The sequence below is a fragment of the Stenotrophomonas sp. STEN147 genome, from assembly GCF_056757995.1.
Map to the genome: position 1 here is coordinate 570,485 of NZ_JBRRCG010000001.1, position 57,671 is coordinate 628,155.

At 66.3% G+C, this 57,671-nt stretch carries 44 protein-coding genes (2 of these 44 running past the window's edge); 29 read left to right on the forward strand and 15 right to left on the reverse strand.

Features of this window, described 5'->3' with window-relative positions:
* Positions 1-629 carry the 5' portion of an ATP-binding protein gene (locus ACVOKU_RS02555; protein ID WP_053519504.1) on the reverse strand. The gene continues 439 nt to the left of window position 1, outside the view, so 629 of the gene's 1,068 nt are visible here — the first part of the coding sequence; the start codon lies at positions 627-629; its stop codon lies off the left edge, out of view.
* On the reverse strand, positions 629-1,345 hold the full coding sequence (locus ACVOKU_RS02560) for a response regulator (protein WP_180876004.1): 717 nt from the start codon (positions 1,343-1,345) through the stop codon (positions 629-631). The genes ACVOKU_RS02555 and ACVOKU_RS02560 overlap by 1 nt, the downstream gene beginning before the upstream one ends.
* A gap of 129 nt (positions 1,346-1,474) precedes the next feature.
* On the opposite strand from ACVOKU_RS02560, the gene ACVOKU_RS02565 reads away from it, so the two are divergent.
* The 4 genes from ACVOKU_RS02565 to ACVOKU_RS02580 all read left to right on the forward strand — a co-directional run bounded on the left by ACVOKU_RS02565 (position 1,475) and on the right by ACVOKU_RS02580 (position 6,964).
* Positions 1,475-2,623 (forward strand): efflux RND transporter periplasmic adaptor subunit, encoded by a 1,149-nt coding sequence (locus ACVOKU_RS02565; RefSeq protein WP_283219709.1) that lies wholly within the window; start codon positions 1,475-1,477, stop codon positions 2,621-2,623.
* Positions 2,624-2,659: 36 nt separating this feature from the next.
* Positions 2,660-5,803 (forward strand): multidrug efflux RND transporter permease subunit, encoded by a 3,144-nt coding sequence (locus tag ACVOKU_RS02570; RefSeq protein ID WP_481558981.1) that lies wholly within the window; start codon positions 2,660-2,662, stop codon positions 5,801-5,803.
* The gene (locus ACVOKU_RS02575) at positions 5,790-6,182 is read left to right on the forward strand and encodes a nuclear transport factor 2 family protein (protein ID WP_368865665.1); all 393 of its coding nucleotides are present in this window, start codon (positions 5,790-5,792) and stop codon (positions 6,180-6,182) included. Before ACVOKU_RS02570 ends, ACVOKU_RS02575 begins: the two co-directional genes overlap by 14 nt.
* 83 nt (positions 6,183-6,265) lie before the next feature.
* Complete coding sequence (locus tag ACVOKU_RS02580; RefSeq protein WP_193396335.1) at positions 6,266-6,964, forward strand: MliC family protein; 699 nt, start codon at positions 6,266-6,268, stop codon at positions 6,962-6,964.
* 53 nt (positions 6,965-7,017) lie between these two features.
* Here the strand turns inward: ACVOKU_RS02580 and yeiP are convergent, their stop codons facing one another.
* The 5 genes from yeiP to ACVOKU_RS02605 all read right to left on the reverse strand — a co-directional run bounded on the left by yeiP (position 7,018) and on the right by ACVOKU_RS02605 (position 10,589).
* Positions 7,018-7,584 carry an elongation factor P-like protein YeiP gene (gene yeiP, locus ACVOKU_RS02585; protein ID WP_005409468.1) on the reverse strand — a complete coding sequence of 189 codons (567 nt, stop codon included), beginning with the start codon at positions 7,582-7,584 and terminating at the stop codon, positions 7,018-7,020.
* Positions 7,585-7,632: 48 nt separating this feature from the next.
* Positions 7,633-8,403 carry an SDR family oxidoreductase gene (locus tag ACVOKU_RS02590; RefSeq protein WP_128988706.1) on the reverse strand — a complete coding sequence of 257 codons (771 nt, stop codon included), beginning with the start codon at positions 8,401-8,403 and terminating at the stop codon, positions 7,633-7,635.
* A 103-nt stretch (positions 8,404-8,506) separates the two neighbouring features.
* The gene (locus tag ACVOKU_RS02595; protein ID WP_481558982.1) at positions 8,507-9,400 is read right to left on the reverse strand and encodes a hydroxymethylglutaryl-CoA lyase; all 894 of its coding nucleotides are present in this window, start codon (positions 9,398-9,400) and stop codon (positions 8,507-8,509) included.
* On the reverse strand, positions 9,397-9,798 hold the full coding sequence (locus ACVOKU_RS02600) for a VOC family protein (protein ID WP_481558983.1): 402 nt from the start codon (positions 9,796-9,798) through the stop codon (positions 9,397-9,399). The genes ACVOKU_RS02595 and ACVOKU_RS02600 overlap by 4 nt, the downstream gene beginning before the upstream one ends.
* A gap of 2 nt (positions 9,799-9,800) precedes the next feature.
* Positions 9,801-10,589, reverse strand: coding sequence for an enoyl-CoA hydratase/isomerase family protein (locus ACVOKU_RS02605; protein ID WP_053519513.1), 789 nt, complete (start codon positions 10,587-10,589; stop codon positions 9,801-9,803).
* A 119-nt stretch (positions 10,590-10,708) separates the two neighbouring features.
* Here ACVOKU_RS02605 and ACVOKU_RS02610 point away from each other — a divergent pair, with 119 nt between their 5' ends.
* The 3 genes from ACVOKU_RS02610 to ACVOKU_RS02620 are packed head-to-tail and all read left to right on the forward strand — an operon-like array spanning position 10,709 to position 13,076.
* Positions 10,709-10,963 (forward strand): FeoA family protein, encoded by a 255-nt coding sequence (locus ACVOKU_RS02610; protein WP_053519514.1) that lies wholly within the window; start codon positions 10,709-10,711, stop codon positions 10,961-10,963.
* Complete coding sequence (gene feoB / locus ACVOKU_RS02615; RefSeq protein ID WP_481558984.1) at positions 10,960-12,822, forward strand: ferrous iron transport protein B; 1,863 nt, start codon at positions 10,960-10,962, stop codon at positions 12,820-12,822. The genes ACVOKU_RS02610 and feoB overlap by 4 nt, the downstream gene beginning before the upstream one ends.
* Positions 12,822-13,076, forward strand: a complete 255-nt coding sequence (locus tag ACVOKU_RS02620; protein WP_197600519.1) for a DUF6587 family protein — start codon at positions 12,822-12,824, stop codon at positions 13,074-13,076. Before feoB ends, ACVOKU_RS02620 begins: the two co-directional genes overlap by 1 nt.
* Positions 13,077-13,119: 43 nt before the next feature.
* Here ACVOKU_RS02620 and ACVOKU_RS02625 read toward each other — a convergent pair whose 3' ends face one another.
* A complete protein-coding gene (locus tag ACVOKU_RS02625) occupies positions 13,120-13,902 on the reverse strand; it encodes a 3-oxoacyl-ACP reductase (protein WP_481558985.1) in 783 nt (260 codons plus the stop codon).
* 68 nt (positions 13,903-13,970) lie between these two features.
* Between ACVOKU_RS02625 and dapB the strand changes: the two genes are divergently transcribed.
* From dapB to ACVOKU_RS02695, 14 genes are all read left to right on the forward strand, one after another.
* Positions 13,971-14,699: a 4-hydroxy-tetrahydrodipicolinate reductase gene (gene dapB / locus ACVOKU_RS02630; RefSeq protein WP_481558986.1), complete on the forward strand. Its 729-nt coding sequence runs from the start codon at positions 13,971-13,973 to the stop codon at positions 14,697-14,699.
* 288 nt (positions 14,700-14,987) lie between these two features.
* Complete coding sequence (carA, locus tag ACVOKU_RS02635) at positions 14,988-16,115, forward strand: glutamine-hydrolyzing carbamoyl-phosphate synthase small subunit (RefSeq protein ID WP_481558987.1); 1,128 nt, start codon at positions 14,988-14,990, stop codon at positions 16,113-16,115.
* 150 nt (positions 16,116-16,265) lie between these two features.
* Positions 16,266-19,508, forward strand: coding sequence for a carbamoyl-phosphate synthase large subunit (carB, locus tag ACVOKU_RS02640; protein WP_481558988.1), 3,243 nt, complete (start codon positions 16,266-16,268; stop codon positions 19,506-19,508).
* Between the two features lie 8 nt (positions 19,509-19,516).
* Positions 19,517-19,981, forward strand: a complete 465-nt coding sequence (greA, locus tag ACVOKU_RS02645) for a transcription elongation factor GreA (RefSeq protein ID WP_026347191.1) — start codon at positions 19,517-19,519, stop codon at positions 19,979-19,981.
* A gap of 4 nt (positions 19,982-19,985) precedes the next feature.
* The gene (locus tag ACVOKU_RS02650) at positions 19,986-20,903 is read left to right on the forward strand and encodes a phosphoglycerate mutase (protein WP_481558989.1); all 918 of its coding nucleotides are present in this window, start codon (positions 19,986-19,988) and stop codon (positions 20,901-20,903) included.
* A 97-nt stretch (positions 20,904-21,000) separates the two neighbouring features.
* Positions 21,001-22,758, forward strand: coding sequence for a single-stranded-DNA-specific exonuclease RecJ (gene recJ / locus ACVOKU_RS02655; RefSeq protein WP_481558990.1), 1,758 nt, complete (start codon positions 21,001-21,003; stop codon positions 22,756-22,758).
* A 200-nt stretch (positions 22,759-22,958) separates the two neighbouring features.
* Entirely contained in the window at positions 22,959-25,202 is a 2,244-nt protein-coding gene (locus ACVOKU_RS02660) for a type VI secretion system Vgr family protein (RefSeq protein WP_481558991.1), read from the forward strand.
* A 19-nt stretch (positions 25,203-25,221) separates the two neighbouring features.
* Entirely contained in the window at positions 25,222-26,838 is a 1,617-nt protein-coding gene (locus ACVOKU_RS02665; protein ID WP_481558992.1) for a hypothetical protein, read from the forward strand.
* Positions 26,835-26,963: a hypothetical protein gene (locus tag ACVOKU_RS02670; RefSeq protein ID WP_006441023.1), complete on the forward strand. Its 129-nt coding sequence runs from the start codon at positions 26,835-26,837 to the stop codon at positions 26,961-26,963. Before ACVOKU_RS02665 ends, ACVOKU_RS02670 begins: the two co-directional genes overlap by 4 nt.
* A gap of 19 nt (positions 26,964-26,982) precedes the next feature.
* On the forward strand, positions 26,983-31,413 hold the full coding sequence (locus ACVOKU_RS02675; protein ID WP_481558993.1) for an RHS repeat-associated core domain-containing protein: 4,431 nt from the start codon (positions 26,983-26,985) through the stop codon (positions 31,411-31,413).
* Between the two features lies 1 nt (position 31,414).
* On the forward strand, positions 31,415-31,915 hold the full coding sequence (locus tag ACVOKU_RS02680; protein ID WP_481558994.1) for an SMI1/KNR4 family protein: 501 nt from the start codon (positions 31,415-31,417) through the stop codon (positions 31,913-31,915).
* A gap of 53 nt (positions 31,916-31,968) precedes the next feature.
* On the forward strand, positions 31,969-32,835 hold the full coding sequence (locus ACVOKU_RS02685) for a hypothetical protein (protein WP_481558995.1): 867 nt from the start codon (positions 31,969-31,971) through the stop codon (positions 32,833-32,835).
* Positions 32,836-33,011: 176 nt separating this feature from the next.
* Positions 33,012-33,599, forward strand: a complete 588-nt coding sequence (locus ACVOKU_RS02690; protein ID WP_481558996.1) for an SUKH-4 family immunity protein — start codon at positions 33,012-33,014, stop codon at positions 33,597-33,599.
* Between the two features lie 167 nt (positions 33,600-33,766).
* A complete protein-coding gene (locus ACVOKU_RS02695) occupies positions 33,767-36,673 on the forward strand; it encodes a VIT domain-containing protein (protein ID WP_481558997.1) in 2,907 nt (968 codons plus the stop codon).
* A gap of 64 nt (positions 36,674-36,737) precedes the next feature.
* Here the strand turns inward: ACVOKU_RS02695 and ACVOKU_RS02700 are convergent, their stop codons facing one another.
* Positions 36,738-37,946 carry an acyltransferase family protein gene (locus ACVOKU_RS02700; protein ID WP_481558998.1) on the reverse strand — a complete coding sequence of 403 codons (1,209 nt, stop codon included), beginning with the start codon at positions 37,944-37,946 and terminating at the stop codon, positions 36,738-36,740.
* 175 nt (positions 37,947-38,121) lie between these two features.
* Between ACVOKU_RS02700 and ACVOKU_RS02705 the strand changes: the two genes are divergently transcribed.
* Positions 38,122-38,982 (forward strand): LytTR family DNA-binding domain-containing protein, encoded by an 861-nt coding sequence (locus ACVOKU_RS02705; protein ID WP_481558999.1) that lies wholly within the window; start codon positions 38,122-38,124, stop codon positions 38,980-38,982.
* A 38-nt stretch (positions 38,983-39,020) separates the two neighbouring features.
* Here ACVOKU_RS02705 and ACVOKU_RS02710 read toward each other — a convergent pair whose 3' ends face one another.
* Positions 39,021-39,761: a M48 family metallopeptidase gene (locus ACVOKU_RS02710; RefSeq protein WP_128988730.1), complete on the reverse strand. Its 741-nt coding sequence runs from the start codon at positions 39,759-39,761 to the stop codon at positions 39,021-39,023.
* 183 nt (positions 39,762-39,944) lie between these two features.
* Between ACVOKU_RS02710 and prfB the strand changes: the two genes are divergently transcribed.
* From prfB to ACVOKU_RS02745, 7 genes are all read left to right on the forward strand, one after another.
* A protein-coding gene (gene prfB, locus ACVOKU_RS02715; RefSeq protein WP_111186457.1) for a peptide chain release factor 2 occupies positions 39,945-41,070 on the forward strand; the annotation gives its coding sequence in 2 pieces (ribosomal slippage) (positions 39,945-40,019 and positions 40,021-41,070; 1,125 coding nt in all).
* A 45-nt stretch (positions 41,071-41,115) separates the two neighbouring features.
* Positions 41,116-41,898, forward strand: a complete 783-nt coding sequence (locus ACVOKU_RS02720) for a helix-turn-helix transcriptional regulator (protein ID WP_481559000.1) — start codon at positions 41,116-41,118, stop codon at positions 41,896-41,898.
* A 618-nt stretch (positions 41,899-42,516) separates the two neighbouring features.
* The gene (locus ACVOKU_RS02725; protein ID WP_481559001.1) at positions 42,517-43,902 is read left to right on the forward strand and encodes an NAD-dependent succinate-semialdehyde dehydrogenase; all 1,386 of its coding nucleotides are present in this window, start codon (positions 42,517-42,519) and stop codon (positions 43,900-43,902) included.
* A 64-nt stretch (positions 43,903-43,966) separates the two neighbouring features.
* Positions 43,967-45,607 carry an acetolactate synthase large subunit gene (locus tag ACVOKU_RS02730; RefSeq protein WP_481559002.1) on the forward strand — a complete coding sequence of 547 codons (1,641 nt, stop codon included), beginning with the start codon at positions 43,967-43,969 and terminating at the stop codon, positions 45,605-45,607.
* A gap of 172 nt (positions 45,608-45,779) precedes the next feature.
* Complete coding sequence (lysS, locus tag ACVOKU_RS02735; RefSeq protein WP_481559003.1) at positions 45,780-47,291, forward strand: lysine--tRNA ligase; 1,512 nt, start codon at positions 45,780-45,782, stop codon at positions 47,289-47,291.
* A 206-nt stretch (positions 47,292-47,497) separates the two neighbouring features.
* Positions 47,498-48,637, forward strand: a complete 1,140-nt coding sequence (rpfG, locus tag ACVOKU_RS02740; protein ID WP_053520222.1) for a cyclic di-GMP phosphodiesterase response regulator RpfG — start codon at positions 47,498-47,500, stop codon at positions 48,635-48,637.
* The gene (locus ACVOKU_RS02745) at positions 48,630-51,353 is read left to right on the forward strand and encodes a response regulator (RefSeq protein ID WP_481559004.1); all 2,724 of its coding nucleotides are present in this window, start codon (positions 48,630-48,632) and stop codon (positions 51,351-51,353) included. Before rpfG ends, ACVOKU_RS02745 begins: the two co-directional genes overlap by 8 nt.
* A 12-nt stretch (positions 51,354-51,365) precedes the next feature.
* On the opposite strand, the gene rpfF is transcribed toward ACVOKU_RS02745, so the two are convergent.
* The 5 genes from rpfF to betI all read right to left on the reverse strand — a co-directional run.
* The gene (gene rpfF, locus ACVOKU_RS02750) at positions 51,366-52,235 is read right to left on the reverse strand and encodes a diffusible signal factor synthase RpfF (RefSeq protein WP_481559005.1); all 870 of its coding nucleotides are present in this window, start codon (positions 52,233-52,235) and stop codon (positions 51,366-51,368) included.
* A 205-nt stretch (positions 52,236-52,440) separates the two neighbouring features.
* Complete coding sequence (locus ACVOKU_RS02755; protein ID WP_065175618.1) at positions 52,441-54,117, reverse strand: long-chain fatty acid--CoA ligase; 1,677 nt, start codon at positions 54,115-54,117, stop codon at positions 52,441-52,443.
* 213 nt (positions 54,118-54,330) lie between these two features.
* Positions 54,331-56,013, reverse strand: coding sequence for a choline dehydrogenase (gene betA / locus ACVOKU_RS02760; RefSeq protein ID WP_481559006.1), 1,683 nt, complete (start codon positions 56,011-56,013; stop codon positions 54,331-54,333).
* A gap of 88 nt (positions 56,014-56,101) precedes the next feature.
* Positions 56,102-57,574 (reverse strand): betaine-aldehyde dehydrogenase, encoded by a 1,473-nt coding sequence (gene betB, locus ACVOKU_RS02765; RefSeq protein ID WP_481559007.1) that lies wholly within the window; start codon positions 57,572-57,574, stop codon positions 56,102-56,104.
* A 40-nt stretch (positions 57,575-57,614) separates the two neighbouring features.
* Positions 57,615-57,671 carry the 3' portion of a transcriptional regulator BetI gene (gene betI / locus ACVOKU_RS02770; protein WP_053520388.1) on the reverse strand. It continues 534 nt past the right edge of the window, so 57 of the gene's 591 nt are visible here — the last part of the coding sequence; its start codon lies beyond the right edge, outside the window; the stop codon is at positions 57,615-57,617.

Below are 57,671 nucleotides of genomic sequence, written 5' to 3' on the forward strand. Positions count from 1 at the left end.
ACATCGGTACGGGCGCGGCGCACGTCCAGCCGGGCGTTGTCCGCCAGGCTCAGCACGCGCAGATCCTCGATCAGCCGCGACAGCCCTTCCACCTGCGCCAGCAGGCTGCGGAACTGCGATTCGTCGGGGTGGAACACGCCTTCGGCCAGGCCCTGCAGGCGACCGCGCAGGATGGTGACCGGCGTGCGCAGTTCGTGGGCGATGGCGGCGTGCCACATCATCCGTTCGCTTTCCATGTGCTGCAGGCGGCGCGCCATCGCGTTGAAGTCGTCGACCAGCGCGGCGACCTCGCCGGGAGAGTTGCCGTCGGCGCTGGCGCGTGCGCCCAGGTCGCCGCTGGCCAGCGCGCGCACGCTGTCGACCAGCGAATTCAACGGGGACAGGATACGGTGGGCGAGGCGGAACGATGCGGCGATCGCAAGGGCCAGCCCGGTCAGGATGACACCGACCATCCAGGCCAGTTCGGGTCCGGTGGGCAGCCAGCTTTCCGGCTCGACCGTACTGGCCGGCGAAAACTCGACCAGCACCGCATACAGCAGCCAGGACGAGAGGATCATCATCACGATGACGCCGATCACCATCAGCGACATCGAGACGACGATGTGCCGGCTGAGCCCGGACCGGCGCATCAGCGGTCGGCCATCAGGCGGTAACCGACGCCGCGCACGCTGGCCGGGATGTTGACCATGCCCACGTCGTCCAGCTTGCGGCGCAGCTTGCTGACATGGCTGTCGACCGTGCGCTCCAGCGCTTCACTCTCAGGCAGGCATTCATGCATCAGTTCGCTGCGGCTGAAGATGCGGGTCGGTGCCAGGGCCATGCAGTGCAGCAGCTTGAACTCGGTCAGCGTCAGCAGGACTTCATGGCTGTAGCCATCGCCCTCCACATGCACGGCATGGGTTGCCGGATCGATCAGCAGCTGCCCGATGCGCAGTGCCGCCGGTGCATCCACGCGTGAGGATCTGAGCGTCCGCCGCAGCACCGCGCGCACGCGCGCAGCCACCTCGGCCGGGTTGAACGGCTTGACCACGTAGTCGTCGGCACCCATGCGCAGCGCGGTCAGCTTGTCCAGGTCCTGGTCGAGCGCGGTCAGCATGATCACCGGCGTTTCCCCGCGCTGGCGCAGCTGGCTCAGCACGCTCCATCCGTCCAGCCGCGGCAGTTGTACATCCAGCAGGACCAGGTCCGGACGCATGTTGCGGTGCAGGTCCAGTGCACTGTGGCCGTCGCCGGCGCGCAGGGTGCGCAGGCCCTCACGTTCAAGATAGGCAGTGAGGATGTCGGCGATCTCGGCCTCGTCCTCCACGATCAGGACCAGGGCGGCGAGGGCAGTGGAGGCGTGCATGCGTGGATCAGGCCATAAGGTGCTTGCCTCCATCGTATCTCCACACTTCCTCCATCGAAACCCCATCATCGCCGCGCAGACTGCGCGCTTCATGACCTATCCGCCGCGCCTGCGGCATTGTGCACAGCAATGAGAACCTTCAGGACCCCGGCCGCGTTGATCGCGGTCCTCGCCTTGGCCATGACGGCCTGTTCCTCGCCCGAAGCCAGCCCCGAACCCGCACCGCGCGTGAGTGTGGTCACCGTCGGCCCACAGGTCGTGCAGCGCGACGATGAGCTGCCGGGCCGCGTGACGGCCGTGCGTACCGCACAGATCCGTGCGCAGGTCGGCGGCATCGTGCAGCGTCGCCTGTTCGAGCAGGGGGCCGAAGTCACCGCCGGGCAGGCGTTGTTCCAGATCGATCCGGCAGCCTTCCGTGCGGACGTCGATTCGGCGCTGGCGGCCCTGCAGCGCAGCGAGGCGGCGCTTGCCCGCAGCCGTGTGCAGTCGCAGCGGCTGCATGCCCTGGCAGCGGCGCAGGCCGTCAGCCAGCAGCATCGCGACGACGCCAGCGCCGAGTACGAGCAGGCGCGCGCCGCGGTGAATGAAGCCCGGGCGATTCTTGCCCGCCGCCAGCTGGACCTGCGCTATGCGACGGTCAGCGCGCCGATCAGCGGACGCATCGATCAGGCATGGGTGACCGAGGGAGCGCTGGTCGGCGTGGCCGATGCCGAGCCGATGGCGGTGGTGCAGCAGATCGACCAGGTCTACGTGGATGTTCGCCAGCCTGCGTCCCAGCTGGAGTCGCTGCAGCGCAGCGCCGCGAGCGGTGGACAGTCGTCGGTGGCGATCATCGGCCCGGCGGGCCGGCCGTTGTCGGAACGTGGCGAGCTGCTGTTCTCCGGCATCAGCGTCGATGCGCGTACGGGCGATGTGATGCTGCGCATCCTGGTGAACAACCCGCAGCGCCAGCTGCTGCCCGGAATGTACGTGCGGGCGAGAGTGCCGCGCGGTGCCCCGTCCAGTGCGCTGGTGCTGCCGCAGCAGGCCGTACTCCGCAGTGCCGGTGGCCAGGCCTACGCCTGGGTGGTCGGCAGTGACGGCAAGGCGGTGATCCGCACGCTGGAGATCGATGGCAGCGTGGATCGGCAGTGGCTGGTCCGGCACGGCCTGAAGGCGGGCGAGAAGGTGGTCGTCGAAGGCCAGGAGCGCCTGCAGGAAGGCGTGGTGGTCCAGATGCACGACTGGTCACGGCCCGTCGCCACTGCCGGGGCCGCACCGTCCGGTCGTCAGGGCTGAGTCCGCCAGGAGCCGGCCGATCCAGGAAAATCCAACATGGCACGTTTCTTCATCGATCGCCCGGTGTTCGCCTGGGTGCTGGCGATCTTCATCATCCTTGCCGGTGTCCTGGCGATTCCGCGGCTGGCCGTGGAGCGCTACCCGGCAGTCGCTCCGCCCAGTGTCAGCATCTATGCGAGCTATCCAGGCGCAAGCCCGCAGACATTGAACGATGCGGTGGTCGCGCTGATCGAGCGCGAGCTGTCCAGCGTCAAGCACCTGCTGTACTTCGAATCGTCGGTGGATACCTCCGGGGAGGCGTCGATCACGGCGACCTTCCAGCCGGGAACCAACCCCGAACTGGCCCAGGTCGATGTGCAGAACCGGATCAAGGCGATCGAGCCGCGGCTGCCGCGCAGCGTGCGCCAGAACGGGCTGTACGTGGAGGCGGCCGATTCCGGTTTCCTGATGCTGGTCGGCCTGCGTTCGCCGGATGCCAGCGTCAGCGAGGCCGCGCTGGGTGACTTCATGGCGCGCAACATCATCGAGGAACTGCGCCGCATCGACGGTGTCGGGCGCGTGCAGCTGTTCGGCGCGGAGCAGGCGATGCGCGTCTGGCTCGATCCCACGCGGCTGACCGGGTACGGTCTGACCATCGGTGACGTGGCCAGCGCCATCGAGCAGCAGAACCTGGAGATCGCACCGGGTCGCATCGGCGACTCCCCCGGTCTGCCCGGCCAGCGCCTGACCGTGCCGCTGACCGCCGATGGCCAGCTGTCCACGCCCGCGCAGTTCGCTTCGATCGTGCTGCGTGCGCGGGCGGATGGCGCGCGGGTACTGCTGGGTGACGTCGCCCGGGTCGAACTGGGGGCGCAGAGCTACGCCTGGGGTACCCGAGAGGATGGTCAGCCTGCGACGGCGGCGGGCGTCCAGCTGCGGCCCGGAGCGAACGCCGTACGCACTGCGGCAGCGGTGCGCGAAAGGATGGCCGAGCTGGCGCCGCTGCTGCCGCGTGGTGTCGAGGCGAGCATTCCGTTCGATACCGCACCCTTCGTCAGCATCTCGATCCGCAAAGTAGTGCAGACACTGCTGGAGGCCATGCTGCTGGTGTTCGCGGTGATGTACCTGTTCCTGCAGAACTGGCGCTATACGCTGATACCTGCCGTGGTCGCGCCGATCGCGCTGCTGGGTACGTTCGCGGCGATGCTGGCGCTGGGGTTCTCGATCAACGTCCTCACCATGTTCGGCATGGTGCTGGCGATCGGCATCATCGTCGATGATGCGATCGTGGTGGTCGAAGGCGTGGAACGGATCATGGCCGAGGAGGGGTTGCCACCCCGCGAGGCGACGATCAAGGCAATGCGCGAACTGACCGGCGCGGTAATCGGCATCACCCTGGTACTGACCGCGGTGTTCATTCCGATGGCGTTCGCCAGTGGTTCGGTAGGCGCGATCTACCGTCAGTTCACCGTCGCGATGTCGGTATCGATCCTGTTCTCCGCACTGCTGGCGCTCAGCCTCACGCCTGCACTGTGCGCCACGCTGCTGCGCGGAAGTACACGCGGGCATCATGGCCGCAGTGGCCTGTTCGGCGCCTTCAACCGCGGCTTCGAGCGGATGACCGGCCGCTACCAGCGTGGCGTGGCCGCTGTGCTGCAGCGAAGCGGGCGCGTGATGGGGGTGTTCGTCGCACTGGTGGCAGCGCTTCTGCTGGGCCTTAACGGGTTGCCCGGGGCATTCCTGCCGGAGGAGGACCAGGGGTACTTCATGACCTCGATCCAGCTGCCGGCCGAGGCGACCACCGAGCGCACGCTTGCCGTCGTTGAAGCGTACGAACATCACGTGGCCTCGCGCCCTGGCGTTGCATCCAACCAGTCGATCCTCGGGTACAGCTTCTCCGGCTCGGGGCCGAGTGCTGCACTGGCCTACACGATGCTGAAGGATTGGGGGGAGCGTGCCGGTGCGACGGCTGCCGGCGAGGTGGAGGCGGTACGGAAGGCGATGTCGACGCTGGTCGAGGGCGAAGTCATGAGCGTGATGCCGCCGGCCATCGACAGCCTCGGCCGCTCGTCAGGCTTCTCGCTGGCGCTGCAGGCGCGGACCGGGCAGACCCAGGCCGAGCTGCGCGCTGCCCTCCAGCAGCTGCTGCAGCTGGCCCAGGCCAGCACACTGCTGTCCGATGTGCATGCCGATGGAATGCCCGCAGGTACCAGCGTCCGGCTTGACATCGATCGCGCCAAGGCCGAGGCGATGGGCGTGGCGTTCAGCGAGATCAGCGGAACGCTGTCGGCGGCAATGGGCTCGCAATACGTCAACGACTTTCCGAACAAGGGACGGCTGCAGCAGGTCATCGTCCAGGCGGATGCGCCGTACCGGATGGAGCTGGGCGACGTGCTCAAGCTGTATGTCCGCAACAGCGAAGGGGGCATGGTGGCGCTGTCGGAGCTGGTCGATCCGCAGTGGACGGAAGCGCCCCTGCAGCTGCAGCGCTATCTCGGCTTCCCGGCATTGAATCTGTCCGGCGCGCCCGCGTCGGGCGTTTCCACCGGGCAGGCGATGGACGAGATGGAGCGCCTGGCCCGGCAGCTGCCGGCGGGCTTCGCACTGCAGTGGACCAGTCAGTCGCTGCAGGAGCGCGAGTCCGGCGCGCAGGCCCCGTGGTTGCTGCTGCTGTCGATGCTGGTGGTGTTCCTGGTCCTGGCGGCGCTGTACGAGAGCTGGTCCATACCAATGGCGGTGATGCTGGTGGTGCCGCTGGGCCTGCTGGGAGCCGTAGCGGCGGTGCTGCTGCGGGGCATGCCCAACGACGTGTTCTTCAAGGTCGGCATGATCACGGTGATCGGCCTGTCGGCGAAGAACGCGATCCTGATCGTCGAGTTCGCGCGACAGCTGCAGCAGCAGGGACGCGGGCTGGTGGAAGCGGCCGTGGAGGCAGCGCGCCTGCGCCTGCGGCCCATCGTGATGACGTCGCTGGCGTTCGCTCTCGGCGTGGTGCCTTTGATGGTGGCGCAGGGTGCCTCGAAGGAAACACAGCAGGCAATCGGTACCGGTGTGTTCGGTGGCATGGTCAGCGCGACCGTGCTCGCGGTGTTCTTCGTGCCGGTGTTCTATGTGGTGGTGCAGGGGGTGCGGCAACGGATCGCGCGGCGCCTGCGCAGGCGCCGGCCACTGCCGGAAGGATCTGTGGATGGGAACGGATAACGGTCAAAGGCTGCACGACGTACAGCTGAAGGCGCTGGAACGGCGCCTGTGCCAGGCCCTGATCGAGGGTGATCGGCAGGCACTGTCGCTGCTGTTGTCGCCGGCGATGTTCATGATGGATGGCGATGGCGGGCGTCTGTTTGATCTGCCCTGGCTGGATGACTGGTTGGGCGGGCACCTGCAGGTGCGGGCGCTGCATCTGCAGGCGGTGGACACCCTGCTGTGCGGTCGGCTGGCGCTGCTGTCCAGCCCGGTGCAGATGGTGGTCGTCCGGCACGGGCAGGAGCAGGCATTGCGGGTGCGTCTGTTACGGGTCTGGGCCTGTAGTTCCGGCGGGGAGGGCGCGCAGCTGCTGTCGATGACGGTGCTCGCGGCGTGAACGCGATCACATCGGTTTCAGCGCCGGCTCATCGCCGGATGATAGGGTGGTTATCTTAAGTACGGTCGACAAGGAGTCGAGTCATGCGTGTAGTTTCCAGTCTGTCGACGGCTTCGCTGGCCCTGGTGCTGGCGGCCTGCCAGCCATCGACGCCGCCTGCCGCAGCAGGTGGCACGGCTGACCCGGCGCCGCCGGAGCCGCAGCCGCTGTCCACGAACTCGACCGCCAGCCAGACGGCCTATCAGTGTGGCGATCTGGCCGTGCGTGCGACGTTCAACGGCGAGGACGCAGCCACCGTGGTGATCGGGGATCGCACGTTCGCCATGACCTCCGAGCGTGCTGCTTCGGGGGCGAAGTACGGCGACGGGCAGGGCAACAGTTTCTGGACGAAGGGCCACGACGACGGGCTGCTCAGCCTGAAGGGCGAAGTGGACCGCGAGTGCCGCGCGGTGGAGGCCACGGAAGGCGACGGCCGTGCCGGTGCTGCCGCGTTCAGGGCGACCGGCAACGAACCGGGCTGGCTGGCGGTGGTCGACGGTGACACGCCGGGCCTGCAGGTGCAGGTCGATTATGGCCAGCGGCACTTCGACGTGGGCGCGCCCAACCAGGGGGCGGACGGGTGGAGTGGCAAGGCTGCGGACGGTACCGACATCAAGCTCACCTTCCAGCGCACGACGTGCACGGACGACATGAGCGGCGAGCCGTTCGAGGCGAAGGCGATGCTGACCGTCGGCACGCGCCAGTACCATGGGTGTGGCAATTTCGGCGCCAGGCAGCCGTAAGTTGGTCGGCAGAGCCGAGCGGGGCTCGGCTCTGCCAGGCGCGTGCGGTCAGCTCAGTCCGCGCGGCCTGCGAACTCGCCGGTGGCAGTGTTCACCAGCACGCGTTCGCCATTGACGATGTACTCCGGCACCATGATCTCGATACCGGTATTGAGCTTGGCCGGCTTGGGACGCTTGGTGGCGGTGCCGCCCTTCAGTTCCGGCGGGGTCTCGATCACTTCCAGCACCACCGAGGCCGGCAACTGGATGGCCACCGGCTGCTCGTCGATCACCTGCACGTAGATGCCGGTCAGGCCATCGGTGATGTAGCCGGCGTCGTCGCCGATGACGTCCGCATCCAGGGTGTAGGGGGTGTAGTCCTCGTCATCGAGGAAGACGAACGCATCGCCATCCTTGTACGAATAGGTGGACTGGCGGCGCAGCAGTTCGACCTCGACCAGATTGTCGTCGGCATCGAAGCTGGCATCGAGCTTGTTGCCGCCCGGCACGCTGTACATGATGAAGCGGAAGCGGACGTTGCCACCCCGGCCCTGCGGGGAGCTGCGCTCGATGTCGCGGATCTGGTAGACGCCGTTGTTGTACTCGACGACGTTGCCCTTCTTGATGTCGTTGGCTTTCATGGTGATCTGGGTCGTTGGGGGTGGACGCCGTCCCGGCGCCCGGGGGAATCACTTCGGAGCGAGGCGGGTAGCGCCGTCCAGGCGGATGGTCTCGCCATTGAGGTAGGTGTTGCCGAGGATGAAGCCGACCAGGCTGGCGAAATCCTCCGGCTTGCCCAGCCGCGACGGGAACGGGATCGAGGCGGCAAGCGACTGCTGTACGGCTTCAGGCATGCCATCGACCATCGGTGTCCAGAACACGCCCGGGGCGATGGTGTTGACGCGGATGCCGAAGCGCGAGAGCTCGCGGGCCATCGGCAGCGTCATTGACACCACACCGCCCTTGCTGGCGGCGTACGCGGCCTGGCCGATCTGGCCCTCATAGGCGGCGATGCTGGCGGTGTTGATGATGACGCCGCGTTCGCCATCGGCGCCGGCCTCGTTGTGCTGCATGCGGTTGGCGGCGGCCTTGGCCACGTTGAAGCTGCCGACCAGGTTGACCATCACCGTGCCCTGGAAGCCGGCCAGCGGCATCGGGCCTTCCTTGCCGAGCACGCGGCCCGCGCCGAGGATGCCGGCGCAGTTCATCGCCACGTTGAGCCCGCCGAGGAAATCGTGGGCCTGGTCGATGGCCGCCGCCACGGCAGCTTCATCGCTGACGTTGACGTTGAAGTAGCGCGCGTTGTCGGCACCCAGCGCGGCGACGGCGGCGCTGCCCTTGTCGTCGTTGAGGTCGAACAGGGCCACTTTGCCGCCTTGGGCGACGAGGTGCTCGGCCACGGCCAGGCCAAGGCCGGAAACGCCGCCGGTGATCACGGCACGTACGGAAGACAGCTGCATTGCACGGTCCTGCAGGTTCGAGAACCGCCGATTCTAACGGAAGCCACGACCGCTGCCGTTGTGCACCGCGCCGCCCGGAGCCCGGGCGACGCGCTCTGATGGATCAGACGGCCGCGAGTGCCTGGCCGGTGCGGCTGGCGGTCGCACGCCCGAGCAGGCCGGCCAGCCAACGACCGGTTTCCGCCAGCGCCGGCAGGTCCACCCCGCTGTCCAGGCCAAGGCCCTGCAGCAGATAGACCACGTCCTCGCTGGCGACGTTGCCGCTGGCGCCTTTCGCGTAAGGGCAGCCGCCCGCGCCGGAGACGGCGCTGTCGACCACGCGCACGCCTTCTTCCAGGCAGGTGGCGATGTTGGCAATGGCCTGCCCGTAGGTGTCATGGAAGTGCACGGCCAGCGCGCTCATCGGGATCTCCGCGGCGACTGCCTGCAGCATCGCCCGCGCCTTGCGCGGCGTGCCGACGCCGATCGTGTCGCCCAGCGAGACCTCATAGCAGCCCATCTGGTGCAGGGCGCGCGCCACCCGCACCACATCGGCCAGGGGGACCTCGCCCTGGTAGGGACACCCCAGCACGGTGGAGACATAGCCGCGCACCCGTACGCCATCGGCGGCGGCGCGGCGCAGGATCGGCTCGAAGCGGGCCAGCGATTCGTCGATGCCGACGTTGGTGTTGGTGCGGTTGAACGCCTCGGAGGCGGCCGTGAACACCGCCACTTCCTCCACGCCGACCGCGCGCGCCCGCTCGTAGCCCTGTTCATTGGGTACCAGCACTGGATAGTGGATGCCGGGCCGGCGCTGGATGCCGGCATAGACCTCAGCGGCATCCGCCAGCTGCGGCACCCACTTCGGGCTGACGAAACTGGTCGCTTCGATGCTGCGCAGGCCGGTGGCCGACAGGCGGTTGATCAGCTCGATCTTGTCGGCCGTAGAGACCGGTTGCTTTTCGTTCTGCAGGCCGTCCCGCGGGCCGACCTCGACGATGCGGACGTAGTCGCTCATGCCTCCGTCTCCGCAGCGGGGCGCTGGCAGACCGCCTCGATGTTGTTGCCGTCAGGGTCGAGCACGAAGGCGGCGTAGTAGTTCGGGTGATACCAGGGACGCACGCCGGGAGCGCCATTGTCGCGTCCTCCGGCGGCCAGGGCGGCGGCATGGAACGCGTCCACCTGCGCGCGCCCGGCACAGGCGAAGGCGACGTGCACGCCATGGCTGACGGTGCCGCCGTTGCCGATCCAGAAGAACGGCTTGCCATCGCGGCCGAAGCCGACCTGGTCATGGGTGCCGGTCTGCTCCGCGGTGACTTCCATCACCACGCCGATCTGCAGCGGGGCCAGTGCCTGGCTGAAGAACGCCCTGCTGTGCGCCAGGTCGGCGCTGGTCAAACCAAGATGATCGAGCATGTTCAGGCCTCCGTGACCCAATGGGGGGCGCGCTTGTCGAGGAAGGCGCCCAGGCCTTCCTGACCCTCGGCCGAGACCCGCAGGCGCGCGATCAGGGCGGCATTGTCGCGGTCGAGCGCATCGCGGTCATGGCTGTCACGGACCTGCCGGACCAGGCGCTTGGCCGACGCCGAGGCGATCGGGCCGGCCTTGTCGAGCAGGGCCAGCTGGCGCTGCACCGCCTCGTCCAGCCGCTCCGGTTCCACCAGCTGGTGCACCAGGCCGATGCGCAGGGCGGTGTCGGCGTCGAAGTGCTCGCCGGTCGCGAACCAGCGGCGGGCCTGACGCGGCCCGATCGCCTCGATCACGTACGGTGAGATCACGGCCGGCAGCAGGCCAAGGCGGCTTTCGGTCAGGCCGAACCGGGCGCTGGTGCTGGCGATGGCGATGTCGCAGCAGGCGACCAGGCCGACACCCCCGCCGAAGGCGGCACCGTGGACCCGGGCCAGGGTCGGCTTGGGCAGTTCGTCCAGGGTGCGCATCAGGCGCGCCAGGGCCAGCGAATCCTCGCGGTTGTCAGCCTCGCTGGCAGCGGCCATGCCCCGCATCCACTGCAGGTCGGCACCGGCCGAGAAGGATGCGCCGTGGCCGGCCACCACCACCGCGCGCACCGCGTCTTCCCGCCCGGCCGCCTCCAGCGCGGCGGTCAGCCGGGCGATCAGGCCGGCATCGAAGGCGTTGTGCAGCTCCGGCCGGTTCAGCCAGAGGGTGAGGACGGCGCCACTGCGCTCGATCTGCAAAGCATCGTTCATGGGATTCCAGGGTCACTCCATACCTGTATGGATCATAGCGGGCCATTGGTCATGGGCCATGACGCGACGCGGGAATGTTAGAATCGAGAACCATTTACATCCAGCAGAGAACAGGCTAGATGACGCTGTCCGAACTGCCCCTGCATACCTCGGCCGTGGTCGACTCCGTGCAGGACCTGCATGCCAACGATGCCATTGCCCGCCGCCTGCGCGAGCTGGGCTTCGTCAAGGGCGAGGAGGTCCGCCTGGTGGCCAAGGGCCCGCTGGGGGGAGAGCCGCTGTTGGTGCAGGTCGGGTTCACCCGTTTCGCACTGCGTATCAGTGAAGCCAAGCGCGTCGTGATCGACGCTGCCAGCCAGGAAAGACGTGCATGACCGCATCCGCCACTGCCGCCCCCCTGCGCATCGCGCTGGTCGGTAACCCGAACAGCGGCAAGACCGCCCTGTTCAACCAGCTGACCGGCAGCCGGCAGAAGGTCGCCAATTACACCGGCGTGACCGTCGAGCGCAAGGAAGGACGCCTGCGCGCGCCCTCCGGCCGCGAGTTCGCCGTGCTTGACCTGCCGGGTGCGTACAGCCTGCACCCGGCAAGCCTGGACGAGGCGATCACCCGCGACCTGTGCCGGGGCTTCTATCCGGGCGAGGCCGCCCCGGACTTTCTGTTGTGCGTGATCGACGCCACCAACCTGCGCCTGCACCTGCGCTTCGCACTGGAACTGCGCGAGCTGGGCAAACCGATGGTGGTGGCGCTGAACATGGTGGATGCGGCCGAGCGCCGTGGCATCCAGCTGGACGTGGCAGCGCTGGAGCGCGAGCTGGGCGTGCCGGTGGTCGAGACCGTGGCGGTACGCAAGCAGGGCGCGCGCGCGCTGGTCGAGCGCCTGGACCGCATGGTGCCGCACCTGGGTGCGCCGTTGCCGCCAGCTGAGGACGGCATCGACTACCACGCCCGGGTACGTGACATCCTGGCGGTGGCCGTGCGCATGCCGGCACGCACCGCGAAGATCGACGACACGCTCGACCGCTGGCTGCTGCACCCGGTGTTCGGACTGGTGACGCTGGTCGTGGTGATGTTCCTGATCTTCCAGGCGGTGTTCGCCTGGGCGACACCGCTGATGGATGGCATCGAGGCCGGCTTCGGCTGGCTGGGCGAGGCGGTCGGTGGCGCGCTGCCGGAGGGGCCGCTGACCAGCCTGCTCACCGACGGCATCATCGCCGGCCTGGGAGGCGTGGTGGTGTTCCTGCCGCAGATCCTGATCCTGTTCGCGTTCATCCTCGCGCTGGAAGAGTCCGGCTATCTGCCACGTGCAGCGTTCCTGCTCGATCGGCTGATGGCCGCGGCCGGCCTGTCGGGGCGTTCGTTCATCCCGCTGCTGTCCAGCTTTGCCTGCGCGGTGCCGGGCATCATGGCCACCCGCAGCATCCAGGATCCACGCGACCGGCTGGCGACGATCCTGGTGGCGCCGCTGATGACCTGTTCGGCCCGCCTGCCGGTGTATGCCCTGCTGATCGCCGCCTTCATTCCCGATGGCAAGGTCGGCATCTTCAACCAGCAGGGCCTGGTGCTGTTCGGACTGTACGTGGCCGGCATCCTCAGCGCGCTGGCGATGTCGTGGGTCATGAAGAAGTGGCGCCGCGACAAGAGCGAGCATCCGTTGATGCTGGAGCTGCCCTCGTACCGTATTCCGCATCCGCGTGATCTGGCAGTCGGCCTGTATGAGCGCGGCATGATCTTCCTGCGGCGCGTGGGCGGCATCATCCTGGCGTTGACCGTGCTGCTGTGGTTCCTGCTGTCGTTCCCCGGTGCGCCCGCCGACGCCACGCTGCCGGCCATCGATTACAGCTACGCCGGCCGCATCGGCCATGCGATGACCGCGGTTTTCGCCCCGCTGGGTTTCAACTGGCAGATCTGCATCGCACTGATTCCGGGCCTGGCCGCGCGTGAAGTGGCGGTTTCCTCGCTGGCGACGGTGTACGCGCTGTCCGCGGCCGACGACGATGCGGCGATCTCGGCGCTCACGCCGGTGGTGGCCGATGGCTGGTCGCTGGCCACGGGCCTGTCGCTGCTGGTGTGGTTCATCTATGCGCCGATGTGCATCTCCACGCTGGCCACCATCAAGCGTGAGACCAACTCGTGGAAGAAGATGGGTTTCGCGGCGTTCTACCTGTTCGCAGCGGCCTACGTTGCAGCGCTGATCACCTACCAGGTGACCGTGGCGCTGGGAGGCGGCTGATGGACGCAGGACTGCTGCTCCAGTACCTGATCGTTGCGCTGGCCGTGCTGGTCAGCGCGTGGGTCGTACTGAAAAAGCAGTTCCCCGGCACCGTGCGCAGGATGCGCGGGGCCTTGGCACTGGCGCTGCTCAAGCCCGGCCGCGCCGGCTGGCTGCAGGCGCTGGGCCGCAGGATCGCGCCGCCAGTCAGTGGCGGCGGCGGTGCCTGTGGTGGCTGCGACAGCTGCGGGCCGACGCCGCCGAAGCAGCACTGACGATGCCGGGAAAGAGCGGGGGGCTGCTGCGCTCGCCGAAGCCTTAATCCCGCACCAGCCCACCGTCCACCACCAGATTCTGGCCGGTCACCGCGCGCGCCCAAGGGCTGGCGAAGAACAGCGCGGCGTCGGCGAACTCGGCCGGCGTGGTCACGCTGCGCAGTGGCGTGTTGGCGGCGATGTAATCGAACACGGCCTGCGGTGTCGCGGCGCTGGCATCGGTGCTGCGCAGCAGGCCGCCGGACAGCATGTTGACGGTGATCCCGTGCGGCCCGAGGTCGCCGGCCAGGGTGCGCGTCAGCGAAAGCAGGGCGGCTTTGGCGGCGGTGTAGTCGTGATAGGGCACCACCGGGTTCTGGAACAGATTGGTACCGATGTTGATGATGCGGCCGAAACCGCGCGCCTGCATGCCGGGCAGGGCGGCCTGCACGGTGTTGAGCGCGCCGCGCACGCTGCCTTCGAACTGCGCCTGGAACGCCGGCCAGCCAATGTCGGCGGCGCCGTCGCGCGCATCACCATTGAAGGAGAAGTCGGCCAATGCGTTGTTGACCACGGTGGTCACGCCCTGGCCGAAATGCGCCAGGGCCTGCTGCAGGAGTGCCTCGATCTGGCCCCGGTCGGTGACGTCGGCGCGGAGCGCGAGTGCCTGCCCGCCCAGCTCCACCGCCAATGCACGTGCGGCCGCCTCGCTGCGGTGGTAGTTGATGATGACCCGGGCACCCTGCGCGGCGAATGCGCGGGCGATATGCTGGCCAAGGCCGCGGCCAGCGCCGGTGACCAGTACCAGCTGTTCGCTGATCTGCATGGGAAATGCGGTCCATTGCATGAAGAGTCCTGCAGCGTAGCAGCGATGATGCTTGCCGGACCGGGCATGCTGCCGCTAGCCTGCGGGGCATGAACCAGACTCCCCTGCGATTGCTCATTCACGGCGCTTCCGGGCGCATGGGCCAGGCCCTGCTGCGGCTGGCCGCCGATCATCCCGAAACCCTGCAGATCGTGGCGGCGGTGACCGGCCGCGCGCCGGCCCAGCGGGTGGTCGACGGGGTGCCGTTCTTCGGCGCCAGTGAGCTGGCAGGGGCGCCGGTATTCGATGTGGCCATCGACTTCAGCCTGCCGGAAGGCTTCGATGCGATGCTGGCCCTGTGCGTTGAACGCGGCGCAGGCCTGGTATCGGGTACCACCGGCATCTCCAGTGCCCAGCGCCAGGCGCTGGACGCTGCAGCGGCGCGCATTCCGCTGGTGTGGGCTTCGAACTTCAGCCTCGGTGTCGCGGTGCTGGACGAGCTGGTCGAGCGCGCTGCGCAGGCCCTGTCTGGCTGGGACTGCGACATCGTGGAATCGCATCATACGCAGAAGAAGGATGCGCCCTCGGGAACCGCACTGACCCTGGGCGCAGCCGCGCAGCGGGGTGGGGCGGATCCGCAGTACGCCAGCCTGCGGGCCGGCGATATCGTGGGTGAGCATCTGGTGCAGTTCACCGGTCTGGGCGAGCGCATCGAACTGGTCCACCGGGCGACCAACCGCGACATCTTCGCCCGCGGTGCGCTGTTTGCCGCCCGCCAGCTGCAGGGGCGGGCGCCGGGGAGCTACCGGGTGCGCGACCTGCTGGACGGACCCCGTTAACCGCTAGCGCCGGGCCATGCCCGGCGGCTCGTCAGTTCCGCCGGGCATGGCCCGGCGCTACCGTAGATGGACCGCATACGCTGCCGGATTGAAATGAATACGCAATCGCCTGTTCATGAAGCGATTCAACCGCTGGCGCGAGCGCTCCGGCAGCGCTACAATTCGCACTCGCCGAATCACCAAAGCCGGACCGGTCCTGAACCGTACGTCCGCGCTTTTTTGCAACCGGATTTCCGTGAAGCACAGGCGTGACTTCGGCACCCCCTCGGTAGCCAAAGTGAGATTTCCGTGACCCAAGCCGCAATCCTCGTCCTCGAAGACGGCACCGTATTCGAGGGCGAATCCGTAGGCGCGCCCGGCCTGTCCGTCGGTGAGGTGGTGTTCAACACCGCCATGACCGGTTACCAGGAAGTGCTGACCGATCCGTCCTACGCCCGGCAGATGGTCACGCTGACCTATCCGCATATTGGCAACACCGGCATGACCGACCAGGACGACGAAGCCTCCAAGGTGTGGTCGGCCGGCCTGATCGTGCGCGATGTGCCGCGCCGCCCCAGCAACTGGCGCAGCCAGGTGTCGCTGCAGGACTGGCTGATCCAGCGTGGCGTGGTGGCCATCGCTGGCATCGATACCCGCAAGCTCACCCGCATCCTGCGCGAGAACGGCGCCCAGAACGGTGCGCTGATGGCAGGTGACATCGATGTTGAGAAGGCGCTGGAAGCTGCCCGCAAGTTCCCGGGCCTGAAGGGCATGGATCTGGCCAAGGTCGTCACTACCGAGAAGACCTATGTCTGGACCGAGGGCCAGCTGGACCTGGATGCCAACGCCTTCGTCAGCGTGCCGTCGCGCTTCAAGGTCGTGGCCTACGATTTCGGCGTGAAGACCAACATCCTGCGCATGCTGGCCGAACGCGGCTGCGAAGTGACCGTGGTGCCGGCGCAGACCCCGGCGGCTGAAGTGCTGGCGCTGAAGCCCGACGGTGTCTTCCTGTCCAATGGCCCGGGTGATCCGGAGCCGTGCGATTACGCGATCGCCGCGATCAAGACCTTCATCGACGTGAAGATTCCGACCTTCGGCATCTGCCTGGGCCACCAGCTGCTGGGCCTGGCTTCGGGCGCGCAGACCGTCAAGATGGGCCATGGCCACCATGGTGCGAACCATCCGGTGCAGGACCTGGACAGTGGCCGGGTGATGATCACCTCGCAGAACCATGGTTTCGCGGTCGATGAAGCCACCCTGCCGGCGACGCTGCGCGTGACCCACCGGTCGCTGTTCGATGGCACCAACCAGGGCATCGCACGCACCGACGTGCCGGCGTTCTCCTTCCAGGGGCATCCGGAAGCGTCGCCGGGCCCGCACGACGTCGGTCCGCTGTTCGACCGCTTCGTGACCCTGATGGAACAGGCCAAGGCGTGATCCGCAGGCCACCGGCGACCGGTGGCACCGCGATGGACCGTAAGCCCCCGCATTGCTGCTGCCTCCCGGCGCGGCGCTGCGGATCGAGATTCCTGATCGACAGCGTGCGATCACTCCCCCTTGTCACGCTGTACTGACTTAGAGAAGAAAATGCCCAAGCGCACTGACCTAAAGACCATCCTCATCATCGGTGCCGGCCCGATCGTCATCGGCCAGGCCTGCGAGTTCGACTACTCCGGTGCCCAGGCCTGCAAGGCCCTGCGCGACGAGGGTTATCGCGTGGTGCTGGTCAACAGCAACCCGGCCACGATCATGACCGATCCGGAGATGGCCGACGCCGTCTACATCGAGCCGATCAACTGGCAGACGGTCGAGAAGATCATTGCCAAGGAGAAGCCCGACGCGCTGCTGCCGACCATGGGGGGGCAGACTGCGCTGAACTGCGCGCTGGACCTGGCCGACAACGGCGTGCTGGAGAAGTACAACGTCGAGCTGATCGGCGCCAAGCGCGAAGCGATCCGCATGGCCGAAGACCGCGAGCTGTTCCGCGTGGCGATGGGCGAGATCGGCCTGGAGTGCCCGACCGCCGCCGTCGCTCACACGCTGGACGAAGCGCTGGAGATCCAGACCCGCGTCGGCTATCCGACCATCATCCGTCCGAGCTTCACCCTGGGCGGCAGCGGCGGTGGTATCGCCTACAACCGCGAAGAGCTGGTGGAGATCGTCAGCCGCGGCCTGGAACTGTCGCCGACCACCGAAGTGCTGGTGGAAGAGTCGGTGCTGGGCTGGAAGGAATTCGAGATGGAGGTGGTGCGTGACACCGCCGACAACTGCATCATCGTGTGCTCGATCGAGAATCTCGATCCGATGGGCGTGCACACCGGCGACTCGATCACCGTGGCCCCGGCGCAGACCCTGACCGACAAGGAATACCAGCGCCTGCGCGATGCCTCCATCGCCGTGCTGCGCAAGATCGGCGTCGATACCGGCGGCTCCAACGTGCAGTTCGGCATCAACCCGAAGACCGGCCGCGTGGTCGTCATCGAGATGAATCCGCGCGTGTCGCGCTCCTCGGCGCTGGCCTCCAAGGCCACCGGCTTCCCGATCGCGAAGGTGGCTGCCAAGCTGGCCGTGGGCTACACCCTGGACGAACTGAAGAACGAGATCACCGGTGGCCTGACCCCGGCGTCGTTCGAGCCGTCCATCGACTACGTGGTCACCAAGATTCCGCGTTTCGCCTTCGAGAAGTTCCCGGCCGCCGATGCGCGCCTGACCACCCAGATGAAGTCGGTGGGCGAAGTCATGGCGATGGGCCGCACCTTCCAGGAATCGGTACAGAAGGCGCTGCGTGGCCTGGAAACCGGCAAGGTCGGCTTCGACCCGACCGGGCTGGACCTGGCCAACGAGGAAGACCTGCAGACCCTGCGCCGCGAGCTGAAGGCGCCCGGTCCGGAGCGCCTGTTCTACGTGGCCGACGCGTTCCGCGCCGGCATGAGCGTGGAAGAGATCTATGCGCTGTCGTTCATCGACCACTGGTTCCTGGACCAGATCGAGGAAATCATCGCTGCCGAAGGCGAAGTGGCTGCCGACGGCATCGACGCGCTCGACGCTGCGCGTCTGCGCAAGCTCAAGCGTGCCGGTTTCTCCGACGCCCGCCTGGCCCAGCTGACCGGCACCAACGAAGCGGCCATCCGCGCACTGCGTCGCGCCCACAAGGTGCGCCCGGTCTACAAGCGCGTGGACTCCTGTGCCGCCGAGTTCGCCACCGGCACCGCCTACCTGTATTCGACCTACGAGGACGAGTGCGAGGCCGCGCCGAGCAACCGCGACAAGATCATGATCCTGGGCGGCGGTCCGAACCGCATCGGCCAGGGCATCGAGTTCGACTACTGCTGCGTGCATGCGGCGCTGGCGCTGCGCGAGGATGGTTATGAAACCATCATGGTCAACTGCAACCCGGAAACCGTCTCGACCGACTACGACACCTCCGACCGCCTGTACTTCGAGCCGCTGACGCTGGAAGACGTGCTGGAGATCGTCGAGCTGGAACAGCCGAAGGGCGTGATCGTGCAGTACGGCGGGCAGACGCCGCTGAAGCTGGCGCGCGCGCTGGAAGCCAATGGCGTGCCGGTGATCGGTACCAGCCCGGACTCCATCGACCTGGCCGAAGACCGCGAGCGTTTCCAGCAGCTGGTGGACAAGCTCGGCCTGAAGCAGCCGCCGAACCGTATCGCCCGCAACGACCAGGAAGCCCTGCTGCTGGCCCGCGAGATCGGCTACCCGCTGGTGGTGCGTCCGAGCTACGTGCTCGGTGGCCGTGCGATGGAGATCGTGTACGGCGAAGCCGATCTGGCCCGCTACGTGCGTGATGCGGTGAAGGTGTCCAACGATTCGCCGGTGCTGCTGGACCGCTTCCTCGACAACGCTGTCGAGTGCGATGTCGACATCATCGCCGACAAGGATGGCAACGTGCTGATCGGTGGCGTGATGGAGCACATCGAAGAAGCCGGCGTGCACTCGGGCGATTCCTCGTGCTCGCTGCCGCCGTACTCGCTGTCGGCCGAGACCCAGGCCGAGCTGCGTCGCCAGGTGGTGGAGCTGGCCAAGGCGCTGAACGTGGTCGGCCTGATGAACACCCAGTTCGCGATCCAGACCAGCGATGAGGGCGACGACACCGTCTACCTGCTTGAAGTGAACCCGCGTGCCTCGCGCACGGTGCCGTTCGTGTCCAAGGCCACCGGCATGCCACTGGCCAAGATCGCCGCACGCTGCATGGCCGGCAAGACCCTGGCCGAGCAGGGCGCGACCGAAGAGATCGTGCCGGACTACTACTCGGTGAAGGAAGCGATCTTCCCGTTCGCCAAGTTCCAGGGCGTCGATCCGATCCTCGGGCCGGAAATGCGCTCCACGGGCGAGGTGATGGGCGTCGGCCGCAGCTTCAACGCCGCCTTCGCACGCGCGCAGGAAGCCGGCGGCATCAAGGCCCCGCCGATCGGCAAGGCCTTCGTGTCGGTGCGCGACCCGGACAAGAAGCGCGTGCTGCCGGTCGCCAGGGCGCTGCTGGCGCGCGGCTACAGCCTGGTGGCCACCCGTGGCACCGCTGCCTGGCTGCAGCAGCATGGCATGCAGTGCGAGATCATCAACAAGGTGGTCGAGGGCCGTCCGCACATCGTCGATTCGATCAAGAACGGCGAGATCGTCTACATCGTCAACACGACCGAAGGTCGCTCGGCGATCAACGACTCGTTCTCGATCCGTCGCGAGGCGCTGCAGCACCGCGTCACCTACTCGACCACCATTGCCGGAGCCAAGGCGCTGGTGGATTCACTGGAATTCCGCGGCACCGGCCCCGTCTGGTCGCTGCAGGAGCTGCACAAGGAGTTGAATGCATGAGAGCCCCCATCACGATGAAGGGTGCGCAGAAGCTGCGCGACGAACTGGATCACCTGAAGTCGGTGAAGCGACCGAAGGTGATCGCCGCGATCGCCGAAGCGCGTGAGCATGGTGACCTGAAGGAGAATGCCGAGTACCACGCCGCACGCGAGGAACAGGGCTTCATCGAAGGCCGCATCAAGCAGCTGGAAGGCGAGCTGTCGCACGCCGAGATCATCGACGTGAGCAAGCTCAATGCCGGCTCCAAGGTGGTGTTCGGCGCCAGCGTGACCCTGGCCGACGTGGAAACCGACGAAGAGAAGAAGTACCAGATCGTGGGTGACCTCGAAGCGGATATCAAGCTGGGGCTGATCGCGATTTCCTCGCCGGTGGCGCGCGCGATGATCGGCAAGCTGGAAGGCGATTCGATCGTGATCGACGCCCCGGCAGGCCAGCGCGAGTACGAGATCGTCAGCGTCAGCTACGTGGACTGAGCACGTGGCGACGGCGACCCTGCTGTTGCCCGCACGCAGCCGCTTTGCCGCGGTTGCGCTGCCGGACGATGTGGCACGTGCGCTCGGCCGTGCCACAGCGGTGCAGGTCGAGCCGGGTGAACGGGCGCAGCTGGCGCGCCATTTCACGGTTGCCGCGCCGCACTGGCCGGTGGCCGCGCTGACCCGCCAGCGTGACGTGGGCGATGCGGCCGGTGCCAGCTGGCTGCGCGCCGATCCGGCCTGCATGGTGCCGGACATGCATGGCGCGCGGATGATGGCCTACGGCGAAACGCTGCGGCCGACGCTGGCCGACAGTCTGGCACTGCTGCCGGTGTTGCAGCCATTGTTCGCCGAGGCGGGGTTCGTGCTCGACGCACCCGATCCGTCGCGCTGGTATCTGCGGCTGCCGATCGATACCGCACTGCCGGCGTTCGACGGCCCCGACGAGGTGCTCGGCGATGACCTGTTCTCGCACCTGCCGGAAGGCGAGGGCGGCCGCCGCTGGCGGGCGCTGATGACCGAGGCGCAGGTGCTGCTGCACAACCACTCCTGGAACCAGCAGCGCGCTGCGCAGGGCCAGCAGCCGATCAATTCGCTGTGGTTCTGGGGCGGTGGCGTGATGCCGGTGTCGGTCAGCACGGTGCATGCACAGGTGCGCAGCCGCGATGCGCTCCTGCAGAGCCTGGCGCAGGCCGCTGGCGTGGCGGTGGATGGCGAGCAGGCTGTCGATGCACTGGTTGACCTGCGCCAGCTGCGTTCGCTGCAGCAGTTGGGCAACGAGGCGATCCGCCCGCTGCTGGCCGCATTGAAGCGTGGCGAGCTGCGGCGGCTGGTGCTCGATTTCGAGGATGGCCTGCAGTTCCAGCTGGATCGTGGCCAGCGCTGGCACTTCTGGAAGAAGCCACGGCAACTTCACGACTGAGGATCGGCGCGGGGCCGATGCCCGTCGGCCGCACTGCCAGCCCCTGGCTTTTCAACGCGCGGTATCATCCTCGGGTCTTCCGCAACCGGCGATGCCGATGTCCCTTGCCGCCGATCCAGCGCTGCCGTCTTCCGATACGCCGACAATCCGACGCCGTGAGGCTGCGACGCCGGCTGCATGGCCGGAAGGAACGCTGCCACTGCTTGCACGTCTCTATGCCAGCCGTGGCGCGGGGACGCCGGAACTGGCGCTGCCGAAGCTGGGCAATCTGCATGCCCCCGAACTGCTGACCGGCATCGACGCTGCGGTCGACCTGCTGGTCGAGGCCATCGCCAATGACAAGCGCATCCTGGTGGTCGGCGATTTCGACTGTGATGGCGCTACCGCCTGTGCGGTCGGCGCGCGCGGCCTGCGCATGCTCGGCGCACAGCATGTCTTCCATGCGGTGCCCAACCGGATGGTGCACGGCTATGGACTGTCGCCCTCGCTGGTGGAGGAACTGGCCGAGCTGAAACCGGACCTGCTGGTCACCGTCGACCATGGCATTGCATGCCATGCCGGCGTCGCGGCCGCCAAGGCGCGTGGCTGGCAGGTACTGGTCACCGACCATCATCTGCCGGGTCCGCAGCTGCCTGCGGCCGACGTGATCGTCGATCCGAACCTGGATGGCGACGCATTTCCCAGCAAGTCGCTGGCCGGTGTCGGCGTGATCTTCTACGTGCTGATGGCGCTGCGCCGGCGGATGCGCGAGGCCGGCGTGTTCGCCGATGGCAAGGGCCCGGACCTGACCACGCTGCTGGACCTGGTGGCGGTCGGCACCGTCGCCGACCTGGTGGCGCTGGATCCGAACAACCGCGCACTGGTCAGTGCGGGCCTGCGCAGATTGCGTTCGGGGCAGGGCTGTGTCGGCCTGAAGGCGCTGATCGAAGCCAGCGGGCGCGATGCGGCGCGACTGACCGCCACCGATATCGGCTTCGCCCTGGGCCCACGCCTGAATGCCGCCGGTCGGCTGGAAGACATGGCGCTGGGCATCGCGCTGCTGCTGACCGAGGACCCGCGGCAGGCGCGCGACATCGCGCAGATGCTGGAGCAGATCAACAGCGAGCGCCGCGCCGTGCAGCAGTCGATGACCGACGACGCGGAGCAGGCGCTGGCGCGGGTCGTGCTGGATACCTCCGGCCAGCGGCCGGTGGCCGCCTGCCTGTTCGATGCGGACTGGCATCCGGGCGTGGTCGGTCTGGTAGCCTCGAAGATGAAGGATCGCCTGCACCGGCCGGTGATCGCCTTCGCGCCGGCCGAGCCCGGTGCCGACACCCTGCGTGGCTCCGCGCGTTCGATTCCGGGCCTGCATATCCGTGACGCGCTGGCATTGGTCGATTCACGACATCCCGGCCTGATCGAGCGCTTCGGCGGTCACGCCATGGCGGCCGGCCTCAGCCTGCGGCTCGATCATGTCGACGCCTTCAAGGCGGCCTTCGTTGCCGTCGTGCTGGAGATGCTCGACCCAGCGGCACTTCAACAGCAGGTGCTCAGCGACGGTGAACTGGCGGCGGACGAGCTCGACCATCGCCATGCCGATGCGCTGCGCCTGGCCGGTCCTTGGGGGCAGGGCTTCCCGGAGCCGCTGTTCGATGGCCATTTCGAGGTGGCCAACTGGCGCGTGCTGAAGGAACGCCACCTCAAGCTGGAGCTGCGCCTGCCGGGCGTGCCCGGCACGATCAACGCGATCCATTTTGGCGGCTGGCACGGCAATGCGCCGAGCCGCCATGTGCATCTGGCCTACCGGCTGGCCTGCGATGACTATCGCGGTGGCAATGCCATCCAGCTGATCGTCGAGCACTGCCTGCCGGCATGAGGGAGCGTTCCCGCACTCCTGCCGGGGCGAGCATTGGCGACACGGTGGCGGCGAAGGAAATGTGAGGAAATTCGCAGTTCCTTGAATTTCCTTAATGAATTCATCTCTTTATCCAGAGGCAAAAGCGTCAAAAAGCTGGCGCATGTCACCTGCCGGTGGCAAAGTCGGGCCACGACCAACATGGGACGACGGAACGCCCGATGTACGCCGAATCACTGCTTCCCGGCGCCGCACTGCAGCGCCTGCACCAGGACCGACGCCTGATCCGCGTCGAAACCGCTCTGGATCCGGATACTTTCCTGGTCAAGCGTTTCGAGGGCAGCGAGGCGGTGTCCAGCCCGTTCGCCTACCGCATCGAACTGCTGTCGATCCAGTCGCGGCTGGAACTGAAACAACTGGTCGGGCAGCCGCTGCGCCTGCAGCTGGGCGATGAATTCGGCAACCGCAGCGTGCACGGCTACGTTCGCGAGTTCGCCAGTACCGGCCAACAGGCCCAGTTCAGTGCCTACCGGGCCGAGCTCGCGCCCTGGTTCGCCTTCCTCGATTACACCTGCAACTGCCGGATCTTCCAGGACCGCAACGTGCTGCAGATCATCGAGGAGGTGTTCCAGGGCTACGCACAGCTGGCGAAGTTCCGCTACGACCTCAATGCCGGCAAGCTGCCGCCACTGCCGTACTGCGTGCAGTACAACGAGTCCGATTTCGCCTTCGTCAGTCGCCTGCTGGAAGATGCCGGCCTGTACTACAGCTTCGTCCATGACGAAGAGGGCCATACGATGGTGATCAGCGACGATTCAACGCTGAGCACCGCGCACGGCGAACCGCAGCCCATCGCGTTCGTGTCCGACCAGGGCACGCTGGCCAGCACCGGCCTGCACCGCTGGGGTGCACGCCGACGCGTCGGGCCCAGCGTGCAGACCCTGCGCAGTTTCGACTTCAAGCAGCCGGGCCAGACGCTGGATGGCAACCAGGGCAACCAGGTGCCGCTGGGCCTGCTGCCGCCGCTCGAGCAGTACCGCTACGACGGTGCGGCGCGTTTCACCAACAGCCGCATTGGCCAAGCGCTGGCGGCGGTGCGCAACGAGGAAGTGGCGTGGCCGACCAAGCTGTTCGAGTGCGCGGGCAATGCCGGTGAACTCGATGCCGGCGCCTGCTTCGAACTGGAGCGGCACCCGGATTTCATCGGACGTGACGATACCGACCGCAGCTTCTTCGTGGTGAGCGTGCAGCGGGAAGGCCACAATAATTTCGCTGCCGATTTCGGCAGCGCTGAAGCCCCGAGTGTCGAAGTGCAGGCCGAGGTGCTGCGCCGTCGTATCCCCTACAGGCCGCTGCGGCGGACGCCATGGCCGCGCATGCCGGGTCCGCAGACCGCCACCGTGGTCGGTCCACCGGGAGAGGAGCTGCATGCCGACCGCTACGGCCGGGTGAAAGTGCAGTTCCATTGGGACCGCCAGCTCGATCGCCGCGAGAATGCCTCGTGCTGGATCCGCAGTGCGAGTCCGTGGGCAGGCGCCGACATGGGTGGCGTATCGCCGCCGCGCGTGGGCCAGGAGGTGATCGTCGATTTCCTCGACGGCGACCCGGACCGCCCCATCATCACCGGTCGTGTCTACAACGAGGACAACATGCCGCCGTTCGGCATGGAGGTGAGCGGCCTCAAGTCGAAGACGGTCAAGGGCGCGGGCTGGAATGAGATCACCATGCATGATGGCGCCGGTGGCGAGCTGCTGAACATGCGGGCGCAGCGTGACATGGTCACCACCGTGCTCAACGACCAGAACGCCAGCGTCAAGAACAACAAGTCCACATCGGTGTCGGTCAATCATCGAATGGACGTCGGCGCCAACCAGGACATCAGCGTCGGTGGCAACCGCGGCATCACGGTCACCGGCACCGACACGCTCGGCGTCACCGGCACCCGCACCACCAATGTGACCGGTGCGGTGACCGAGAAGTACGAAGCAGGGGAAACCAAGACGATCTCTGCGGCCGGCTATACCGAAACCATCACCGGCGACTTCAAGACCACCCTGACCGGCAACTTCACCAGCCAGCGCACCGGCACGTGGACCGAGACCGTCACCTCGACCTCCAGTCGCACGGTCGGCGGACTGGTGACGGAGACGCTTAATGCCGCGCGGGAGGTGACCATTACCGGTCATGACAAGCGCAGCGTGCAGGGCAAGGTCGACGACAGCAATGTCGGCGAGCGGGTGATCGATGTCACCGGCAATTTCAGCCAGGACGTGACCGGTACGCACAGCCAGGGCTCGGATGGCGCGATGAGCCTGGAGTCGGCGGTCAAGCTGTCCACCAAGGTGGGTGGCTCGGTCATCGAGATCACCGACAGCGCCATCAAGATCACCGCCGGTGGCTCGGAGGTGGTCATCGACGCAGGCGGTGTGTCAGTCAACGGCAGCGAGATCAAGCTCAACTGCTGAACAGCACGGGAGATACACCATGCAGGACACCCCCATGCTGCGCGGCCTGAACGCATTGCGCGACGCCTGGCTGGAGGCCAGCGCCGACAGCAGCAGGCGCCTGTTGGTATGGCGTCTGCCGGCTGCCGCCAGCCGCCTGCTGGCCGCGTTTTTCGAGATGCAGCGCAACGACGCAGGGCGTGATACGCCGGACTGCTTCCTGCGCATCGATACCGCCTATGAGCTGGGCTTCCGTTACAGCCGGCAGGTCAAGCAGGATCTGCTCGACCGTTATCTGGCCAGCCAGGACGATCTGCGCGCGCAGCAGGTGCCATTGGGCTGGCGTGGCCCGAGCGAGGCGCATCCGGACAGCGCGCAGGGTGTGGTCGATGTGCTGGAGAGTTTCATCGACCATCACGGCGAGCATCTGCGCCTGCTGGCTGCCGTGCTGGAACCGGAGCGTTGCGTACCCGGTGAAGGCTTCGAGCGCTGGCTGGATGCGGCGCTGGCCGCTGCGCCCGGAGAGCGCCTGCGGCTGGTGCTGGTGGATACCGAAGAGGACCCGCGCTGGCAGCCGCTGCTGGAGCGTCATGCCAGGACCGCACGGGTGGTCACCGCACCGGTCGACATGTTTGCGATTGCCCGGGATACCGCCGCGCAATCCGGTGGTCGCGGTCCGGAAGTGCTGTACCGGCAGCTGTTGGCGGACCTGATGCTGCTGCTGGAGCGAGGCAGTCCTTCGCAGGTGGTGGCCCGCGCCGGACGCGCGCAGGGCCTGGCGCAGCGGCACGGCTGGCAGGACCAGCAGTCGGTGGTGCAGATGATGGTGGCTGGTGCCTGGCTGAAGCATGGCGATCACAGCCAGGCGATCAACAGCTACCGGCAGGCACGCAGCGCCGCCGAAGGTGCACGTGCCAGCGGCAATCCTGCCGCGCCGGAACTGGTGATGCAGAGCTGGTTCGGTGAAGCGGGCTGCTGGTTGGCGGCCAAGCAACCCGAGCGTGCGGCACAGACCTACCTGCAGGCATCTGCGTCCGCAGCCAGCATTCCGCACCCCATGTTCGCACTGGAGGGCCAGCGCATGGCGGGCTGGTGTTACGTGCAGGCGGGCCAGCGCGAGGCGGCGCGCACGCAGCTGCTGGAGGCGATCCGCATCGCCAAGCCGCTGTCGCCGGCCGATCGCAAGGCGACGACGCTGCCGCAAGCATTGTGGGATCTGCTGCAGCTTCAGGACGCACGACGCTGCCAGCAACTGCAGCAGGTCGCCACTGACTACCTGCAGGCCAGCACCGGCCTGCTGGAGAGAGCCGACGCGCAGGGGCGCGCCCTCGGCCCGCGTCCCCCGCGTCCGGCGCTGGATGCCATCGACGCCGAGCTCGATGCCGCGCTGGAACGCGGCTTCCATCGTGCGCAGCAGGAACGCGAGCGGCTGATCCAGGGCGGTGACGAATTCTTCCGCAAGATCGTGGCCGTCGGCCGTGATTTCCTCGACCCGGGCTGGAACGGCCTGCCGGCGATCGAACACCCGCTCGACCACGAGATTCCGGTGTGGAGCGAGCCCCCGGCGATGCAGCCGCTGCCCGATCCCAGTGGCCTGCTGCAGCCGCCCGTGGCGACGCCTGCCGGACCCGCCGTTACAGGAGTGGCTGTTGCATGAAGTCGAACAAGACCGTGGTGATGCTGGTGGCCATCGTGCTTGGCATCATCGTCGTGACCTGGATCAGCGCCGAGTACCGTGACGAAGTAAAGGCGTTCCTGCGCGCGTTGTTCCGCGCCTTGTAAAGCAACAGGGAGTGTTGCCGTGAGCATCGCCGCCAAGCATTTCGATCCGCAGCTGGGTATCGACATCCACATGTATGCGGTGCCGCCGTGCCCGCTGCCGACGCCGCACATCGGCCTGGTGCTCGATCCGTTCGACTACATCCCGTTCATCGGTTCGACCATCAAGGTCAACGGCGTGCATCGCGGCACCGCCGGTACCGGCGGCCTGGACATCCACATCCCGCTCGGTGTGTGGGGGCCGCCGTTGGCGGCACCGATGGGGCCGCAGTTCGACGGCGAAGAGATCTTCATGGGCAGTCGTACCGTGTCGGCCGATGGCGAGCCGTTCTCGCGGCTGGCGATGCCGGTGCTGGACTGCAACCTGGCCGGCATGATCAACCCGTTCCGGGTGAAGAAGCCGAAGAAGCCACTTCGGGCGATGTCACTGCCGACCGGCCTGAACGTGGCCATTCCCACCAGCGTCAAGGTGGGAGGACCGCCGACGGTGTCGTGGACGGCGCTCGCGTTCCGCGCGGCGTTCGCAGGCCTGGGCAAGCTGCGCAAGAGTGCGTTCTTCCGCAAGAAGATGGATGCCTTTGCCAATTGGCGGCGGGGCAAGTGGGGAAACCTGCCCTCGGGTTTCCTGAAGTGCAAGGTGCTTCGCGCCGAGCCGGTGGATATCCGTGATGGCAGCGTGGTGGTCAACCACCAGGATTTCGATGTACCGGGCCGCTTGCCACTCACCTGGCAACGCAGCTACGGCTCGCGCCACGCGGGCGCGCCGGGTCTTTGCGGCGCGGGCTGGCAGACGCCGGCAGACATCCGCCTGGAGCTACTGGCCGACGGCAGCGTCTGGCTGTCCGGCCCCGACCAGGTCGCGTTCTTCCCCGAGCTGCCGCCCGCTGAGGGAGCGGCCGGGGCGATTCTCGATTTCGTCGATGGCGCGCGCCTGCTGAGGCGGCGCGGGCAGTGGCGGGTGCGCTTCAAGAACGGCCTGCAGTACGTGTTCGGTGGCGAGCTGCCTGCAGGTGTCAGCGCGTTGCCGGGCCCGCAGTCCTGGCCGATCGAGCGCATCGAGGATGCGCATGGCAACCACTGGCGCTTCGAGCGTCGCGACGGCCATCTGGTGCGCATCGTCGAGAGCGGTATCGGTGACCTGCAGGGCCGCTTCATCGAAGTGGAGGCGCGCCACGGCCACATTGAGCGCATGGCCCTGCACGACCCCGCCACCGGCCTGGCCCATCCGCTGGTGAGCTACCGGTACAGTGCCGAAGGTGACCTGCTGGCGGCAGTCGACGCACTGGGGGCACCACGCACGTTTGCCTATGAACGTCACCGCATGGTGCGGCATACCGACCGCGTGGGCCTGTCGTTCCACTATGCGTTCGATGCGCAGGGCAGGGTAGTGCATTCGTGGGGCGATGGCGGTCTCTACGATTATCACTTCGAGTACGACGCGCTGCTGCGCGAGACCCGGGTGACCGACTCGCTGGGTCACCTGAGCGTGGTCAAGTTCGACGAGAACCAGCTGCCGCTGTGCGAGATCGATCCGCTCGATGGCGTGACGCTGTTCGAGTACGACGATTTCGGGCGGACCGTGGCGGTGACCGACCCGGAGGGGCTGCGCACGGCGTTTGCCTATGATGCGCATGGCAACCTGGTCTGCCTGACCCGCGCCGATGGCACGTCGATCCAGATGGAGTACGACCTGGACGACCACATGGTGTCGTTGCGTACGCCGGATGGTGTCGACTGGCAGCAGGCCTACAATGGCCAGGGCCTGCTGGTCAGCCAGACCGATCCATTGGGTGCAACCACCCGCTTCGACTACGACGCACAGGGCCAGTTGCAGGCGCAGACCAACGCACGGCACGCGGTCACGCAACTGCGCTATGACCGTCATGGACTGGTGGCCGCGGTTATCGATGCGCTGGGCCATCAGAGCCGGTTTGAGCATGATCCACTCGGCAACCTGCTGCGCCAGGTCGACCCGCTGGGGCAGGTCAGCCGCTACGAGTACGACGCCAAGGGACGCCTACTGGCCACCGCTGGCCCCGACGGCAACGGTGTGCGTTGCGAGTATGATGCCGAAGATCAGCTGCTGCGCTATACCGACGAAGCTGGCGCGCAGACGCGGCTGCAGTACGTGGGCATCGGACAGATCAGCAAGCGCCTGCAGGCCGATGGTCACAGCGTGGAGTACCGCTACGACACCGAAGAGCAGCTCATCGCGGTCATCAACCAGCGCGGCGAAACCTATCAGCTGGTGCGCGACGCGCTGGGCCGCATCGTCGAGGAAGTGGACTACTGGGGGCAGTCGCGGCGCTATACCTATGACGCGGCCGGACGACTGACCGCTACCGTGGATCCGCTGGGCCAGCGCATCGCCTTCACCACCGACAAGCTCGGGCGCATCACCCGCAAGACGCTGCCGGATGTACGCCATCCTGGACAGCAGGTGCAGGAACACTTTGTCTACGACGTGCAGGGCCAGATTGTCGAGCTGCGCAATCCGGTGCGTACAGTGAAGCGCCGGTATGACCCGCTGGGGCAATTGCTGGAGGAACTGCAGGACGGGTTCCGCGTCGGCTATGCCTATGATGAAGTAGGCAACCGCGTACTGCGCGAGACCGCTGCCGGCAATCGGTTAGCGTTCGGCTACGACTTGCGCGACCAGACCGTATCGGTGGCCATCAATGACGAGCCGCCGATCTCGATGGAGCGCGACGCGCTGGGCCGCACCACGCGCGAGCAGCTGAGCCCGCAATTGCAACGCGAGTTCACCTACGACAGCCGCAACCTGCTGACCTCACAGTCGGTGTTGAAAGATGCCGCCCCGTTGTTCGAGACGCGTTACGACTACGACCGCAGTGGCAACCTGACCAAACGTAGCGACAGCGCACAGGGCGTCGATGAGTACCGCTACGACGCGATCGGGCGCCTGCTGCAGCACATCGACCCGAAGGGAAGGGTCGAGCGCTACTTCAACGATCCGGCCGGCGACCGGCTGCGCACCGAAGTGAAGCAGGTGCAGGCGCGCAAGGTGGTAGGCGGCGACGACGACGACCTGACCACCTGGACGCGCGAAGGCACCTATCAGGGCGTGCACTACGTGTTTGACCGGGCGGGTGATCTGGTGCGCAAGGGCGCACCGCAAGGGGATGCGCCGGATGACCTGACGCTGATCTGGGATGCCAACCATCGGTTGGCGGAGAGCCGCCGCAACGGGCAGTCAACGTACTACGGCTATGACCCGCTGGGGCGGCGGGTGTTCAAGCGCAACCCGACGCAGACGACGTGGTTCTTCTGGGATGGTGATGCGTTGCTGGGCGAAGTGCAGCAGGCCAATGACGCCGAAGAGGCGGCGCCGGTGTGGGTCGGGAATGTGGGCAGCCTGGTCGAGGTACGGCGTCGGCAGCGGCAGCTGGAGAGGCTGCATGAGCGGGTGCGGGAGTATGTGTACTACCCGGGTACGTTTGTGCCGTTGGCGTTGGTTGTAGAGCGCTCCAGCAGGGGCGTAAGCGCAACTAGCAGTGCTCCAACTCCCGCAGCGAGCGGCACAGATGCTCCGCTGCATCGTAATCGTGCTTCAATACCAGTGAGTTCCACAGTTGGGGCCGGTAAACGCGGTATCGGTTTGTTGGGCGGTGGAGCATCATTGGGCTCAAGTGGGTCAATCATTGCCGCCGAGGTGGTCGAGCGCGGTGAAAAGCCACCCGAGCCGCTTCACAGTGAAGCGGCATTCGCCGATCCCGTTTCAAGCCTCGTGGGCGAGCTGGGATCTTCAGGTGCCAAGGTCAAGGAAAACCAACCGGGAAAGGAGGTATGGGTCTATCAAGTTGATCCTAATGGACGGCCCATCCGGCTGCTTTGTCGCGACGGGAGGTGCGGCTGGTCAGGCTCGTATGATGGTTGGGGCAAGTTGCATGAGGAACGCTTCGATGACGGGGTTCACAACTTCATCAGATTCCAAGGGCAGTACGCGGACCTTGAAACCGGCCTCCACTACAATAGATATCGCTATTACGATCCGCACGCGGGTTCGTATGTTTCAGAGGATCCAATTTCTATTGCTGGTGGAGTAAACATATATGGATATGCAAGGAATCCGTTTCGCTGGTTTGATGCGCTGGGGCTCTATGTAACAAAAACACTTGCTGAGTGGTTGAAGGATTACCCGGATCTATTGCAGGAGGCTAGGGATAAATTCAAGAGCGCGCCTGAGTGGCAGGGCATCGATCCGGATAGTACGCCCGTGTTCTATCGGCCGAAATCGGAAGTGGACGTTATTCGCGCCAAACCTGGAGAATCCGGTGGCCATCATCCTCACGGCTTGGCGCTGGGTGGGCCAGAGGGGCAGGTACTAACGATTACGAATGAAACGAGAAAGATTAAGAATCCGAATCATAGTGCTGCAACTGGATTGCAGAGAAGAATAATAAATGTGATAAAGGCGCAGTGTAGGAGCTGATATGAATATTCTGTACTCGAATTTCCTGGATTTTCTTGTGGGAAACGGCTGGATTTTGGTTGGCAGGGGTGGTGGTGATGGATCGCCGCCTGTTGTCGATGATTCGATACATGCAGATGTTCCGGCCTTTTACTTGGAGTTTCTTTCGAATTTCACATCGCTCTCGAACAAGGATGAGTCACGGTGGTTCGTCTCAATCGAGGAGTTTGCGGGTGTCTCGGATGGCGCGTTCTCCTGGGATGAGTTTGAGAAAATGAGCATTGACGCTGCAATGACGGATGCTGATGGCGAGGATGTTCGAAAGTTCTGGGCAGAGTATTTGCCGATTTTTATGGCGGTCGACGGAGACTATCAATTCGTTGGGCTGGGCCGGAGCTCTGGTGCGGTTGTGCACGGCGTTGAGCCCGAGTTTGAAAGTGTTACCAGGCTTGCCGAGACATTCGACGAATTTCTCACTGCGGCGATGAATGGCCGGTACGACGAACTATTCTTTGGGCGCTAGTTGCCGGGTGCGCACCGGCAACATCCGCTGGCGCGCAGACGCGGCTGCAGTACGTGGGCATCGGCCAGATCGGAAAGCGCGTGCAGAAAGTTGTTCTGATGCATGGCAGACACGAAGCAGCATTCCCGACTCCGGGTGCTGAGCGGGTGTTCTTCAACGCCCCTTTCAACACTGAGAGGCTCGCCCGGATCGAGCAGGTTCACCTCTGGTCACCTCCCGGCGACAAGCTCGAAGCGCTTCCGGAGATCCTCAAGGAAATGCGGGGTCTCAAGAAGCTCAGCATCGGGCCGGGATCAATCGCACCGTCGATCATGGATGGACTCGAGGAAGGACTTCTGCCTGAGAGCATCGAGGCATTGAGCATCCATCTTGGCACGGGGACGTTGGCCTGGCCGGGCGTTGTGCTACCCAATCTGAGGACGCTGTATGTCGACGTGCCGGTGCGCTTCGACACATCAAGCTTCCCCGCGTTGAAAGTACTTTCGCTCTATCCAGACCGGTCATTGAAGAATCTCAGGCAGGCCCTGGCCCTGCCTCTGGAAGAACTGAACATTCTGAATGTCCCCGTGGATGGTGAGATCTTCAACATCCTGTCTGCATCGGCTGGTGGCCTAGAGCGCCTGGGACTGTTGGGTGGCACGAAGCTGAAAGGCCTCGATGGCATCGAGACACTTGCCGCGTTGACGTCGGTATGGCTGAAGAATCTGAGTTCGCTGACAGACATCCGTGCACTGGTGGGGCTCGAGCAGCTCAGGAAACTGGATATCCAGTACTGCAAGAAGATTGCCAACATCGAGGTCATCAATGATCTTTCCGCGCTTCGTGAGTTGACGCTCGTGGGTTGCGGAAAGGTGGGTCTGGAGAAAATACAGGCAAAGATCGAATCGCTTCAGAAGCGCACCATCGGAGCGACGACCTAGCCACATTGCATGTGCGGTGCCGGTCTGCTGAGCCAGGTGGATCGGTGCCGCTGTCCACCCTCCGGCGGGTTGTGCGAGGCGGTACCGGTGCCCAGGGACCGCGGAAGCCAGGTGTTCGAGGAAGTCGCTCGTCGCGGCGCCGATCCGTGCTCGCTGGAACAGCATGAGGTTCATGCGTGGCTGAAACTGCATTCTCCCGCGTTTATGGCTCGGGTTCGTTGGAGGTGAGTGCCCAGGTCCTTCGGGATTTCGGACTGGAGCCGTCGACGAGTGAGCTGATGTTGCGGCTGGGGCTTCCTTCAAGGCTGTCCGGCGATGTGCCTGTTGTTCAGTTCGAAGTGCCCCACGTGGTCGAGATCGATGGCACCGGACTTCTGGCTATCGCGCGGGAGCCATGGGGCGAGGATCTGCTGCTGTGCCTGTCGGCGGGTGGCGAGGTACTTGCCGTGGGCGATGGCGGACGTCAGATCGTGAATGGACGCCTGTCGAGCTTCCTCGGGTTTCTCGAAGCGTATGAGGCATTCCAGGCCCAGGCAAAGGTGGAAGATTCCGGTCCCGTTGTCTACTCCCAGGCGGAGATGCAGGCCCGGCTGGAGGCATTCAAGCGGGGTGAGATTCCCAAGCGCTCTGCAAAGCCGCGATTCGATCGCAGTGAGGCGATCAAGGCCATGGTGTCGGAGTGGAGGAGCCTTGATGCCGCGGCACTGACGGAAGGGTCATGGTGGTCAATTGTTCTGGAGCAGATCCAGGATGGCCTTATTTGAGGTGTCGGTCCTGTAAGGCGACATTGGGTTGTCGCAGCAGTGTCCGGACGACCACTGGGTGGCGTCCGGCAGCAATATCTTCCAGAGCCATCGCGGACGATCACCCGATCAACCCCGATCCGGCCCGCCAGGCGTTGAACAGTTCGTCCTCGCTCTGGAGACGTACCATGTCGCCCGTCCTTCGTCGTGTGCTGTGCCTGCTGGCGCTGCTGCTCTGCGCCTTCACCGCGGCCGCCCAGACCCACGGCCGTCCGGCCGTCCGGCCGGTTCGTGCGGTCCCGTTGCTGCAGGTCGCGGGCGCCGAGCAGCCCATCGTGCTGCGTCGGGCCTCCATCGAAGGGGAGGCCCAGGCGGGTATCGCCCAGACCCGCGTCACGTTGGAGTTCCACAACCCCAATCGCCGGGTCATGGAGGGCGAGCTGCAGTTCCCGCTGGCTGACGGCCAGCAGATCACCGGCTTCGCCCTGGATATCGATGGCCAGTTGCGCGAGGCGGTGCCCGTGCCCAAGGACCGGGGGCGTCAGGTGTTCGAGGACATCGCGCGTCGCGGCGTCGATCCGGGCCTGCTGGAGCAGACCGCCGGCAATCAGTTCCGCCTGCGTGTCTACCCGTTGCCCGCCGGCGGCAGCCGCCGTGTGCAGCTGGTGCTGCGCGAACCGCTGGCGTTTGCCGCCCACGGCTGGCAATGGACCTTGCCGTTGCAGTTCGCCGCCGGCGCGGCCTCGGTCGAGCTGACGCTGCAGGCGCCGGATGCGGCGACCACGAGCGCAGGGCCGTTCCGCTTCACTGAGGGGCAACTGCATTGGCAGGGCCGAGGCGCCCTGTTGCCGGCGCAGCTGCAGTGGACGCTCCCGGCATCACGTCAGGCACGGGTACAGGTCGCACCGTGGCAGGACGGTCACTATCTGCTGGCACAGCTGCCGGTGCCGGTCGATAACGCGCCGCGTACGCTGCCGACCGATATCGGCCTGCTGTGGGATGGCTCCGGCTCATCAGGCCGGCGTGACCGTTCGCGGGAGTTTGCACTGCTGGACCGTTACTTTGCTGTGCTGGGAAACGGCACGGTCGCGTTGACGGTCCTGCGTGACCGGGCCGAGCCGGTGCGTCGCTTCCGTATCCGCGGCGGTGACTGGTCGGCATTGCGGCAGGCGTTGCAGGCCGTCCGCCCGGATGGCGCCAGCGCGCTGGCGCAGTGGCAGCCGCAGGCAGCCGTGAAGGAGTACCTGCTGGTCAGCGACGGTCTGTTGACCTACGGCCCGCAGGTGTTGCCGACGCTCGCCGCCGACCAGCGCCTGTTCGCGGTCAGCAGTGCGGGCGCACATACCGATGTCGTTCGGCTGCGGGGTTGGAGCGAATCACATGGCGGTCGCTTCGTCGCCCTGGGAACGGATGTCGATTCCGCTGCACGTGAACTGCTGTCTTCGCCGCTGGACGTGCAGGTCGATGCGGGCCGCGGTGTACAGGACGTGGTGATCGATCGTCGCAGTGAAGCGCAGGGCTGGCTGTGGCTGCACTCGCGGCTGGCGGCGGACGGCGTGCCGATGCGGGTCCGCGTCGGCGGCCAATGGCTGGCGCTGCCCGCGACACAGACGAGCGGCAATGGAGAACTGCTGGCCGGCCTGTGGGCGCAGGCGCGGCTGCAGCAGCTGGCCGCCGACCGTCGCGGCAACCGTGAGGCGATGCAGCGCCTGTCGCAGCAGTTCGGCCTGGTCGGTCCGGATACCTCGTTGATCGTGCTGGAGACGCTGGACGATTACCTGCGCTACGCGATCCGGCCTGCCGGCGCGCTGCGGACCGAGTACGACGCCCGCTTTGCACGCGTGGTCGCTGACCGCAGCGCCGCCGAGCGCCGTCGCCTGGACGACATCGCCGCACAGTGGCAGGAGCGCCGGGAGTGGTGGCGCCGCAGCTGGCCGAAAGACACGCCGCCGCAGTTGCAGGGAAAGGCGTTGGACAGGGTTGCCGTCTCTGCGTCGGCCGCCGCGCCGGCAGCGATGCTCGCGGCCGCACCTCCCGCGCCCGCACCGATGCTTGCGGCCGCGGAACGCGACGTCCAGGTGTCGCGTGCACGCGCCCGTCGCTCGGCACCTGCACAGGAAGCCGCACGCGATGCGAGCACAGGGAGCGGCGCTGCCGCAGCGGCAGGGGCGGCAGCGAACAGCGGTGCGCTCGGCATCCAGCTGGCCGCATGGCAGCCAGATTCGGCCATTGCCCGGCGCCTGCGCCAGGGGCCGTCCTCGCAGCTGTACGACCGCTACCTGGCCGAGCGCGCCGCGCATGCCGACAGCAGTGCGTTCTTTCTCGACGTGGCCGATCTGTTGCTGGAGCAGGGGCAGCGGGACCTGGCCCTGCGCGTGCTGTCCAACCTGGCCGAGATGGACCTGGACAACCGCCATCTGCTGCGCGTGCTCGGCTACCGCCTGATGCAGGCCGACGCACCGATGCTGGCGGTGCCGGTGTTCGAGCAGGTGTTGGCGATGGGCGAGGAGGAGCCGCAGAGCTTCCGTGATCTCGGCCTGGCCCTGGCGGCGGCGGGCCGGCCACAGCAGGCGCTGGCGCCGCTGTACCAGGTGGTGACGCGGCCCTGGGACAGCCGGTTCAACGGCATTGCACTGATCGCGCTGGACGAGCTGACCCAGCTGGTTGCACGCAGCACGCCAGGGCTTGATACCTCGGCCATCGACCCGCGCCTGCTGCAGCCGATGCCGCTGGACCTGCGGGTAGTGCTGTCGTGGGATGCGGACAACAGCGACATGGACCTGTGGGTGATCGACCCGAACGGCGAGCGGGCGTACTACGGCAATCGTCTGACCTACCAGGGGGGACAGATGTCACAGGACTTCACCGGAGGCTATGGACCCGAGCAGTTCTCGCTGCGCGATGCCAAGCCGGGCAGGTACAAGGTGGAGGCCAATTATTTCGGCAGTCGCCAGCAGCTGGTGACCGGTGCCACGACCCTGATGCTGCGCCTGACCACCCATTGGGGCACGGCAAGGCAGAAGGATCAGAGCGTCACCCTGCGGTTGAAGGATCGTGCCGAAACGGTGCTGGTGGGCGAGTTCGAGGTCAGATAGCGCCGAGCTCAGTTCGGGCAGGCTTGAGTCGGAGCCGGGCACGCCCCGGCTCCACGCGATGGTGTCACGGTGCCGTCGCCGCGCCTGCCACCGAAGGCGATGGCCGATGGACGCGCAGGCCGAACAGGGGGCGCAGCCAGCGGACGCGACGGATCAGCAGCTCGTGGATCAGCAGGCAGCCGGCGACGGTGCCGGCAACCAGCAGAGCCGGTTCCAGCCAGGGGCCGAGCTGAAGGGGCCGCAGCCAGTAGAGCAGGACGATCAGCACGGTCTGGTGCAGGATGTACCAGCTGAAGACCGCCTCTCGGCAGTAGTCGAGGCCACGCCACGGCTGGTCGAGCAGCACGCGGGCCCAGCCGAACATCGCCAGCAGTGCGCACCAGGTGTACAGGGCCCGGCCGACGCGCTCGGTCTGCGCCCATGGCAGCGACAGCACCCATGGATCGAGCTGGTCAAGGTCGGGCATCCGGCCCAGGGCGCGGATGCCGAGTTCGACCAGGAGCCCGATCACGGCCAGCGCCAACGTCAGGCGCCGGCCGCGCACGAGCAGGTCCCAGCCGCGTTGCCAGCGTGCGGCCCAGAAACCGGCCAGGAACAGGGGCAGGGATTCGGCATGCACGTAGAGGTCGTTCAGCAGCGCATGGGTGGGCGGCCACGCAGGCATCACCACCAGCAGGGCCCAGGCCAGCCAGAGCACCGGCAGCACCAGGCCGATGATCGCGATCAGGCGGTCATCGGGCCGCCATGACGGCAGCCGCGCCCACAGGGCCTGCATCGGACCGGCCAGCGCGATGGCCAGCAGGGTGTAGGGCACCAGGTACGCCAGATACCACAGGTGATTCCAGGTGAACCCGTAGGCTGCGCCGTCGAAATGTGCGCCTGGCCACGGCCGGAACTGCCAGTAACGCCAGAGGAAGGCGCCGAGCCCTGGCGTCACATCGCCCTTGTCCACCGCTTCGCAGTAGGCCTGCAGCGAGACGACCGCGACGATGCCGAACAACAGGGGCAGCAGCAGGCGTCCGCTGCGTTTCAGTGCGAACCGGTGGCGTCCGTGCCGCGGCAACGAGAGACCCAGGGCGATACCCGAGATCACGAACAGCAGTGGCATGCGCCAGCGGTTCAGAGCGATCATCGGCCACTGCAGCCACTCGGCTGTGTAGGCGCTCTTGAGATGGAAGCCCCAGCCATCCACGTAGGCCATGGCCGCGTGGTAAAGGATGAGCAGGGCGAAGGCGAGCACGCGGAGCGTGTCGATGTCATGGCGTCGGGTCATGGCCGCAACCGGCAGGAAGGTGACGCCAGACTGCGTCCGCAAAGGTGGCGGCGTAAGCGGCAGGGGGCCACCGGTGCCGCGGTAGTGACCAATGGCGGGCGTGCCGGGATCAACGGGGAGGCTACGCTCGCTCCCTTGATGCACGCTGAGGGACCGCGACGAGATGGATGCAGCAATGGCTCAGGGCAGACTGCCGCGCTGGCGAACGTCAAGTCGTCTGCTGGTGTGGGCCGCGATCCTGTCGGCGACCGCAGTGACGAACGCGCTGGTGGAAGTGATGGATTCCGGGCGCCACGGCACCGCCCTGGCCCTGTGGGAGCCCCTGGTCTGGGAGTTCAGCAGCGCCGGAGCGGTGCTGCTGACCCTGCCGCTGCTGTGGTGGGGGTGCCAGCGCTGGCCGTTGCATGCCGACACCTGGAAGCGCCTGCTGCCGCTGTACCTGCTGGCCAGCGTGGGGTGGTCGCTGCTGCACGTGGTGGGGATGATGGTGATCCGCCACCTCGCGTACGCCGCACTTGGCCATCACTACCAGGACGATGACGGCTGGTTGCAGCGCTTTGCCTACGAGTACCTGAAGGATGTCCGCACGTTCGCGTTGTTCGTGGCCCTGGAGCACCTTGCTGGCTGGTTCGGCCGCCGCCGCCAGGGTGAGGCATCCCTGCTGGCCGCGCCGGATGTCGGCCCGCCGGTCGAGCCGGTCGAGCGCCCGCAGCACTTCCTGGTGCGCAAGCTGGGCAAGGAGTTCCTGGTCGCCACCGAGGATGTCGAGTACGCCCAGGCTGCTGGGAACTACGTGAATCTGCGGGTCCGCGGCCATGACTATCCGCTGCGGATCACCATGGCGGTGCTGGAACTGCGGCTGGATCCGCTGGTGTTCCTGCGGCCGCATCGCAGCTGGCTGATCAACCGTGGGCAGCTGCGCTCCATCGAGCCGCTGGATGGCGGCGAGGCCCTGCTGCACATGGCCGATGGGGCGAAGATTCCCTGCAGCAGGCGCCAGCTGCCGCTGCTGCGGCAGGCGCTGGCGGGAGGATAGGGGCGGGCGGACCTGCGGACCGCCCGGCCCCTTCGTGCTTACTTCCTGTCTTTCTTGATCATCGCGTCGATGCGCGCGGCGCGGGCTTCCGAGCCGGGGTGCGACGACATCAGGCCGCCTTCGCTGGACAGCTTGCGGAACATGCTGGCCAGGGCCGCCGGATCATAGTTGTGGCGCTTCATGAACTGGTAGCCGTACTCGTCCGCCGCGCTCTCTTCCTTCTGCGAGAACTGCGCGTTGACGAAACCCTCGGCGAGGTCGCCGAGCTGGCCCTGGCTGAGCTGGGTCAGGTTGCCGTTGCCCGACGCTGCCAGGCCTTCGCGGCCGGCCGATGCGAGCAGCGCGGTGCGCATCTTGGTCTTGCTGTGGCCCAGCTTCACGTGGCCGATTTCGTGGCCGATCACGCCACGCACTTCGTCATCACTGGCCATGTCCATCAGGCCGGTGTAGACGCGGACGCAGCCGTTAGCCATCGCCCAGGCGTTGACATCGGCGGTCCGGTAGACCTTGAAGTTCAGGTTCAGGCCGTCCTCGTTGGCGAGCCCCTGGGTGATCTTGGCCAGGCGCTGGGCATAGGGATCGTTGGCGGGTGCCAGCTGGTTCTCCTTGTCCATGTAGGTGCAGGCCTGGTCGGCGGCCGCCGAGACCTCTGCGTCGGACAGGGTCAGCGCCTTGCCGGCCTTCAGGCCGGTGCTGGTCAGGCCCTTCAGGTCGATGGCCGAGGCATTGGCGGCCAGCAGGCAGGCGGCCAGGCACAGGGTGGAACGCATGATCTTCATTGAAATGGTGCTCCTTGGGTTGGGATGGGCCGCGCGTCCCCCTGTTGCCGCGGCGGCCGGGAAGTCTACCGGCTTCAGCCCGGCCCTTGTCCAGCCGCCGGCGGGGCCGCTGGGGGTGCCTCGCCGCCCGCCGGGCGCCTGCGTTATCATTGACAGTCATTTTTTGAACGCACGACCGCCGACATGATCGAACTGAATCCTGTCCGCCAGCGCATCACCGATCTGACCGATCGCGTGCTGTCGCTTCGGGGGTATCTTTGACTACGACGCCAAGAAAGAGCGTCTTGAAGAAGTAACGCGGGAGCTTGAAAACCCCGACGTCTGGAACAACGCCGAGTACGCCCAGAACCTGGGGCGCGAGCGCTCCAGCCTGGAAAAGACCGTGGGCGGCATCGCCTCGGTGCTCGATGGCCTGAAGGATGCGACCGAGCTGCTGGAGCTGGCCGAGTCCGAGCAGGACGAGGACACCGCGCTGGCCGTGGTTGCCGATCTGGACAAGCACCAGTCGCACGTCGAGAAGCTGGAGTTCCAGCGCATGTTCTCCGGCGAGATGGACAATGCCGCTGCGTTCGTCGACATCCAGGCCGGTGCCGGTGGTACCGAAGCCCAGGACTGGGCCGAGATCCTGCTGCGCATGTACCTGCGCTGGTGCGAATCGCGTGGCTGGAAGACCGAGCTGATGGAAGTGTCCGGCGGTGATGTGGCGGGCATCAAGTCGGCCACACTGCGCGTGGAAGGCGACTATGCCTATGGCTGGCTGAAGACCGAGACCGGCGTGCACCGCCTGGTGCGCAAGTCGCCGTTCGACTCGGACAACCGTCGCCACACCAGCTTCACCTCGGTGTTCGTGTCGCCGGAGATCGACGACAACATCGACATCACCATCAACCCGGCCGATCTGCGCACCGACGTCTACCGTTCGTCCGGCGCCGGTGGTCAGCACGTCAACAAGACCGAGTCGGCGGTGCGCATCACCCACATTCCGACCAACATCGTGGTGGCGTGCCAGACCGGCCGCAGCCAGCACCAGAACCGCGACAACGCGATGAAAATGCTGGCCGCAAAGCTCTACGAGCTCGAGATCCAGAAGCGCAACGCGGAGAAGGATGCCGTGGAAGCGACCAAGTCCGACATCGGCTGGGGCAGCCAGATCCGCAATTACGTGCTCGATCAGAGCCGCATCAAGGACCTGCGCACGGGCATCGAGCGTTCCGATACGCAGAAGGTGCTCGATGGTGACCTGGATGAGTTCGTCGAGGCCAGCCTGAAGGCCGGCCTGGCGGTGGGGTCAAAGCGCGTCGATGCCTGATGCGCATGCCTGCGCCGATATCATCGCCTTCCGCAACGGAGGGCGATGATGCGCAGCGAGAGTGAACGCAGGGAGCTCGGTGGTTTCCTCAAGGCCTGCCGCGCCCGTGTCGACCCGGCCACGCTGGGCCTGCCGGCCGGGCGCCGGCGTACCCCCGGCCTGAAGCGCGAGGAAGTGGCGCTGGCGGTGGGGGTCAGTGTCAGCTGGTACACCTGGATCGAGCAGGGACGTGAAGTGCGTGCGTCGCCGGAAGTGCTCGAGCGCCTGGCCCGGGTGTTGCGGATGAGCGATGACGAGCGCGCATATGCGTTCGCGCTGTCCGGCTATGGCGTTCCGCTGGAGTCGCCAGATGAAAGCGTGACCGATGGCCTGCGCCAGCTGGTGGACGCGATGCAGCCGATTCCGGCCTACGTACGCAACACCCGTTTCGACATCCTGGCCTGGAATCAGGCCATTGCCGAGCTGTTCGTCGACTACAGCCAGCTGGCGCCGCATGAACGCAATACGCTGCGGCTGATGTTCCTGTATCCGCCCTATCGCACGTTGATCCTCAACTGGGAGGAGATGGCCCGGGGCCTGCTGGCCGGCTTCCGCGCGGCGATGGCGCAGGCGCAGGACAAGGCGCCTTTCCTGGCGCTGGCCGAGGACATCGCTGCCCACAGCGATACGTTCCGGCAGTGGTGGCCGGAGCATGATGTGCGCCGCTTCGACGAGGGGGCGAAGAAGCTGAACCACCCCACGCGCGGGTTGCTGGACCTGCAGTACGTGGCGCTGGTGCCGGAGAGCCGGCACGACCTGTCGTTGGTCACCTACCTGCCGCGAAAGTAGGTGGGTCGGCAGGGCTGCGCCCTGCACCCGCAGAGGCTTCAAGCCACGGCAACAGCAACAGCAACAGCAACAGCGTGCATTCCGTGGGATGGCGGGGCGGTGCGGGTTGTCAGGACACGCCGTAAACCCATCCCTGGGGGCTCGATGGCGCCATCCATGGCGCCAACGGTCCTGACAACCCACACCGCCCCACCTCTGACAGATCTCGCGCTGTTGTTGGTGGGTGGGTGTCGACCTTGGTCGACACATCTGTCAGATATCGGATGAATTCCGGGGTCAGATCCGTTTTCCGGCGGAAAACGGATCTGACCCCGAGAGTACTTCCAACAGATCGCGGGAAACTGTGTCCGCGGCATGGATGCGGCTGCCAAGCCCCCATGGCGGGGTTCACGGCGTCTCCCGCCATCGGCCCCACCCCCGCCATCCCGCAGGAATCCAGCTTCTGCTGTTGCTGGGCTGTGGCGTAGGGGGCAGGGCGCAGCCCTGCCAGCAACCCCATTCAGGCAGGTAAGTGCAGGTCACAGGATAAGCAGACGCCTTGTTGCGCGGCAGCTTCGGGTCCACATTCCTGACAGGAGACGGGCAATCGGCCCGTTGCCGAGACAACAGGAGCCCTGCATGTCCGCTGCCCCCGCCATTGCGATTTCCCTCGATCCGGCCACCGGCCAGGAAATCGCCCGCCATCCCTTCGTTACCGACCCCGAACTGGAGGTGATCCTCGATCGAGGCCAGGCCGGCTTTGCCGCCTGGAGCGCGCAGTCGCTGGAGCAGCGCGCCGATGTCCTGCGTGCGATGGCCGCCGTCCTGCGCCGCGACCGCGAATCGCTTGCGGCGCTGGCCACCGCCGAAATGGGCAAGGTCCATGCCGAATCGTTGGCCGAGATCGAGAAGTGCGCGGTGCTCTGCGAGTGGTATGCGGATAACGGCGCACAGTACCTGCGCGACGAGCCGACGCTGGTTCCCGATGACAAGGCCTACGTGTCCTACCTGCCGCTGGGCGTGGTGCTGGGCATCATGCCGTGGAACTTCCCGTACTGGCAGGTGATGCGCGCGGCGGTGCCGATCCTGATGGGTGGCAATGGTTTCCTGCTCAAGCCGGCCGAGAATATCGTCGGCACCGCCCATCTGCTCGATGCCGCCTGGCGTGATGCCGGGCTGCCGGAAGGCACCTTCATCGCCGCCAACATCAGCCGCGAGGGCACCAGCCGCGCGATCGCCGATGACCGCATCGCGGCGGTGACCCTGACCGGCAGCGTCGGCGCGGGCCGCAGCATTGCCGCGCAGGCTGGCCAGGCATTGAAGAAGGTGGTGCTGGAGCTGGGGGGATCGGATCCGTTCATCGTGCTGGCCGATGCCGACCTGGATGCTGCGGTCGACGCGGCCGTGGCTTCGCGCTTCCAGAACACCGGGCAGGTCTGCATCGCCGGCAAGCGCATCATCGTCGAAGACGGCGTGTACGACCGTTTCGTGGCGCAGTTCTGCGCGAAGGTGCAGGCGCTGACCATCGGTGATGGCCGTGAACCCGGCAACCGCATCGGTCCCATGGCCCGGCAGGACCTGCTCGAGCAGCTCGATGCGCAGGTGCGTGCATCTGTAGGGGCCGGCGCGCAGCTGCTGGTCGGCGGTCATCAGCTGGATCGTCCGGGCAGCTTCTATGCCCCCACGGTGTTGGCCGGTGTCGAGCCGGGCATGCAGGCGTTCGATACCGAGACCTTCGGCCCGGTGGCTTCGATCAGCCGCGCACGCGATGCCGATCATGCGGTGGAGCTGGCCAACCAGAGCGAATTCGGCCTCAGCGGCAACCTGTGGAGTGGCGATCGCGAGCGCGCGATGCGGCTGGCACGCAGGCTGCAGACCGGGGGCGTATTCGTCAACGGCTTCTCCGCGTCCGACCCGCGCGTGCCGATCGGTGGCGTGAAGAAGAGTGGCTTCGGCCGCGAGCTGTCGCATTTCGGCATCCGCGAGTTCGTGAACGCGCAGACCGTGTGGTTCGACCGTCGTTGACGCACGGCTTGCATCCTTCCTGTAACGATCCACCACCAGTCCAGTGAAGAGGGACGGCATTCCCATGTCCAAGGGTTCAGATCTGCTTGTCGCGGCGCTCGAGAACGAGGGCGTCGAACGTATTTTCGGTATTCCCGGCGAAGAGAACCTCGATGTCGTCGAGTCGCTGCGCCATTCCAGCATCGAGCTGGTCATCACCCGCCACGAGCAGGCGGCGGTGTTCATGGCGGCCACCTACGGACGCCTGACCGGCAAGCCGGGCGTGTGCCTGGCCACGCTCGGCCCGGGCGCCCTCAACTTCACCACCGGTGCGGCCTACGCGCTGCTGGGCGCATGGCCGGTGATCATGATCACCGGGCAGAAGGGCATCGTCGCCAGCAAGCAGGCGCGCTTCCAGATCGTCGACATCGTCAGCACGATGAAGCCGCTGACCAAGCAGGCGCGGCAGATCATATCGGCGCGCACCATCCCGACCATCGTCCGCGAGGCATTCCGTGTCGCTCAGGAAGAACGTCCGGGCCCGGTCCTGCTGGAACTGCCGGAGGACATCGCGGCCACTGAAGTCGAGGATGTGGCATTGATCCCGACGCATGCGGTGGATCGACCGATCGCCAGTCCCGAGGCGCTCGATCGCGCCGCGCAGATCATCCGCAATGCGAAGCGTCCGCTGTTGATGATCGCCTCCGCGGCGTCACGGCCGCAGTCCAGCGAGGCGCTGTCAGCCTTCGTGCTGCGGGCCGGCATTCCCTTCTTCACCACGCAGATGGGCAAGGGTGCGGTGGCGGGCGGATCGGGCCTGTACATGGGGACCGCCGCGCTGACCGAGCGCGACTATGTGCACATGGCCATCGACCAGGCCGACGTGATCGTCACCATCGGCCATGAAGTGACCGAGAAGCCGCCTTTCGTGATGCGACCCGGCGGACCGACCGTCATCCACATCGGCTATTCGCAGGCGGCGGTCGAGCAGGTCTACTTCCCGCAGGTGGAGGTGATCGGCGATATCGGCCGTTCGCTGACCCAGCTGGCCGACCGCATTGAAGGCCAGGTGGCCCATGCCGATGCACTGCTGCCGCTGCGGGCCACCATCCTCGACCATCTCGCCGACCGGGCCGAAGAGGCCGGGTTCACCCCGCAGCGGCTGGTCCACGACGTGCGCCGGGTGATGCCGCCCGACGGCATCGTGGCGCTGGACAACGGCATGTACAAGATATGGTTCGCGCGCAATTACCGCACCCAGGTAGCCAATACGCTGCTGCTGGACAATGCGCTTGCCACGATGGGCGCGGGCCTGCCTTCGGCGATCATGGCCTCGATCCTGTACCCGCAGCGCCGGGTGCTGGCGGTGTGTGGCGACGGCGGCTTCATGATGAACAGCCAGGAGCTGGAAACCGCGCGGCGGCTGGGGCTGAACCTGGTGGTGCTGATCCTCAACGATGGTGCCTACGGCATGATCCGCTGGAAGCAGGCGGTGGATGGCTTCACCGACTACGGCATGACCTTCAGCAATCCTGATTTCGTGAGGTATGCGCAGGCCTATGGCTGCAAGGGGCATGAGGTGACCGCCATCGAGCAGTTCATCCCGACGCTGGAGGCAGCGTTCAACGAGGGTGGGGTGCACCTGGTGTCGGTGCCGATCGATTACTCGGAGAACGAGCGGGTGCTGGTGGATGAGCTGCGCCGGGCGTTCCCGGGGAACGCGTAGTCACGGGGGTGGGTAGCGCCGGGCCACGCCCGGGGATTCCTGCCGACCGGCCGCCGGGCATGGCCCGGCGCTACCCGGTGCTGCCGGGGCCTGGGCAGGGTGGTTTTGCTATGCTGTGCAGCCGGCCGTGCCGGGCGCAAGACTCCCCCAACTACACGATTCCCGCAGATCCATGAGCGAAGCTACCGAAACCCCTTCCGTCGACGAAAACAAGTTGATCGCCGAGCGCCGCGAGAAACTCAAAGCGCTGCGCGGGCAGGGGATCGCGTACCCGAACGACTTCCGTCGCGAGGACTTCGCCGGCCAGCTGCAGGACGAGTACAGCGACGCCGAAACCTGGACCGCCGAGGCCCTGGAAGCCAATGGCCGCCAGGTGCGCATGGCCGGACGCCTGATGGCCAAGCGCATCATGGGCAAGGCCAGCTTCGCCCAGATCCAGGACGAGTCCGGCCGCATCCAGCTGTTCCTGCAGGGCGCGGCCCTGGGCGATGACTACGCTGCTTTCAAGGGCTGGGACGTGGGTGACATCATCGCCGTCGAGGGCGGCCTGACCCGTACCCGCACCGGTGAACTGTCGGTCAAGGCCGCAGCGATCCGACTGCTGACCAAGTCGCTGCGTCCGCTTCCGGACAAGTGGCATGGCCTGGCCGACGTCGAGCAGCGCTACCGCCAGCGTTACGTCGATCTGATCGTGACCCCGGAGTCGCGCGCGGTGTTCATCAAGCGCTCGAAGATCATCCGTGCCATGCGCGCGTGGCTGGACAACCGCGACTTCCTCGAAGTCGAGACGCCGATGATGCATTACATCCCCGGCGGTGCGGCGGCCAAGCCGTTCACCACCCATCACAACGCGCTGGACCTGGACCTGTACCTGCGCGTGGCGCCGGAGCTGTACCTGAAGCGCCTGACCGTCGGTGGCCTGGAGCGGGTGTACGAGATCAACCGCAATTTCCGCAATGAAGGCGTCAGCACCCGGCACAACCCGGAGTTCACCATGATGGAGCTGTACGAGGCCTACGCCACGTACAACGAGATCATGGACCTGACCGAAGGTGTGATCCGGGACGTGGCCAGGACGGTGAACGGCACTACCGAGGTGGAGTGGGACGGCGCGAAGATCGATCTCGGCCCGGCGTTCCGCCGTTGGCGGATGGACGAGGCCGTGCGGCACCACAATCCGGAGATCTCCGCTGCCGACTGCACCGACCGCGAAGCGCTGCTGCGGCACTGCGAGCGCCTGAAGATCAAGGTCAAGCCGTCCTACGGCTGGGGCAAGCTGCTGCTGGAGATCTTCGAAGCCACCGTCGAGCACACCCTGATCCAGCCCACCTTCATCACCGATCATCCGGTGGAGGTCTCGCCGCTGGCGCGTGCCAACGACAACGACCCCGGCTACACCGATCGCTTCGAGCTGTTCGTGAACGGCAAGGAGTTGGCCAACGGCTTCTCCGAGCTGAACGACCCGGAGGATCAGGCCCAGCGTTTCCAGGCCCAGGTGGCCGCCAAGGAGGGGGGCGATGACGAGGCCATGCACTACGACGCCGACTACATCCGCGCGCTGGAGTACGGCATGGCGCCGACCGGCGGCCTCGGCATCGGCGTCGACCGCCTGGTGATGCTGTTGACCGGCAGCAGCTCCATCCGCGACGTGCTGCTGTTCCCGTACATGCGTCCGGAGCACTGAGCCGGGGTTTTGTGACTCCCGTTTGTGCGCGCCGTCCCGAAACGGGACGGCGCAATTGACGTCTCTGGCACTCGGCGTATCGTAATTGCACTACCTTGACGCCGGCTATGGCTTGATCGGTGACGGGGAAGAGCGCAATGTGGAGAGCCCGCTTCACAATGTGACCACGATCATGAACCGGGACGCATGACACGGGAGTCAGTCCGATGCAGGGTGCCAGCGTGCGCAGCGGCAGCGTTTCCACGCCTGCTGATGACCAAGCGTGGTCGAGAAACCAGGCGGAGTACACGTTGAACATCGTCATCGTCGATGACCAGACCTCCGCGCGGACGATGCTGCGGCACGTCATCGAGGACATCGCGCCGGAACTGAGCGTGCATGACTTCGGCGATCCCCTGACCGCGCTGGCCTGGTGCGAATCGCATCCGGTCGACCTGCTGCTGCTCGACTACCGCATGCCGGAAATGGATGGGCTGGAATTCGCCCGCCGCTTCCGGCGCCTGCCCAAGCATCGCGACATCCCGGTGATCCTGATCACCGTGGTGGGCGACGAGCCGATCCGGCAGGCCGCGCTGGAGGCAGGCGTGATCGACTTCCTGGTCAAGCCGATCCGCCCGCGCGAACTGCGGGCGCGCTGCTACAACCTGCTGCAGCTGCGCCAGCAGACCGAGAATGTGAAACAGCGCGCGCTGTCACTGGAACAGCGCCTGCTCGCCAGCATGCACGAGGTCGAGGAGCGGGAGCGCGAGACCTTGTCGCGATTGGCTCGTGCGATCGAGTTTCGTGACGCCGGCACCAGTGCCTACCTGGAGCGGATGGCCCGCGTGGCCGGGCTTATCGCCGAGCAGCTGGGCCTGCCGGAAGACGAGGTGCGGCTGATCGAGATGGCGGCGCCCCTGCACGACATGGGCAAGATCGCCATACCGGATGCGGTGCTGCTCAAGCAGGGCAAGCTCAATGAAGAGGAGCTGGCGATCATGCGCCGGCACCCGCGCATCGGCCATGAACTGCTCAGCGGCAGCCAGAACCGCTTCATCCAGGTCGGTGCGCTGATCGCGCTGCGCCACCATGAACGCTACGACGGCAGCGGTTACCCCGATGGGCTGGTCGGCGAAGCAATTCCACTGGAAGCGCGCATCGTTGCCGTCGCCGATGTCTTCGACGCCCTGATTTCCCCACGTCCGTACAAGGAAGCCTGGACGATGGAAGCAACGCTGGCCTATCTGTATGCCCAGCGCGGCCGCCTGTTCGACCCCCGCTGCGTGGATGCGCTGCTGCGGGGCCGCCAGCAACTGCTGGACATCTGCGCGCAGCACTCGACGGCCTCCACGCGACCGGGTGGCTGAGGTGCAGGACCTGTTCGCACGGCTGAAGCGCCGGCTGTCGCAGCGGCCCGACTCCGAGCACGGGCAGGTGATCGTGCGGATCGCGCTGATCTCGCTGATCCTGGTTTACATACTGCTGTCCGGGGCCCGGATGCATCGCCTGGAGCAGTACCAGGGCGTGCTCGTGACCGTGCTGACCGGGCTGTCGATATCCCTGCTGCTGTTCGCCTGGTTGCTGTGGAAGCCGGGGCGCTCCGATGCGCGCAGGGGGGTCGGCATGGTCGCCGACTATGGGTTGATGACGGTCGGCATGGTGCAGATGGGCGAGCCTCTGGCCTGGGTCTATGCGGTGGTGATGTGGGTCACGGTGGGCAATGGCCTGCGCTTCGGCAACCGCTACCTGGGCGCGGCGATCGCCATGGCCTTGGTCAGCTTCGGTACCACCGTGCTGTTGACACCGTATTGGCGTGACAACCCCAGCCTGGCCGTGCCCCTGTGGCTGGGCCTGGTGGCGGTTCCGCTGTGCTGCTCCTCCCTGCTGCGACGACGGATGCGACATCCCCCCATGGACACTCCTGCCGTTGAATCCTCCCCGGCCCGGTCGCTGCTGGCCCGGGTGAAGCAGCGGCTGTCCGGACGCGAGGACAGCGAGCACGCGCAGAACCTGATCCGCATCGTGATCACCGCGCTGTTCATCAGCTATCTCGGCTGGCGCTACGTGGGTGCGGGTGGCGAAACCCTGACTACTACCTGGCTGATTCTGGCCTTCGAGCTGGCGATCTCGGCGGGCCTGCTGGTGGCGATCCTGGTCGATCCCGGGGTGTCACACGTCCGCCGCGTGATCGGCATGCTGACCGACTACACCTGCATGGCCTGGATCATGACCATCCAGGGTGAGCCGGCAGCCCCGCTGTACGCGGTGATGCTGTGGGTCACGATCGGCAACGGCATGCGCTACGGCAGCACCTACCTGCGGGTGGCAACCGCCATGGGGTGCCTGGCCTTCCTGTGCACCGTGATGCTGTCGCCCTACTGGCGCAGCCACGACTACCTCGGCTGGGGCCTGCTGCTGGGCCTGGGCGCGATTCCGCTGTACTTCGATTCGCTGCTGCATGCCTTGACCCGTGCGGTGGCCGAGGCGCGCCAGGCCAACGAAGCCAAGAGCCGTTTCCTGGCGAACATGAGCCACGAATTCCGTACGCCGCTCAACGGCCTGGCCGGCATGACCGAAGTGCTGGCCACCACGCGGCTGGATGAGGAGCAGCGCGAGTGCCTCAGCACCATCCAGGCGTCCACCCGCAGCCTGCTGGCGCTGGTGGAGGAGGTGCTGGACATCTCGGCGATCGAGGCCGGCAAGGTGCGGGTGGAATGGCATGAGTTCGCGCTGGCCGACGTACTGCAGGCGATCAACCTGATCCTCACCCCGCAGACGCGTTCCAAGTCATTGGAGTATCGCGTCGACGTGGACGACAACGTTCCGCCACGGTTGTTCGGCGACGCCGGCCATCTGCAGCAGATTCTGCTGAATCTGATGGGCAACGCGGTGAAGTTCACCGACAGTGGCTTCGTCCATCTGCGTGTCAGCAGCCATGACGAGCGTGGCAGCGAGCGTGCCCGCCTGCGTTTCGAGATCCTCGACAGTGGCATCGGCGTACCCGTGGCCCTGCGCAGTCGCCTGTTCAACGCCTTCGAGCAGGCCGACGTCGGCCTGGCCCGCCGCCACGAAGGCACCGGACTGGGTACAGCGATCGCCAAGGGGCTGGTCGAATCGATGGGCGGGCAGGTGGGTTACCTGCCGAACACGCCGCGCGGCAGCGTGTTCTGGGTGGAAATCGCGCTGGACGTGGCACCGACGCCGGACGTGCAGGGCGAGCTGCCGGAGGGCGGCAACGTCATTGCGTTCTCCAATCCATTCCTGCGCCATCGGGCCCGTGTACGCAGCCTGCGGGTGCTGGTTGCCGATGACCATGCGGCCAACCGCATGGTGCTGCAGCGGTTGCTGGAGAAGGCCGGCCACAAGGTCACCTGCGTCAACGGTGGGGTCGAGGTGCTCGACGCTCTCGAACAGGCCAATTACGACGCAGCGATCGTTGACCTGCACATGCCTGGCATGAGCGGGCTGGACCTGCTCAAACAGCTGCGGGTGATGCAGGCCAGCGGCCTGCCGTATGTGCCGGTGATGGTACTCAGCGCCGATGTCACCCCGGAATCCATCCTGCGCTGTGAACAGGCAGGTGCACGTGCATTCCTGGCCAAGCCGGTCGTGGCGACGCGTCTGCTGGAGGTGTTGGCCGATGTGGCCGCCAACACGCGTACCGAGCCGGGCATCCAGTCGGTACCGGCCATGGAGGTCGGTGACGGCGTACTCGACACCGCGGTGCTGGACGAGCTGGCGTCACTGGGCATGGGCGATGGCTTCGAACGCAAGTTCATCGACCAGTGCCTGGTGGATGTGGACGCGAGCATGGCGCAGATGCAGGCCTGTGGCGAGCGGCTGGACTGGGAGGACTTCCGCGAACACGCCCACGCCCTGCGCGGCGTGGCGAGCAACCTGGGCCTGGTCCAGGTTGCTGCCGCCAGTGGCGAGATGATGCGCATGGCCGACTGGCAATTGAAGGCCGAGTGGACAATGCGCCTGTCCAGCCTGGTAGGTGCACTGCGCATCGGCAGGAAAGCGCTGGCGTCCCGCGTCGCAGGCATCCAGCAACGCGACGACGGGGAACGCACGCCCTCCTGACCGCGAGGTCTGTCAGCCCGCCTCGCCATTGCGGCGGGCCTGGGCGCGGACCAGCCGGTCCATGGTCCGCAGCGACTTCTCGCCCAGCTGCATGGCGGTGTCGACCCAGATCTCGGTGATGCGCATCATTTCGTGCAGCGGCACCATGGTGGCGATCTCGTTCACTTCGCGCATCGCCGCCCAGGCGTGCGGAATGCGCCGGCTGTCCCGGATCACCTGTTCGACCGCCGCAACGCCTTCGCCCACCGGCACGACGACATCCACCAGGCCCATGTCCTTCAACTGCCGGGCGGTGAAGAGGTTGCCCTCCAGCATGATCTTCTCGGCCAGCCGCGGGCTGACCCGCTGGCACAGGAAGGAGTAGGCGCCCATGCCCGGGAACAGGTCGAACAGCACCTCCGGCAGTCCCATCAGCACGCCTTCTTCGGCGACGATGGTATGGCAGCTCAGCGCGGCCTCGAAGCCGCCGCCCAGTGCATTGCCCTGGACCAGCGCGATGCTGTGGGCGCGTGCGCCCAGCCCGGCGTGGAACGCATGCACGCCGCGTACGCAGCGCTGCGCATAGTCGAGCAGGCGGGCACGGTCGCCCTCGCGGATCAGCCGGCAGAACAGTTCCAGGTCGCCGCCCAGGTTGAATACGTCACTATCGGAGGCCAGGACCACGTGAGGCGAGAGAACGTGGGCGGCACTGAGACGGTCGCCCAGCTCCCGCTGGTAGTCGACGATGTCGTCTACCAGGCGTGAGGCAAAGCACGGGCGGCCCGGCTGGTTGACCAGGTTGGCATGCATGTGGATCCAGTAGACCTCCCGTTCGGTTTCCTCGGTGATGCGCAGGGTCGGGTGCTGCGACGGACGGGTGATGATGGGGCGTACTGCAGACATGGGTGTTCTCCGAGTGACCGTCCGGCCAACCGCAGAGCGGACGGAGAGATGGAATGTGAGGGAGTGGGCGGAACGTGCGGTGGCGAGTGATTCTATGCACCGCTCGTGAACCGCCTGCAAGCGGCCGCCGCCCGCGCTGGCCGCCAACAAAAAGGGCCCCGCCGTCGCCGGCGGGGCCCTGATCTGCGTCGAACCGTGGAAACCCTTACTGTGCGGGCGTATCGCGCAGCTCGCGACGGAGGATCTTGCCGACATTGGTCTTCGGCAGTTCCTTGCGGAACTCCACGATGCGCGGGTGCTTGTAACCGGTCAGATTTGCCCGGGCATGCTCCTTGACCATTTCGGCGGTCAGGTTCGGATCCTTCTTCACGATCACCACCTTGACCACTTCGCCGGACTTCTCGTCCGGCACGCCGACCGCGGCCACTTCCAGCACGCCCGGCATCATCGCGATGACGTCCTCGACTTCGTTCGGATACACATTGAAGCCGGACACCAGGATCATGTCCTTCTTGCGGTCGACGATGTAGAAGAAACCCCGTTCATCCATCTTCGCCATGTCGCCGGTATGCAGCCAGCCGTCGCTGTCGATCGCCTGGGCGGTCTCTTCGGGGCGCTGCCAGTAGCCCTTCATCACCTGCGGGCCCTTGATGCACAGCTCGCCCACCTCACCCAGCGGCAGGATGTTGCCGTTGTCGTCCTTGATGCACGCATCGGTGGACGGGATCGGCAGGCCGATGGAGCCGTTGTACTCCGGCAGGGTGAGCGGGTTGATGCAGGCGGCCGGCGAGGTTTCGGTCAGGCCATAGGCCTCGACCAACGTCACCCCGGTAACCTTCTTCCAGCGCTCGGCCACAGCGCGCTGCACCGCCATGCCGCCGCCCAGGGTGAACTTCACCGACGAGAAATCGATCTCATCGAAACCGGGCGTATTGAGCAGGCCGTTGAACAGCGTGTTGACGCCGGTGATGGCGGTGAAGCGCGTGCCCTTGAGCTCCTTGACGAAGCCCTTCATGTCGCGCGGATTGGTGATCAGGTGATTGCAGCCGCCGAACTTCATGAAGACCAGACCGTTCGCGGTCAACGCGAAGATGTGGTACAGCGGCAGCGCGGTGATGATCACTTCCTTGCCCGGCTCGATGCCGGATGTCGACAGCCATGCCGAGGCCTGCTGCATGTTGGCGATCAGGTTGCGGTTGGTCAGCATCGCGCCCTTGGCCACGCCGGTGGTGCCGCCGGTGTACTGCAGGAACGCTACGTCGTCGTGGTCGATCTCGACCTCGGGCAGGGTGTGGCGGCTGCCGAGCTTGAGTGCCTGCTTGAAGCGGATGGCGCCCTTCACGTGATAGTTGGGCACCATCTTCTTGACGTACTTCAGCACGAAGTTGACGATCGCGCCCTTCGCGCCGAGCAGATCGCCCAGGCCGGTGGTGACCACCTGCCTGACCGGCGTGTCGGCGATGACCTGCTGGACGGTGTCGCCGAAGTTGTCGACCACCACCAGCACCGAGGCGCCGGCGTCGACCAGCTGATGCTTGAGTTCGCGTGCGGTATACAGCGGGTTGACGTTGACCACGGTCAGGCCCGCACGCAGCACGCCGAAGGTGGCGACCGGGTACTGCAGGCAGTTGGGCATCATCAGGGCGACGCGGTCGCCCTTCTTGAGCTTGAGCTCACCCAGCAGGTAGGCCGCGAACTGGTCAACCAGCGCATCGGTCTCGCCATAGGTGAGGACCTTGCCGAAACTGGAGTAGGCGGGGCGGTCGCGGTACTTGGCGACGGAGGCGTCGAAGACGGAGGCTACCGAATGGAACTCGTTGACGTCGATCTCGGCGGGAACGCCTTTCGGATAGCTCTGCAGCCAGGGACGATCCAGACTCATATTCCCCCTCCAGGAATCGTGATTGTTGGGTCCGACCTTGAGCGTACTGACAGCGGCCGGTCATTGCAGCATACCCCGCCGTAGGGGAAACGCGAAGAGGGCATCGCGCGACGGCCTGTGCGATCGCGTCAAATGCCGCCGGGTATGGCCCCGCGCCACCGAGCTGGCAGCGCTGGGCCATGCCCGGCGGGTGTTTCAGGGTGCGTGCGGTGCTCAGCCCTGCCTGCGTACCGGCGCACCATTGGCCTTGTAGTAGGGCGCGGTGCTGCGGGGCAGCGGCGTACGGCCGCGGATCACGTCGGCGAGCTTTTCGGCGATCATGATGGTCGGCGCGTTGAGATTGCCGGTCACCACCTGCGGCATGATCGAGGCGTCGACGATGCGCAGGGCCTCCAGGCCATGCACGCGGCCCTGGCCGTCCACCACCGCCATCGGATCATCGGCGTGGCCCATCTTGTTGGAGCAGGACGGGTGGTACGCCGTTTCAGCATGCTCACGGACGAACGCGTCGATCTGCGCATCGGTCTGCAGTGCACTGCCCGGCGAGATCTCGCGGCCGCTGTATGGAGCCAGTGCCGGCTGCGCGAAGATCTCGCGGGTGATGCGGATCGCCGCGCGGAACTCGCGCCAGTCCTGGTCGTGCGACATGTAGTTGAACAGGATGCTCGGATGCTCGCGCGGATCCTTGGAGCGGACATGGATGCGGCCACGGCTGGGCGAGCGCATCGAGCCGACATGCATCTGGAAGCTGTGTGCCTTGATCGGATTGGACCCGTTGTAGTTGATGGCCACCGGCAGGAAGTGATACTGCAGGTTGGGCCACTCGAACTCGGCATCGCTGCGGATGAAGCCGCCGGCCTCGAACTGGTTGCTGGCGCCGATACCGGTGCCCAGGAACAGCCATTCAGCGCCGATTGCCGGCTGGTTGTACAGCTTCAGCGCCGGCGCCAGCGAGACCGGCTTCTTGCATTCGTACTGGAGATACATCTCCAGGTGGTCCTGCAGATTGGCGCCGACGCCCGGCAGGTGATGCACCAGGTCGATGTCGAGGCTGCGCAGCAGATCGGCCGGGCCCACACCGGAGCGCTGCAGGATCTGTGGCGAGGCGATGGCGCCGCCGCACAACAGCACCTCGCGGCGGGCAGTGGCACGCTGCGGCTGGTCGTTGCGCAGCCACTGCACGCCCACCGCGCGCTTGCCCGAGAACAGGATGCGGTCGGTCAGCGCGTGGGTGACGATGGTCAGGTTCGGGCGCGGCCTGGCCAGATCCAGATAGCCGCGGGCGGTGCTGGAGCGGCGGCCCTTCGGCGTGACCGTGCGATCCATCGGGCCGAAGCCCTCCTGCTGGTAGCCGTTGAGGTCGTCGGTGCGCGGATAGCCTGCCTGCACGCCGGCTTCAACCATGGCCGCGAACAGTTCGTTGTTGCCGGCCTTGGGGGTGGTCACCCGCAGCGGGCCATCGCCCCCGTGGTAATCGTTTGGGCCGATGTCGCGGGTCTCGGCCTTGCGGAAGTAGGGCAGGCAGTCCAGATAGGTCCAGTCGTCCAGGCCGGGCATGCTCGCCCAGTTGTCGTAGTCCATCGCGTTGCCGCGGATGTAGCACATGCCGTTGATCAGCGACGAACCGCCCAGGCCCTTGCCACGGCCGCAGTCCATGCGGCGGTTGTTCATGAAGGGCTCGGGATCGGTCTTGTAGGCCCAGTTGTAACGCTTGCCCTGCAGCGGAAACGCCAGCGCGGCCGGCATCTGGGTGCGGAAGTCGAGCCGGTAGTCCGGGCCACCCGCTTCCAGCAGCAGTACGCTCACATCGGCATCTTCGGTCAGGCGGGTGGCCAGCACGTTGCCGGCCGAACCGGCGCCGATGATGATGTAGTCGTACTCGTTATGGGTGCTCATGGTTGTTCTCCTTCAGGCCGGGACACGCTGCAAACAGGCGTCCCGGCGGAATGTCGGATCGGCGCGGTGGCCGGACGAGGGGCGCGGCTCAGAACACGCTGGCGTAGTCGCCCAGTTCGACCTGCACCGACTTGATGCGGGTGTAGTGGCCCAGGGTCGAGAGGCCGTTCTCGCGGCCGACGCCGGACTCCTTGTAGCCACCCACCGGCATTTCGGCCGGCGATTCGCCCCAGGTGTTGATCCAGCAGATGCCGGCTTCCAGGCGATGGATGATGCGGTGGGCGCGGCTGATGTCCTTGCTGACCACGCCGGCGGCGAGGCCGAAGGTGGTGTCGTTGGCGCGGCGGACCACTTCATCTTCGCTGTCATAGGCAAGGATGCTCATGACCGGCCCGAAGATTTCTTCCTTGACGATGGTCATGTCGTCGCGGCAGTCGGAGAACACGGTCGGCAGCACATAGGCGCCCTGGGCCAGCGTGCCCTCGGTGGCACGGCCGCCGCCGATCAGCAGGCGCGCGCCTTCGGTCTTGCCGCTTTCGATGTAGCGCAGCACGTTCTCCATGTGCGGGAAGCTGGTCAGCGGGCCGAAGTTGGTGTCCGCGGCCATCGGGTCGCCGATGCGGATGCGCTTGACGCGCTCGACCACGGCGGCCTCGAACGCGGCCAGCATGCCGCGCGGCACGAACACGCGGGTGCCATTGGTGCACACCTGGCCGGAGCTGAAGAAATTGGCCATCACCGCGATGTCGGCGGCGCGGTCGAGATCGGCGTCATCGCAGATCACCAGCGGCGATTTTCCGCCCAGTTCCATGGTCACTTCCTTCAGCGAGGAGGAGGCGGCCGCAGCCATCACCTTCTTGCCGGTGGCCACGCCGCCGGTGAAGGAGATCTTCTCGATCACCGGATGTTCGGTGAGCCAGTTGCCGATTTCGCGACCGGGGCCCTGCACGACATTGAACACGCCGGCCGGCACGCCGGCTTCGGTGTAGATCTCGGCAAGCCGGAGGGCGGTCAGCGGCGTGACTTCGGACGGCTTGAACACCATCGCATTGCCGGCGGCCAGTGCCGGCGCCGACTTCCACAGGGCGATCTGGATCGGGTAGTTCCAGGCACCGATGCCGGCGACCACGCCCAGCGGTTCACGGCGGGTGTAGAAGAAGCTGGATTCGCGCAGCGGCAGCTGGATGCCTTCGATGGCGGTCGCCAGGCCGGCGTAATACTCCAGCACGTCGGCGCCGGTGACGATGTCCACCGTGGTGGTTTCCGCCAGCGCCTTGCCGGTATCGAGCGTTTCCAGGCGGGCCAGTTCGTCATTGCGCTCGCGCAGGATCTCCACGGCGCGGCGCAGGATGCGCGAACGTTCCATGGCGGTCATTGCCGCCCATGCCTTCTGGCCTTCGGTAGCGCTTTCGACGGCGCGTTCGACGTCGGCCTGGCTGGCGACCTGCACCTCGGCGATGACCTCACCGGTGGCGGGGTTGACCGTGGCGAAGGTCTTGCCGCTGGTGGCATCGACCCGGCGGCCATGGATGTAGAGCTGTTGGACGGGCAGGGTGGTCATGGGGCGTACTCCTCGAAAGGGGGCGGGAAGCTGAAAGCGCTTATAGCGCGTCGGCCTGCAACTGGAAGTCGATGTAGCCGTAGGCGATGCGTCGGGC

Bases quoted from the DNA above. Each gene is read 5' to 3' on its own strand.
- ACVOKU_RS02560 (WP_180876004.1), bottom strand. From the start codon at position 1,345: ATGCACGCCTCCACTGCCCTCGCCGCCCTGGTCCTGATCGTGGAGGAC.
- ACVOKU_RS02565 (WP_283219709.1), top strand. From the start codon at position 1,475: ATGAGAACCTTCAGGACCCCGGCCGCGTTGATCGCGGTCCTCGCCTTG.
- ACVOKU_RS02570 (WP_481558981.1), top strand. From the start codon at position 2,660: ATGGCACGTTTCTTCATCGATCGCCCGGTGTTCGCCTGGGTGCTGGCG.
- ACVOKU_RS02575 (WP_368865665.1), top strand. From the start codon at position 5,790: ATGGGAACGGATAACGGTCAAAGGCTGCACGACGTACAGCTGAAGGCG.
- ACVOKU_RS02580 (WP_193396335.1), top strand. From the start codon at position 6,266: ATGCGTGTAGTTTCCAGTCTGTCGACGGCTTCGCTGGCCCTGGTGCTG.
- yeiP (WP_005409468.1), bottom strand. From the start codon at position 7,584: ATGAAAGCCAACGACATCAAGAAGGGCAACGTCGTCGAGTACAACAAC.
- ACVOKU_RS02590 (WP_128988706.1), bottom strand. From the start codon at position 8,403: ATGCAGCTGTCTTCCGTACGTGCCGTGATCACCGGCGGCGTTTCCGGC.
- ACVOKU_RS02595 (WP_481558982.1), bottom strand. From the start codon at position 9,400: ATGAGCGACTACGTCCGCATCGTCGAGGTCGGCCCGCGGGACGGCCTG.
- ACVOKU_RS02600 (WP_481558983.1), bottom strand. From the start codon at position 9,798: ATGCTCGATCATCTTGGTTTGACCAGCGCCGACCTGGCGCACAGCAGG.
- ACVOKU_RS02605 (WP_053519513.1), bottom strand. From the start codon at position 10,589: ATGAACGATGCTTTGCAGATCGAGCGCAGTGGCGCCGTCCTCACCCTC.
- ACVOKU_RS02610 (WP_053519514.1), top strand. From the start codon at position 10,709: ATGACGCTGTCCGAACTGCCCCTGCATACCTCGGCCGTGGTCGACTCC.
- feoB (WP_481558984.1), top strand. From the start codon at position 10,960: ATGACCGCATCCGCCACTGCCGCCCCCCTGCGCATCGCGCTGGTCGGT.
- ACVOKU_RS02620 (WP_197600519.1), top strand. From the start codon at position 12,822: ATGGACGCAGGACTGCTGCTCCAGTACCTGATCGTTGCGCTGGCCGTG.
- ACVOKU_RS02625 (WP_481558985.1), bottom strand. From the start codon at position 13,902: ATGCAATGGACCGCATTTCCCATGCAGATCAGCGAACAGCTGGTACTG.
- dapB (WP_481558986.1), top strand. From the start codon at position 13,971: ATGAACCAGACTCCCCTGCGATTGCTCATTCACGGCGCTTCCGGGCGC.
- carB (WP_481558988.1), top strand. From the start codon at position 16,266: ATGCCCAAGCGCACTGACCTAAAGACCATCCTCATCATCGGTGCCGGC.
- recJ (WP_481558990.1), top strand. From the start codon at position 21,001: ATGTCCCTTGCCGCCGATCCAGCGCTGCCGTCTTCCGATACGCCGACA.
- ACVOKU_RS02660 (WP_481558991.1), top strand. From the start codon at position 22,959: ATGTACGCCGAATCACTGCTTCCCGGCGCCGCACTGCAGCGCCTGCAC.
- ACVOKU_RS02665 (WP_481558992.1), top strand. From the start codon at position 25,222: ATGCAGGACACCCCCATGCTGCGCGGCCTGAACGCATTGCGCGACGCC.
- ACVOKU_RS02670 (WP_006441023.1), top strand. From the start codon at position 26,835: ATGAAGTCGAACAAGACCGTGGTGATGCTGGTGGCCATCGTGCTTGGC.
- ACVOKU_RS02680 (WP_481558994.1), top strand. From the start codon at position 31,415: ATGAATATTCTGTACTCGAATTTCCTGGATTTTCTTGTGGGAAACGGC.
- ACVOKU_RS02695 (WP_481558997.1), top strand. From the start codon at position 33,767: ATGTCGCCCGTCCTTCGTCGTGTGCTGTGCCTGCTGGCGCTGCTGCTC.
- ACVOKU_RS02700 (WP_481558998.1), bottom strand. From the start codon at position 37,946: ATGACCCGACGCCATGACATCGACACGCTCCGCGTGCTCGCCTTCGCC.
- ACVOKU_RS02705 (WP_481558999.1), top strand. From the start codon at position 38,122: ATGGCTCAGGGCAGACTGCCGCGCTGGCGAACGTCAAGTCGTCTGCTG.
- ACVOKU_RS02710 (WP_128988730.1), bottom strand. From the start codon at position 39,761: ATGAAGATCATGCGTTCCACCCTGTGCCTGGCCGCCTGCCTGCTGGCC.
- ACVOKU_RS02720 (WP_481559000.1), top strand. From the start codon at position 41,116: ATGATGCGCAGCGAGAGTGAACGCAGGGAGCTCGGTGGTTTCCTCAAG.
- ACVOKU_RS02725 (WP_481559001.1), top strand. From the start codon at position 42,517: ATGTCCGCTGCCCCCGCCATTGCGATTTCCCTCGATCCGGCCACCGGC.
- ACVOKU_RS02730 (WP_481559002.1), top strand. From the start codon at position 43,967: ATGTCCAAGGGTTCAGATCTGCTTGTCGCGGCGCTCGAGAACGAGGGC.
- lysS (WP_481559003.1), top strand. From the start codon at position 45,780: ATGAGCGAAGCTACCGAAACCCCTTCCGTCGACGAAAACAAGTTGATC.
- rpfG (WP_053520222.1), top strand. From the start codon at position 47,498: ATGCAGGGTGCCAGCGTGCGCAGCGGCAGCGTTTCCACGCCTGCTGAT.
- rpfF (WP_481559005.1), bottom strand. From the start codon at position 52,235: ATGTCTGCAGTACGCCCCATCATCACCCGTCCGTCGCAGCACCCGACC.
- ACVOKU_RS02755 (WP_065175618.1), bottom strand. From the start codon at position 54,117: ATGAGTCTGGATCGTCCCTGGCTGCAGAGCTATCCGAAAGGCGTTCCC.
- betA (WP_481559006.1), bottom strand. From the start codon at position 56,013: ATGAGCACCCATAACGAGTACGACTACATCATCATCGGCGCCGGTTCG.
- betB (WP_481559007.1), bottom strand. From the start codon at position 57,574: ATGACCACCCTGCCCGTCCAACAGCTCTACATCCATGGCCGCCGGGTC.